The organism is Lepagella muris (assembly GCF_004793975.1).
Classification (GTDB): Bacteria; Bacteroidota; Bacteroidia; order Bacteroidales; family Muribaculaceae; genus Lepagella; species Lepagella muris.
The window spans coordinates 115,343-164,301 of record NZ_SRYB01000007.1; the positions used below are offsets into that span (position 1 = coordinate 115,343).

The window sequence follows — 48,959 nt, forward strand, 5'->3', positions numbered from 1 at the left end:
GCTTCACGATGGTGGTCTTGCCGGTGCCGGGTGATCCTATGAATAATGAGTGGAGGGAGATTGGAAGGACGGGGAGTCCGAGTTCAAGACGACGTTGGTTGAACTGCATCAGACGGGAATATGACTTCAGCTTCTCTTTCACTTCCGTTATGCCGACCATATCATCGATGATCTGCTGGTCTTCATCGATTGGAGCAGGCTCCTGCTCCAACTCTGATTCCGCTTCGGTCTCCGCTTCTGACTTTGAATCCGCTTCCGACTCCGGCTCTGATTCAGGCTCAGGCTCGGCAGGATTGTAATCTATAGCCTCGTTATCGTCGCTCTCGTCAATATTGTCAGTATTGTCAGTATTATCGGTAATGTCAATATTGTCAGTAATGTCAATATCGTCAGAATTGACATTATCGTCAGAATCGTCAGAATCGTCGGAATTGTCGGATTCGGAGAGCTGTGATGATATGAATTCCTGAAGAAGGCGTTCGAATTCGTCGATCTCCTCAGATTCAGTTGCATCTATTTCAAGATCCTCATACATGCGCATGGTGAATGCGCCTATAAGACGGTTGGTCTTTGTGTTGCGTATGGTGAGCCGAAGCACCTGTTGGTCTTCAAGATCGAGGTAATCAATCGGGAATGCCACGGTATATGATTTAGATATTTCTCCTTTAGGTATGTAGACGTTGATGTCCTTTGTGCCGAGTATCTGTCGATGTAGTTTATCTTCAAGGGAAATCGTAATACTTTTGCGTGTACCTTTTTCAATGTGCTTATTGTTGATTGCGGTGAAGATGGCTGCAATCTGCCGTATGTTGCGTGAGAAGCAGAAATAGTGAGAGTTGTTGTAGAGCCGATTGTCATCGGCGTTAGTTCCGTTTTCTACTGTTTTTACGAGGATGTTTTTGATGCTGATATTGTTTGTTTTCATATTTTTACTGTTTTTAGATTTTTATGTTTTTTGATTTGCACCGATTGCCGGTAGGCGTTTTGAGAAGAGATAAAAGGATGAATGATTGGCGGGTTTCCAACTTACCTCATGCCAGGCGAAACCCCTCAGCTGGGCATAAGGCGGGTGGCAGGATATGGCACTGACCGATACCCCAAGCCACCTTGTCGCAATACGTCAAGGTGCAGTCCGTCATGACAGGATAAGGGTGCGCACAAAGCACAGCAATCCCATGACTGTCGTGACAGAATTTAAAAACAATAAAAAGTGGTGTGAAAAAAAGAATCCACATCGCACTTCTCCTTAAGGTAAGGAGACACCATTACCACGTCACTCCAAAAGCGTGACCGGTAAATAATGTATTTGTGCTAAATGTGGTGATGTAGTCATATCAAATAATGCTACAAAGTTTAGGATGTACAAGGACATCCTATAAAACAGTAAAAATGTATGATTCGTCACCCGTCAACCGACTTTCGCAACGAATACGTCCGCAAAGTTAATACGTCAATTCCCGAAATGCAAATTTTTTCGCAAAAAAATGAAAATTATTTCAAAATAAAGTAGCGGCACGGTAGTCTCAATGTTGAGATTGCCGTGCCGCTGTCTTATAGGCGTTGTGCGGTTGGACTGCCGCCTGCCGGTTGGTTATCGGATCGCTATCTTATGATAGGTGTGTTCACCGATCCCTTTTACTGTCACGATAAATACACCGTTGCCAAGCGGAGAGATCTTTATGCCGGCTTCCGTGACGTTGGCGGCATGAAGAAGCTTATGCCCATCGAGGTCGTAGATTTCCACAAGCTCGATATCCTCCGGAGAAATACCGGTGATGAAGAGGCGGTCTCCCTCAACTTTTATCCGGATCTTCCCTTCGTAGGAAACTTCCCCGACACCACTCTCCGGATTTATCGCTATGGCGTATGGTCGGTGGATACTGCCCGGTACGTTTCCGTCAAGAGAGATGACGGCTGAGTTGGAGTAGCTTGTCGTCTCATTGCTATCGGTGATGCGGAATGTGATTTCGTCACCGGCGTTCCCGTAGACGTTCATCATGATAAGACCGTTGACCACGCGTCCTGTGCCTCTGCATTCGGTTCCGCAGAATGCGTTCACGATATAGTTCTCGTTGTCAAGATCTGCACCTTCGAGATTCGTGACTTTTGCAACAAGCGGCATTATGTCGGGATATTTGCGGATGTCGACTGCCACGGTGCCTCTTGTGGATATTCCAGCCGCACTCTTGGCAGAGGCATCGGATATGATGGATGAATTGTAGATCACGTTCTTTGCGGATACGGAATGATACATGTAGCCGAGTCCCGGCGACATGGTGGTGAGGGTGCCGACCCATTTCTCTCCGTCAAATTGTGCGAACCCATTCTGTCCGACCACGATGTCGAGTGTTTCCACATCCGTGGGAGCAAATGCCTCGTCGGGAGTCATTGTCTGCTCAACAGGGAATCCGAGCCAGTTCCATCCGTTGCTTACGGCAATAGGCGTAGCCGGGTTCCATGCCACATCGTTGAGTCGTATGCGGGATGTCGCTCCGGTGGTCTCCACCTTATAGCTCTCGGCAGCGGAGAGGGAAGAGAGATTTCCGGTCAATTCTTTGTCGGCATCGCGTACAATCTCCTTATCCTTGCCTTTGATACGGATCACGTTCTCTTCTGCCGCGACAGTGGTTGACTCTACAGGAGTCTCGAGAGTATGGGAAATCCAGTTCCATCCCTCTTCAAGAGCCAGTTCCATGTCTGTTTTCTTGAGGGTATAATTGAATTCCACGGTCTCGGAAACGTCGTTGCCGTTTGAGCCTATCATTGTCATGGCGAGTATCTTGGTATCTGCATCGATTACGATAGGCACGGTGTACTTGCGTCGTGTGCCGTTCTCATCACACGGGCAAGAGCCGTCGGTGGTAAAGTAGATCACGCCGTTCTTGGAATCGGTGGTGAGTTCTATCTTTGAGCCACGATATACGGCAGTGCCGCTTGCGCGGGAGGCTTTCGGAGCCTCGGCTGTGATAATCTCGGTCACAACGTCGAGTGTGCATTCACCGGTGGCGGTTACATCATCGATAGTGAATGTCAATTGTGCACGACCTGGAAGTTCGCCCTTCACGATTATGGTAGCCTTACCCTCTTCGTCGATTGTCGCCTCAGTCTTGTCGACAGATGCGATGAGGTCGGAAGAATTGGCGATATGCAGGGTTCTGCCTACGGCTGCGTCATACGGAAGGGCGTATATTGTCACTTCCTTCTCTCCGCCATAAAGCACCTTCACATTGTCGGCAACAATCTCCTGCACCTCTTTCTCCACGTCGAGAGTCTGTGAATAGGTCTCGGTCATAGGTGCTCCTGCGTAAGAGAGTACGTTGCGGCTTACAGTCAGACGTATCTCTCCGGTAGTGACGCTCAATGGCTGTTCGGGCACGAAGCGTATGCGAGAGGCATAACGCAGGGCATTGGCATCCTCCTCGGAGGCGTATTCATCAGCAAGTGTTGCGTTGATGAAGCTGATTTCGCCGTTAAGTTTCTCACCGTTGGCGGTGACGTAGATGTTGCCGGAATGGAGTGTGGTCATATCCATGTATTTGCTGAACTGCACTTCCACACCATCCTCGTATGCACGTGCCTCAGTCACTTCGGGCTGAGTGCTTTGAATGATTCCGATGTTGACTTCAAGCTGTGGAGGAGGTACGGGGAGCCATTCGCTGTAGGCAGTGGCGTAACCCTCTTTCTCGAACTTGACTTGCCACAGACCCTGCGGCACGTCCCACTGGTACATACCGTTCTCGTCAGTGAATAACGGGTTCTTCTGCGCATATTCCTCGGCATCCCAAAGGATTACCTCGTCATACGGGTCTCCATACATATCTTCTTTCGTTTCCTTATAGTAGATAGTGGCCTGCACGCCCTCAACTCGGTTTGCCGGCACCGCTTCATAAACGAATCCCGACGGGTCATGGTTTATTGTCAAAGGATCGAAAGGCGGAGTGGTTGGAGTATAGCCTCCATAGTATGGACTATTGGGAAAGGATCCGTCATAGTAGGGATTCCCTGGATACCCATAGGGGAAAGGATCATTGGGACAACTTTTTGAAATTCTTGCCTTTCTTGTTATCTCAGCTATATGTTGGGTATTCGTCCTGACATAATTGTTTTCCCAATGTGTGAGACCAATAGAAATGCCTGCTGAAGCCAAATTTAAAAGCAATGACATCCCTGCAGTTTCTGGAGCTAAAACTGCACCGGTAATGCCCAACCCTGTTGTGCCGATATCCCCAATTGCTTTTCCACTATCTCTTAAAAGAACCCACAATCTGTATTCTTTAGCTTTGTTGATTAGTGATTCAATATCACTACCATTGCATAAAGATTGGATGGAATTAATTATGTAGGTCCATTCGTCGTATCTCCCATAACCAGTTGTTATGTCTTTTCCTATACCATAACCTCCAACGAAAGCACTTGCTCCACTGATTACATTACTTGCAATCTTGGCGTTCTTTAAGTTAGTCAAATTTTTTTCAACTGTTTTACCTAAAGCTTCAGCTTCTTTTTGAACTACTGGATTTTTAGAGCCAGCTATTGCTGCGAGCTGATCGAAATTTGCGTTAAAATATCTAGTCTGAACGGAAATTGCTAATGTCGCAGTTAAATCAGCTGCTGTTAAAGCTCCATCAGCACTTTGTGCCCATTGGATATAGGCATTTTGTCTTTCTTCCGAGGCGGCTTCAAAGAAATCTTTAACTGATTCTGGAGATTCGGGATTAAGAGGCTGTGAAAAATTAGTATCACAACTCCAAGAATCACCTATAGAATTTGTGACTGAGAAGGATCCAGATTCGTTATTATTTATTAAAGATTCAAAGTCAAAATCTCCTGGAATAATTTGAATATCTGTTGTAGTATCCTTGTGAGAACAGATGGTGTTGGTATACTTACCTTCAGGCAATGAGAGTGGTGAATTATAAGGAGAACCTAAATTTTCATAATAAGGATCTAATTTTGGATCTTTATCCTCTGGTCTGTCTCCAAATAAAATAACCTTGCCTCCACTATAATTTGGATCTTTCAAATTATCTAAATCTTTCTCTCCAATTATATTTCCATCGTCAGATGTTGGAATCGGACAATAGTAATTGGTAACTTTTTTTCTTATTACAGAGATAATATTTATTATATCATCTTTTGGTATAGAGTCAGATTTTATGTCATTTAGAGTCTGTGTAATGGCTTCTTTAAACTCTTTAAATTTTTCATTTTCTTTAGTGATATTATCTTCTTGTGTTGATGCGATTAATTGAGCTTCAGATGATTCATACGAATAATCTCCTACTGCGGTATAGTTCACACTTAAATTTATAATTCCGTTGAATGGAGTAAAGTTTACGTTGGTAAACCAGATTGATTTATCATTATCATACGAGCAATCGATGACTTTGATGGATCCATCTTCTCCATAGATATTGAGATATACTTCTTGAATAATATCTGGATTATTATTGGAAAAATTAAGTATAAACAGAACGTTAGACGGCGTATAGTACCAAGAATGAGAAGTAGATCTATTTTCAAAATCAAAAACAACCTCAGGAGATGTATTCATTCGTATCGTTTTAATAGTTGGATAGTTTTTGATATATTTAACTGTCCTTGTTTTGGTAAGTAATACGTTTTTTTCAGTTGTTATTTTTGCAAATATATTATAATCGGTCATATTAAATGGCCGGTTTATATTACAAGATGCTTCCCATCTGCCATTAGATTTGGTTTTTGTATTACCAATAATGTCAAGTCCAGAATAAATGGTAACGATAGAATTTATTGGAGCTATCCCGCAAACATTAAAATCAGAAGATTGGATTATTTCAGGAATAGAAATCTCAAGATCCTTGATTTCGGAGATGGCGGAGCCGATTGGCTGCGTCACGGTCTTGCCGTTGCAGTCGAAGGCGATGGAGGCGGAGGCATTGAATGTGCCGCCTGCCGTCGGGATGACGCAGAAGCGTACCTGACTCTCGTATTTGTCGCCCAACTGGATGGTCAGTCGTTTGCCGTCGAGAGTGTAGGGGAGTAGGTTCGGTCCCTGTATCACTGACTGCTCTACGAAGTCGCAGGCATCGGGGAGATCCACGATGAGCGCGACGTTCTTGACCGCATCCTTATAGGCATTCTTGAAGTCGATTGCCGAACGGAGGGTAAGGTAATTGCCTGTAGTGATGCTGCTCTTGTTGGATGAGAAGTTGGTGGCGGAGCCGGTGTAGTAGAAGAGGCTTTCGTCAAATGCCGGTATCTCACGGTTGTTAACTTCCGTCAGTTTGCCGCTTTCAACCGTTACCTCATTCTTCACGAAATCCTTCCCTTCCGTCAGTCCAACCTCTGCAAGATTCGCAAGACGGAGGATAGAGCTCATCAGGTCGGACTGACCCATGGTGATGAGCGCATAGTCACCGTCGTCAAGTCCTGTGAAGATGGCATTCGCCTCGGAGTAGTTCCCCTTCTTCTGCAGCTCACCTTTCGAATTATAGAGCATGGCGATGACGGCAGGATTTTCGGTCATCTCAAAGGATGCTTTTATCCCACCTTTACCCACGATGTCGAAAGTGACTTCTGCACGTTGCTTGTCGTTGACGGTGACAGTTTCTGTAATCGGCTTGAACGCACCCGTCTTTGACGTGGCTGTCAACTGAAGTTCATCTCCACTGTTGATATTCTCATCGAGCACGGCGAGCATCGGATACTGGAGCGACACGTCGTTATGCTGACGGTTCTGTGTGGTATTGAATACGCTGACAATCACGTTCTGATAATCCGGATAATAATTCTCAATCTCCTCTTCACCGGCGGCATGATACGTGAATCCGTAGGTGATGCGTGCGCCCACGATGGATCGCAACGTCACGCTGCCCATGTCGAGTGAGGTGGCATCCGGAGCGAATGATGCGATCGTGTCGTTGAGGTTGACACATTCCGATGCAGAGTAGGTTATGCGAGTCTCCGGCACGTCAAGCACCGTCAGTTCCCATTTACCGTCACGTCCGGTCTTGGTAGTGTAGGATTTGGAGAATCTGCCATTTATCATCTGGCTGACCGATACGGAAGCATCCTTCAGAGGTGCCTCATCGCCGTCGAGAATCAAGCCGGATAAAGCTATGTCGCGTATCGCTTGCAGAGGTATCTCACAGGTGGCATTACTTCCGTTTACGGAAAATTCCGTATCTTTCGGTGCGGTATAGACGACGCCGAGTTTGTTGTCGAGCGTCACTCGGCAGATCAGCGTAAGGTCTTCCGGAATATCGCTGACGGATACTCCCTTGCGGAGATAGGTCAAGCCTTCCGACTGTGGGCGCAACCATTCCACGGTCACACTGTCGGTCACGTCGCTTCCATCGGGAGCTGTCACCTTTGCTGTGACGGTATGGAGTGTTTTTAGCGTGTCGAATGTCACCTCCACGTCATCTTCGGGGATAACAATCCCTTCGATACTTCCGATCTCGAATCCTGTCTGCGAGATGAGATAGACGTTGTATTCCTCATCTTTCAGAAGACCGTTGAACGTGTAGAGCATACGGTCAGACACAATGTATCTCTGACGCACTCCCGATTTGAGATTGACTATCTCAAGAGTATAGTTCTTATATCTACCATCGGCTGCCACTTCCGGGAGATTGACCTGAAGCACATGGGCATCTGATGTGATTGGAAGAATCGTGAAATCTTTCCAATAATCTGCGTTAGAGTATAATTCTATAGCGGAAGCGGGCACGTATATAGTGCAGTTATCCTTGTTACTAAATTCGGAGAATGTGTTAGGATCGCATTTTGGCGGTTCCTGTGCGTAGATTGTCAGTGCAGTCAGATTTGGACATTCTCTGAAAAGATAGTAACCTAATTTGGAGATAGTGGAGGGGAGAATTATGTTAGAGACCGACAGATTAGAGAAAGCATAATTTGGAATCTCATCGGTACCACCTGTACGTGCCAGGTCGATTGTGGCGGCATTTGAGAAATAATTTATACTGTTGATATCGTAAGAGTTGATTTCACCCTTTACAATCAAATTTGCCACCTTTGACAGATTGCCATATCCTGTAAGATTGCTTATGACATCATAGAGATAGCCGGGATAGAAATCATCCAGAATAGCCTCGCCTGAAGTCTCATCCCAATAATTGGCATTGGGGTTGGATGGTGGTGCCGGGTCAAATTCGAAAATGCCGTATAGTGTGACGTTCTCATTCGGCACGGTATAATATATGTTTGGTTCCGTAGCAACGGGATTGCCGTCTGCATCTTCCCAGCGGATGAAGCGATAGCCGGAATTGGGGTATGCGTTTATCCATATCTCGCTTCCTGCCGTGGCGGTGTTGACATTGTTGCTGAAATAACCTGCACCTTCCGGACGGCATTCAAGGGAGACGTTGTATTTCGTGGCTATTGAATCCGGATCAGCAGGGAGGTCTGGATTGTAGTCATAGTTGGCGGTCAGCGTGACATCGTTGGCCGGCATCGTGTAGCGGAAAGATGATGACTCTGAAACGATATTGCCATTCTGATCCTGCCAGTTGATGAAACGGAATCCTGTGTTGTTATAGGCTCTAAGATTGACCGATGCGCCAGCTGCATATCTCCCGTCGTAGAGGTTGAGCGATCCGGCACCCTCCGGATTTATCACTGTCTGAAGCAGATAATAGGTGGTGGTGTCGGGCATTGCCGGGTCGGCGGGCACGTCGGGGTCATATTCATATTTAGCCACCACGTTTGCATCGTGTGCGGGCATGGTGTAGTTGAAGTTGGATTTCTCGGAAATTCTCTCCTCGTTCTCATACCAACCGAGAAATCGGAACCCGGTGTTGGCATACGTGCGGAGATATACGGAGCTTCCCTCTTCGAAGTCTCCGCTGCTCGTGTTCAGCGATCCTCCACCCTCCGGTGTCACTACCACATTCAGATGGAATGTGGCGGCGACACTCTGTTGCGAGAGACTGAAGATGGCTACGAGCAATAAGCATAGTAACCTGTTCATAGAATTATCGCTTATTTCTTGATGATGATCTTCTTATTATTGCGGATATATATACCGGGGGCAGTGGGATTTGCTACCTTAATGCCGTCGATGGTATAGTAGGAGTCGTCAGCCGGAGCGTCGGAGTCAAGGATAGAACCGATTCCGGAGAAGTTGGGATTGAGATGCAGGATGAAACGGTCGGAGAATATGCCCTCCTCTGAGGTGAATGCATATTCATCTCCCGGCATCATCGCGGTTATCTTGTTCTGATAGTTGTCTTCAAGATATACAATGTTTATCGCGCTTTCATTCAGAGTGATGGTGTGTATGCCTTCCGCTCCGATACGGATTGATAGCTGCACGTCACCGTCATTCATTGGACGCTCGTTGATGGCGAAGTCCACGCCGTTGGCTGATGAATATATCTGCGGAATACTGTTTTCAAGACTCATGAATTTTGAGGCATCCTTATCGGATTCGTAATCCATATTGGCTTCGTCGTTGATTACGATGCGGGTTCTGTCTGATACGTTTCCGTCGGAGATTGACAAGTTCACTACAGAGCGAGATGCGAAGGCAGCACGTGTACCCAACTGCTCTTCAATAGTGCGGGCATCGCGAGTGGTCTGTCGACCGTCAAGATTGAAGGTGATGCTTTCCTGATTCACGGGACGCTGCACGAAGAAAGCCTCACCGGGGCAAAGTATGTAGGCATCATCGATGGGGCTGTAAGCCTCATACGTATTGTTCCTCTGATTCCAAACTGTGATGGGTGCTTCATATTCCATGAAACGGGTGTCAAAGAAGGAGGGGTAGGGGTTACCTATTAGGTTCCAGCTGCGGTTGTGGGAGAACTCGCTCAGATATTCGTTGAGCGGAACCGTTATGTCTTCCGTGCGGAATAGGTTATTCTTGTTGGAGTTGTTGATAGCTTTCATAAGGAAGCCGCTGAAGGCTTGCCGGTTATTATTGTTGGTGTATCGGCTGCTTTGTAGTATGTATCCCACACCGGCTTTCAGGATACTGTCGTTGGTCATCTTCACCCAAGTGTCGTGTGCGCTGCCGTTGGCACGCGCCTTTCCGTCATATTTGCGGATAATCCAGTTTGTAGCCCCCTCTGACGTAGTCTTGATATCTGATATCTTCACATCAAATGGGAAGGATATGAATGTCCATCTGTCATTACGAGTAAATAGATCTGTAGTCACGCTATCGGCACGCAGATGCGAATTGTTGATAAGAGACGTGTAGCATATCGAATTTCTACTGTAATCATAAAGATAATTGGGATCCCATTTCATCCGAAAGTGTGACATGGAAAGAGTTCCCTCTCCGTTCACGGTGAGACGACCATATTGTTCGTAGGAAGTGCTTTTTTTGTCGGATATCAGTCTTACGTATGGTTTATAGTCATCCGGGATATTCTCTGGGAGTGTGAGATGGAGGTCTGTGAGAACAGTGATGTTCTGCGGAAGATGGTCGATCGGTTTGATGGTCTGGAATTTGTCCCATCCCACAGATTGCTTGTATGTGTTTATGGAGATAGCCGGCACGTATAGCTCACGACCCTCCATGCTGCAGCCGTAAGGAATCTGGTCAGTCATGTAGGGAGGCTCGATTGAGAGACATGTGACTTTTGTCAGATTGTCACAGTAATCAAAAGGAGATGCGTTTATAATAGCGAGTGTACTAGGTAATGTAACCTCTAACAGAGACGTACAGTTAGTGAATGCATTGTCATGCATTTTATATAGTCCTTCATTGAAAGATATTTCTGTTAATGACTTATTATAAGAAAATACATTATCTCCTAAATAATAAAGAGATGATGGGAATTTCAAAGAAGAAAGAGATTCACACTTACAGAAAGCATGATTATAAATATTTATAAGACCTTCGGAAAAATCTATCTTTTGGAGACTTTTATTGTAATAAAAAGAAAAATCAGTGATATTATTCAGTGTAGATGGGAGTTTCAGATACTTATTGTTGTCACAAGAGTAGAAACAGTATTTTCCAATTGATATCAGTCCTTCAGGTAAGATGATTTCCTCTAAACTGTTGCAATCATAAAATGCATTGTCTCCAATAGTTTTCAAATTCTTAGGAAATGTAATATTTGTTAGTGAGTTACATTCATAAAAAGCCTCATTACCTATAGACGAAAGTTGGGATGGCAGCTCAATCTTATCAAGTAAATGCCGTTTATAGAAAAATCGGTTAGGAATTGAAAGCATGTTGACATTTGTCATGTCTATTTCACGGAGGTTTGTAAGCCTTGTTTGGATATTTTCAAAATCAGAACCATTTAGTGATCCTGAAAGGATAAGACCGTCAACATCAGTGAAGTTTTCTACTTTAGCTAAAATCGAATCACCCATTGCTCCGGGAGTTGTAACGGAAATATTGAGTTCTCGGAACGGAGAACAAGATAATCCAAAATCAATAAAGGCTACACCTCCTCGAGTATCTGAGATTTTGACGGCAATAACATTTTTCCCTTTCTTAAGATATTTTGAAAGACGATGTGTGATATATATGTTTTTAGAATCTGAAGGAAACATGTAGTCGGTATTTGAGTGAATAAGTATACCATTTAGATATACTTCATATCCGTCATCATGTGTTATTTTGAGTATAAGTTTGACTTTTTTTGAAAATGTAGTTTCATCTAATTCAAACTGTCTGCGAAGCCAATATGAAGAATACAAATCTTTCCATTCAGTAGCGGAGTAGGAAAGGGTTCCTGTAGTGGCGATTGGACCTTCGATTGTTCCCCATGCGGAGTCGTCGAAATCAGCGGCAAACCAATCGGCGGGGGGAGTTTCGCCGTTATTCTTGGCGTAGAAATACTTGGCGGACCAAGGTTCTGAAGTGTCTTGCCCGTAAGGCAGGAGTGGGGTCTGAGCATTGAGATTCGTGATGAATCCAATAATCAGGATAAGCAGTGAAAATGTAAATTTTTTCATAAGCTGAATGATTATAAGTTAGTTATGATTGTTAACTGTTGAAAAATATTATCAGTATCAGAATACGTATTGTGTAAGTCTACAGATGGCAATTCTTCGGAATAAAATATCTAAGTCTTTGCCTTACTGACGATAATAAATGTATTTGGCAAAGATATGTAAAAATTTTTGAACAAAAAGAATAAAAATTAAATAAAAAATATGTTTTACAACATAAATGCGTGGAAGTCAGATTGCAGTATCGTTGGTATTGTCTTTATTGTCTTTATTGTCGGGATTGGTCGGGTTGGGTGTGTTGCGGAGACGGGGGTGGGCGTTCTGGTAGGCTTTGCGCATCTCGGCGAATGAGATGTGGGTGTAGATCTGGGTGGTGGCGAGTGAGGCGTGTCCGAGAAATTCTTTTACAGTGTTGATGTCGGCTCCTTCGTTGAGCATTGTTGTGGCGAAGGTGTGGCGCAGTGCGTGTGGACTTTTCTTGCGTGCTGATGTGGAGGCGAGTTCTTTGTTTACTATCTGGTAAACCTGTATGGGTGTTATGCGTTCTCCATTGATCATTATCAATGGCTTGGGTATCTCTGTGTCGGGCCAGAGTCGGTCGCGCATCTGTTGCCAGCGGCGTATGTGCTGAAGGAGTAGTTCAGGCACGGGCACGATACGTTGCTTCGACCGCTTTCCGGTGATTTTTATCTCGCCGGATGAGAAGCTTATATCGTTGTCGGAAATGGCTATTAGTTCGGCACGCCTGATTCCGAGGGAATATAGGAGCTCTATTATCAGATGATTGCGGAGCTCATCTTCAAGGTCGGCGTCATTATCGTTGCGCTCTATGGCTCTCTCTTCAAGTCGCAACACCCCTTCCACCTCTTCGTGTCGCACAAAGTCGGGGAGCTGCTTGGGTATCTTGGGGAGAGTGATTTCGGAAGTGGGGTCAGAGGAAATGACTTGCTTTCTCAACAGGTATTTGAAAAAGGCTCTCAGACTCTGCACTTTCCGTCGGATGGATCTTGGCGACACGCCATCGCGTGCGAGGGATGCAAGCCATGCGCGGACATCTGAAGTGGTTATATCCTTTGGTCGGAATTGCGTCTTGTTGTTTGCAGTGATCCAATCGGAGAATTGCCTAAGATCGCGTTCGTAGGCCTCAACAGTGAGCTGCGCTCTGTTGAGTTCGTAACGGAGGTAGGATATGAATCTGTCGATTGGCATGGGTTGAGGTGGATATGTGGATATAAAAATGGTGCCGGTCATTGTTGACCGACACCGGAGATGAGTTGAATCGTCGGAGTGATTCCGGCTGATTATCGGATCGCCACGAAAATGTCGGGGAGGCGCGATTACTGCTCCGCCTGACGGAGCTGCTGAACGTAAGCAGCCTTGATCATCTTCTTGCGGTTGGTGACAGAAGGCTTTTCAAATGCCTGACGTCTACGCAGTTCTTTTACGATGCCGGTTCTTTCAAATTTACGTTTGAACTTCTTGAGTGCTTTCTCAATGTTCTCGCCCTCTTTAACTTGTACGATAATCATTTGTTATGAGTTTCTTTGTTTTATTAATTTATTTCAGAAATTATTATTATGCAATGTCCCAAGGGAGAGCCGATGGGATATTTGCGGTTGCAAAATTAGTCAAAGTTATTTGTTTGACAAAATTTTACGACTTTTTTTTATGTATTAATCCTTTTTACAGGTTGTTTTCGGGCTTTTTCGGGGGTTTTTTGGGGGTTTTTTGGGGGTAGAAGTCACCCAATTGTTGATTATCCCGATTATTTTTTCGGTTTCCTCATCGGTCAACACCGGTGATATTGGGAGTGAGAGTTCGCATGAATGTATGTGTTCTGTGACGGGGAGGCTCAGTCTGTCCCACTCCCGGTAGGCTGCCTGCCTGTGTGGCGCGATGGGGTAATGAATGAGCGTCGCCACTCCGTTGTCGCGGAGATGCCGCATCAGGGAGTCGCGATCTTCACACAGTATGGGGAATATGTGGAATACATGGCTGTCGAAATCCCTTACGGTAGGCAGAGTGATGGAGGGATGGTCGATTCCTTGTAAGTACAGGCTGGCTATGTGGCGGCGGATGTTGTTGTCGCGGTCAAGTCCGGGTAGCTTTGCCCGAAGCACAGCCGCCTGCATCTCGTCGAGACGTGAGTTCATACCTTTATATCTGAAGATATATTTCTCGGATGAGCCGTAGTTTGCGAGACACCTTACCATGTCGGCAAGTCGGGAATCGTCGGTAGTGACGGCTCCTCCATCGCCGAGAGCACCAAGATTTTTGCCTGGATAGAAACTGTGGGCGGCGGCATCTCCGAGGGAGCCTGTGCGTCGTCCGCCGTAGAGGCATCCGTGAGCCTGTGCGTTATCCTCTATCAGCTTGAGATTATATCTTCTGCATATATCGGCTATACGGTCGGAATAGGCACATTGTCCGTATAGATGTACTATCATGACCCCTTTCGTGCGTGGGGTGATTGCTGCCTCTATCTTTTCAGCATCAATCTGTAGGGTGTCGGCGCATGGTTCTACCGGCACCGGCACTAATCCGTTGGCTGATACGGAGAGTATGGATGCGATGTAGGTGTTGGCAGGCACGATTATCTCGTCGCCGATATTCATTACGCCGAGTTGCATGTAGGCTTTCAGAATGAGTGTCAGCGCATCAAGACCGTTGCCGCAGCCTACGGCATGACTCGTGCCGATGTATACGGCATACTCTTTCTCAAAAGATTTCGCCTCGTTGCCGAGAATGTACCATCCGGAATCCATCACGCGGCGTATGGCGGCGCTAATCTCGTCGGTGTATCTGTCGTTTATCTTTTTGAGGTCAAGGAAGGGGATCATTATATGATGTGTTATATGATATGTTGCGGGATGAAAAATGTGTTGTGTCGCAGGATACGGTGATTTGAATGGTCATGATATTTTGCACGGCACGGTGTAGGTGTCGTAGCAGATGGCGCGCGCTCCGAAGCCCTCTTTCTGATATATCAGGGATTCGTTGAGCACCCGTCCCTTCTCCTCGTTGGATGTGCCGAAGTCGAAATATCTCTTGGCTAGGAATTCCGAGTTGATTAGTCGGTCAAACAGCAGGTCAAGTGCGCCGTATCCCTTGCCATCGGGTGATGCCGAGATATATTGACAGTGCGCCACATGCGTGGTGACGTATATCACTGCGCCGGCAATCATTCTCTCTCCGTCAAATGCTCCGAAGAGACGTATGTTGTCGGGGAAAAGGGTTGCCAGATGCTCTATCTCCTCCACAGAATGTACGGGGGCTGCGTTATATCTGTCATGAAGGTTTGACGTCAATATCTGCCAGAATGTTTTGAAATCGGTCGATTCAGATATGGTTATGTTTTGTCGGATGGCCTTACGTATGCCTGATTTCCGTATGTCGCGGAATTTTAACCTATCCTCTGAGAAGATGACAGATGATACGTTTCTCACCGACAGCGTGGCATTGAGTCTGAAGAGGGCGTAGAGGTCCTCTTCCGAGGGTAGACGGTGGTAGATATGCGGCACTGGTTTGTAGACAAGCGATTCCGCACCCTGCCCGGCAAGAAAACCGGTGATTGATTGCAACAGATGCTGCACGTCGGAGGTTGTTGCCTTTTTCCCCAATATGAGTCCGCCGTATGTCAGTCCGGCATGGGATGATACGATGTTTTCCCGTCGGGATGCGGGTAGGATAGCGTAGATTGAGCCGTTGTGGGTGATGATTAGGGAATTGTCAGTAAATCGGGAGGAATGATATTCCAGATAGTCCCTTTTGAGAAGGAATGTGCCATTTTTTGAATCATCTACAAAGCGGTCCCATTCTTTCTTGAATTGATTGGAGTAGGGGGTTATGCAGAAATCAGACATGATTGGAGTTTTGTTCGGCTTCGTTCTTTATTTTGATAAACTCATCATATTCCCGTACATACTCCGATTCGTCATAACGGTCAGAGGCGAGCACCATGCATACGGCTCCCGATGAGAAGTCTTCAAGTGTGTTCCAGATGCCATCCGTGACGAGAAGCCCCTGGTATGGATGATTGAGGAAGAAGGTGCGTTTCACGTTGCCGTCGTCGAGAGTGACCGAGAAGCTGCCGCTCACCGCCACAATCAGTTGCTGCTGCACGCGGTGGGCATGTCCGCCGCGACCTAATCCTCCCGGCACGTCGTATAGATAGTACACGCGTCGTATCGGGAAGGGTATGGTGGTATTATTCTCCACTACGGTGAGATTGCCCTGTCGGTCAGTATGATGACGGTTAAGCTGCAACATACAGCAGTCATAGACGGTCTTGTTGTTCATTTCCTTTTGAGCGAGAGGAATTGTTGGTGGTTAAGGATATAGTCTTCCTCATCGTATGGCGTGGATGCAAGGATGAGGGCGAGGGAATTTGTTGAGAAATTGGTGAGGGTGCGCCACGTGCCGGCAGGCACGTACAGTCCGTAGTATGAGCGATTGAGGGAGTAGCGTGTATGGTCGGTGCCGTCGTCTGTGACCACATCGAAGCTGCCTGACAATGCCACGATAAATTCCTCATTCACGTGGTAGGCATGACCTTGGCGCGCCTCGCCGCCAGGAACGTCATACACCCAATATGCGCGGCATATCGGGAAAGGGATCTCCTTCGATTCCTCGATCACCGAGAGGTTGCCACGGTGGTCGAGGAATCGGGGGAGGTCGATTATGTAGGGCTTGAGGTCATTCATTCCTCATACCATTTGGAATACATCAGGTAGTTGCGTGCGATTTTCTCATTCATCTCCTTCGCTTTCTCCGGCTCAACCATCTTTATGAACTTTGCGGGTGCACCACCCCATAGCTCATGAGGTCCGATTTTTGTGCGGCTGAGCACCACAGCCCCTGCTGCAACGATCGCGCCTTCGCCAACTTCGGCATCATCCATCACTACGGCACCCATGCCGATAAGGGCATAGTCGCGAATCTTCGCACCGTGTATCACCACGTTATGTCCGATGGATACGTCATTGCCGATCTCGATGGTAGATTTCTGATAGAGGGTGTGGAGGACGCTACCGTCCTGGATATTGACGCGGTTGCCGATGGTGATGGTGTTGACATCGCCGCGAAGCACTGTGGAGAACCATACGCTACATTCGTCCCCCATGGTGACATCGCCTATTATCACTGCGTTTTCAGCAAGAAAGCAGTCTTTGCCTATCACAGGGGTGAATCCCCTTACTGATTTTATGATTGCCATTTCTTATTTTGAATATGTCTATTATTTTATTTGAGTTTTTTTGTGAGGATTGTCAATCAACTGCGGGAGAGGGTGCGGGTCTTATCTTTCATCCATTCAGCCTCTTCGGGCGAGAGAAGCGGAGTGAGACGATCGCGCACCATGTTATGATAGTCGTTGACCCATTTGATTTCGTCATCTGTCATTATCGAAGTGTCGATCAGCGACAGGTCGATAGGGAACAGCGTCACAGTGCGGAATTGCAGGAACGGACCGAACTCGGTGGTCTTCCAAGGCTCCACCACGAGGAGGTTCTCCGTGCGTATGCCGTATTTCCCTTCAAGATAGAATCCCGGTTCGTTGCTGTTGATCATGCCTACTTCCAATGGGGCGGGGCGTCGGCGTGTGCAGATGCTCTGCGGACCCTCATGGCAGTTGATGAAGAAACCGACGCCATGTCCGGTGCCATGGAAATAAGCCTTCCCTTCATTCCATAGGAACTGGCGTGCGAGCACGTCGAGCTGCCCGCCGCGTGTGCCTTCGGGGAATTTTGCCATAGAGAGAGCGATGTTGCCTTTCAGCACGAGGGTGAAGTCGTGGCGTTGTTCATCGGTGGGTGTGCCGAGTGCCACGGTGCGTGTTATGTCGGTGGTGCCGAATACGTATTGTCCGCCGGAATCGACGAGAAGCAGGCCGTCGCCTTCGATTGCCACGTCGGTCTCTTCGGTGGCCTCATAATGTATGATCGCACCATGTTCGTTCCAGCCTATGATGGGGGCGAAACTTTCGTCTACGCAGGTGGGGTCGGCAAGACGCAATGCGCGGAGTCGTTTGCCGAGTTCCACTTCGGTGAGTTTGCCGGAAGTATGTTCTTTCTCCACCATCATGAAGAATTTTGTGAGAGCCACACCATCCTTTTCGAGCGCAGTCTCGAAATTGGCAATCATGGAATCGCTTTTCACGCTCTTCAGGCGTGCGATTCCCGCACCACCGAATACCGGCGTGCATCCGATGGCATCATATAGCCCGCGTGAGGTGGTCTCCGGATCAATGAGAAGGCGCGTCTCTTTCGGGAGTGTCTTCACGAAGTCTGCCACACTGTCGTAGGGCATTATCTCCACATTGTATTTTGCGAGGAAATCTGTCACTTCCCCGGTGAGTTTCTCTTCATCTACGAAAAGCACACGGCGAGAATCGTCAAGGTAGAGGTATGCCACGAAGATGGGGGAGAAGTTGATGTCACCGGCGGTGCGGATATTGGTTGCCCAAGCAATGTCGTCGAGTGCGGAGAGGAGTACGGCGTTTGCAAGCTCGGCTTTCACTTCGGTCATGATTCTGCGAATCTTGGAATCGGCAGACTCCCCGACAATCTTCTCATCGTGGACGAAAAGCTTGTTTTTAGGACGTTGCGGACGGTAGGGATATATGTAGTCGAAGATAGGAAACTTATCGTTAAGCTTGATATCGTTGTCGGTAAGCTCCTGCTCAAGTCTTTGTGCGTATGCGATGGAGAATGTCATCCCGTCGATTCCGACGGTCTGCCCGGAATTAAGATTCTCCACGAGCCAGTCGATGAGATCCACGGCGTCAGGTCCGTTCTCTTTCATCATGGAGAATCCGGTGCCTTTGAGTTGGTCGGTAGCCTGTATGAAATAACGGGAGTCGGTCCAGCAGAGAGCTTTGTCGGCAGTGACCACGGCAGTGCCGTTTGTGCCGTTCTCGCTCCAGAATCCGGTGAGCCATTCCCGACCTCTCCAGTGGGCTGGTGGTAATTCCGACTGGTGGGGATCTGTGCCTGACACTACCACGGCATCAATGCCATGGCTTTTCATGGTTTCGCGAAGAAGCCTGAGATATTCAAGGTTTTTCTTTTCCATAGAGAATGTTTTCGCTTTTATGTTATGTGGTCTAAGACGTGATCTTAGATTAAGTGAAGTTTGAAAGAACATTTCAACTTCAAGACGTAAAATTAATGAAATATCTCAATGGTTGCAAGTAATGGATGTTTTTTGTGATTTTTTACGATTGTAAAGATCGCTTCATTGTACAGGAATAATGAAAAATCTATACAAATTATTTTAAAATTTTTGTATCATGGGACATCGTAATTAAAAATAATGCTAATAAGGGACTTAAATTGGTCAAAAAGGAACATTTCGACGTGATGCCTTATATGAAAATCAAAAATAGATGAATTTTTTTTAAGATATTTTTTGCAATTTAAAAAAGTTGTAGTAATTTTGCAGTGAATTTGTCCGCGACGATTGATTCTGATGCGAAATTCCGGAATCGTTCAATAGCGGCTAACGGAAAATGGCAAGTCAAAAAGCTTTTAAGTAATAGTGATATAAATTGTAAGTTAGTGGTTGAGTTAGGCAAATCAGGCTTGTGAAGGTATGACAGTCTACAAAATCACAGAGCGGCAGAATGTTGTGAAACAGTCTGCCGTTTTTGTATTTTTTTCTCTCTATCCTCGCGATTGTGGGTCAGGAGATGGTCGCACGATTGCGGGTAGGGATTTTTCAGAAATGAAGACCCCGTAAACACCGAAGTATTTACGGGGTGTGGAATATATTATTGTTGTATGAATGGAATTTGCCGTTATTTCTTGAACTTTGATGCCACTTCGTATACTTTCTCATAGATGCGATGATCAGACTCGGTGAGAGTGATGCCGCGGCGGCTCAATACCCGTTCTGCTATCTGCATGAATTTCTTCATAGGCACGTCGGAGAATCCACCTGTGGGACTGCCTTCGCTGAAACTTGGCACGAATACTCTCGGAAAACCTGCCCCGTGGAGATTGACACCCACACCGAGCACTGTGGCTGTGTTGAGCATGCAGTTGATTCCCAATTTTGTGTGGTCGCCGATGATGGGTCCGCAGAATTGAAGGTCTGTGCGCATGAAGGTGTGCGAATGGTAATTCCAGATTCTTATTTTAGAATAGTCATTCTTCAGATTGGATGCGTTTACTCCGGCTCCGATATTGCACCATTCGCCTATCACGGCGTTTCCCAGATAGCCGTCATGTGCCTTGTTGCTGAATCCGAAGAATACGGAATTGTCGATTTCTCCGCCAACCTTGCAGTAGGGTCCGAATGTAGAGCCGCCGTATATCTTTGACCCCATGCGTATCTTTGCATTCTCGCATAGGGCAATCGGTCCTCTCACGCAGGATCCCTCCATTATTTCTGCATCCTTACCTATATATATAGGACCGTTCTTGACGTTGAGCGTCGCGCCCTGGATTGTGGCTCCCTCTTCGATAAAAAGCATGCGGTATCCCTCCTCGTCATAGAGATCGCCGATTATGGTGTTTGTTTTGTCCGGTTCTGCGGATTCGCGTCCGGCGGTGATGCGGAGGAAATCTCGTTTTATCTCTTCTGCATTGTTGCGGAATATGTCGAAGGCATATTCAATCCGTCTGATTTTTTCCGTCGATTCCTTGCGCACGTAATTACCATCGGTGAAATCTGCGTATCTGCCTTTGAAGGCGAGCACCATGTCGCCGTCGCATATCGCCTCCCCGCGGGCGATGCCGGCAATGACGGCGGCAGAGGTCTCATCGGGGAGAATGGAGTCGGCGATTAGCATCACCTCTTGGTCGGGCTGCGGGGCGGATCCGAATTTTTCCCTTAGAAATTCCACGGGCAGATATCTGTAATCTGCCGGCATTATCCTTTCCCATTTCTCCTTTATTGTTGATATGCCGATTCTGAAGTCGGCGATCGGACGCGTGAAGCTCAGCGGCAGAAGATTCTCGTGCGTTTCCTGTGAGCAGAAGAGATATATGGAGGTTTGCATGATGATTATTGTGATGATGGTTAGTTATTGCGTACCCGCTGCATGGGCGAGAGAGACTGTCCACAGCCCGTTTGCGCAAAAGATTAAAAATTGTGCAAAAGTAACATTTTTTAAGAATCTGTCAAACGATAAATTGTTAAAAACTATAAACGGGGGTCATGAATCCGCGAGGAGTTGGATGCAGGCTGGATCTCTGCATGTTTTTTTCAGTTGGGATGCAGTGTCGGTAAGTCAGGGTCTGCTGCCGGAAATCACTGTCAGTAAATCGGCATCATGGATATGCAGGATGGGGCAGAGGGGCGGGCATAAATCGGAATAAAATATAAATTATTAAAATTTTTTGAATAAAAATTGGAGGATGTCTTGTGTAATAGGCTAATTTTCATTATCTTTGCAAAGTTTTTGAGGCTTTCCTCAGTGCTTGTGTATATAAATGTCTGAAAATTAGATAATTCTGATTGTGTACATGGTGCTTTTGGATAAGCCGTCAATTCGTATAGAAACGAGTTAACAATAAACAATATCAATTTTAGAGACTAAGAATGCCAACGATTCAGCAATTAGTAAGAAAAGGACGCGTGGCTCTGAAGGAAAAGAGCAAGTCGCCCGCCTTGGATTCGTGTCCGCAGCGCCGTGGCGTGTGTGTGCGTGTCTACACGACCACCCCGAAAAAGCCTAACTCGGCAATGCGTAAAGTGGCGCGTGTGCGTCTGACCAACGGCAAGGAGGTGAACTCCTACATTCCGGGCGAGGGTCATAACCTTCAGGAGCACTCCATCGTGATGGTGCGCGGCGGTCGTGTCAAGGACCTTCCGGGTGTGCGTTATCACATCGTGCGCGGTACGCTCGATACAGCAGGTGTACAGGGTCGCACACAGCGCCGTTCCAAATATGGAGCTAAGCGTCCTAAAGCCGCCAAGAAGTAATTAGCATAGGCTATTGCGTAGGCACCAGCAAACATTAACCATGTTTTTGATTGCCTGGGTGGCTTCATGGTTGAGTAAACGGCGGCAAGAGAGCCGACGTTGAAGATTTACAAAAGCAACCGCAACAAAAACACTAAACAAACAGAAATGAGAAAAGCAAAACCAAAGAAACGGGTGATTCTGCCCGATCCCGTGTTTCATGACGTCAGAGTGACCAAGTTTGTCAACCACCTGATGTATGACGGAAAGAAGAACACGGCATATACAATTTTCTATACGGCATTGGAGACCGTGAAGGCCAAATTGCCGAACGAGGAGAAGAGCGCGCTTGAGATTTGGAAGAAGGCGCTTGAGAATGTTACTCCTCAGGTGGAAGTGAAATCACGCCGCGTAGGTGGCGCCACTTTCCAGGTTCCTACAGAGATCAGAGCCGATCGTAAGGAATCAATATCAATGAAAAATCTTATCATCTTCGCCCGTAAGCGTGGCGGAAAGACTATGGCTGACAAACTTGCAGCTGAGATCGTCGACGCTTTCAATGACCAGGGTGGCGCATTCAAGAGAAAAGAGGATATGCACCGCATGGCTGAGGCTAACCGCGCTTTCGCACACTTCAGATTTTAATATTGATATTATATAACAATGGCTAAACAAGACGATCTTAAACTGACCAGAAATATCGGCATCATGGCTCACATCGATGCCGGAAAGACCACCACGTCCGAGCGTATTCTGTTCTATACCGGTTTGACCCATAAAATCGGTGAGGTGCATGACGGCGCTGCAACCATGGACTGGATGGAGCAGGAGCAGGAGCGAGGCATCACCATCACTTCCGCTGCTACTACCACTTTCTGGAACTATCAAGGTAACAAATATAAAATCAACCTGATCGACACTCCGGGGCACGTTGACTTCACCGTAGAGGTGGAGCGTTCTCTCCGTGTGCTCGACGGCGCAGTGGCTGCCTTCTGTGCAGTAGGCGGCGTGGAGCCTCAGAGTGAGACCGTATGGCGTCAGGCTGACAAATATAATGTGCCGCGTATCGGTTACGTCAACAAGATGGACCGTTCAGGCGCAAACTTCTTCGAGGTTGTCCGTCAGGTGCGTGAGGTGCTCGGTGCAACTCCGCTCCCCATCCAGATCCCTATCGGCGCAGAGGAGACATTCAAGGGCGTCGTGGATCTCGTGCAGATGAAGGCTATCTTCTGGCATGATGAGACTATGGGTGCTGAGTATGAGGTAGACGAGATTCCCGCTAATCTCCTTGGCGAGGCTGAGGAATGGCGCGACAAGATGCTTGAGACTCTTGCTGAGTTTGACGAGGCCCTCATGGAGAAGTATTTCGATGATCCTTCCACAATCACTGTGGAGGAGATCAAGGCTGCTATTCGCAAGGCAACCCTCGCAATGGAGGTTAACCCGATGATCTGCGGCTCATCTTTCAAGAATAAGGGCGTGCAGACTCTCCTTGATGCAGTCTGCGCATATCTTCCCTCTCCTGAGGATTCAGGCGTGGTTGAGGGTCATGCAGTGGGTGATCCCGATGAGGTGCTTACCCGCGAACCGAGCCCCGAGGCTCCCATGTGTGCCCTCGCGTTCAAGATTGCAACCGACCCGTATGTAGGTCGTCTTTGCTTCTTCCGCGTTTACTCAGGCGAAATCCAGGCAGGCAGCTACGTGCTCAACAGCCGCAGCGGCAAGAAGGAGAGGATCTCCCGTCTGTTCCAGATGCACTCCAACAAGCAGAACCCGAAAGAGGTTATTGGTTGTGGTGATATCGGCGCAGGCGTTGGCTTCAAGGATATCCGCACCGGCGACACTCTCTGCGACGAGAATGCTCCGATCGTGCTTGAGTCAATGGAGTTCCCCGATCCCGTTATCGGTATCGCTGTAGAGCCTAAGACTCAGAAAGACCTCGACAAACTTGGCGTGGGTCTTCAGAAACTCGCTGAGGAGGACCCGACATTCCGTGTCGAGACCAACGAGGAGACAGGTCAGACTGTCATCAGCGGTATGGGTGAGCTTCACCTCGACATCATCATCGACCGTCTGCGTCGTGAGTTCAAGGTGGAATGTAATCAGGGTCGTCCCCAGGTTACTTACAAGGAAGCAATCACCAAGCCTGTTGAGCTCCGCGAGGTATTCAAGAAGCAGACCGGTGGTCGTGGTAAGTTTGCCGACATCATCGTGCGCATAGAACCTGCTGATGATGATTTCGAGGGCAGCCTCCAGTTTATCGACGAGGTTAAGGGCGGTAACGTGCCTAAGGAGTATATCCCCTCAGTGCAGAAGGGTTTCCAGACAGCTATGAAGAATGGTGTGCTCGCCGGCTATCCTGTGGAGCGTCTTAAAGTCACGCTTCTTGACGGTAGCTTCCACCCGGTTGACTCTGACCAGCTCTCATTCGAGCTTTGCGCTATCCAGGCATTCAAGAAGGGTAGTGAGAAGGCAGGTCCGGTCCTCATGGAGCCTATCATGAAGATCGAGGTTGTTACCCCCGAAGAGTCGATGGGTGACGTGATCGGCGACCTTAACAAGCGTCGCGGTCAGGTAGAGGGTATGGAGACAAGCCGCAGCGGTGCGCGCATCGTCAAGGCAAAGGCTCCTCTCGCAGAGATGTTCGGCTACGTGACAGCTCTTCGTACCATCACATCGGGACGTGCGACAAGCACAATGTCTTTCAGCCACTATTCTGAAGTAAGCAGCTCAATCGCCAAGAATGTGCTTACAGAGGTGCAGGGCAGAGTTGATCTATTGAAATAATAAAGCCACCATTCTAATATGAATCAAAAAATCAGAATCAAACTCAAATCTTACGATCACAATTTGGTTGACAAGTCAGCCGAGAAGATCGTGAAGACGGTAAAATCGACAGGTGCAGTGGTAAGCGGTCCGATACCCTTGCCCACCCACAAACGCATCTTCACCGTCAACCGCTCCACCTTCGTCAACAAGAAGAGCCGTGAGCAGTTCCAGCTTTCTTCATTCCAGCGTCTGATCGACATCTACAGCTCAACAACAAAGACTGTAGACGCGCTCATGAAGCTTGAACTTCCCAGCGGTGTTGACGTAAGCATCAAAGTCTGAGATATATCCGGGTCTGTCTCCGCAACTGTCGGAGACAGACCATGGAACAGAAAACAAACAAAATATAGAATCCCAAAATAAATCAAAGTAAGAAATGCCAGGATTATTAGGAAAGAAAATCGGAATGACATCCGTTTTCAGTGCCGACGGAAAAAATATTCCGTGCACTGTTATCGAAGTAGGTCCTTGTGTGGTTACTCAGATCAAGACAGTGGATAAAGACGGCTATGAGGCTGTTCAGGTAGGCTTCCAGGAGAAGAAAGAGAAGCACACCAACAAGCCCGAGGCCGGCCACTTCGCAAAAGCTGGAGTAGCCCCCATGCGTCACTTGGCCGAGTTCAAATCGTTTGAGACAACCCCCGAGCTTGGCTCGACACTGACAGTTGACCTCTTCCAGGAGGGCGGCTTCGTCGACGTTGTCGGCACGAGCAAGGGTAAAGGTTTCCAGGGCGTGGTGAAGCGTCATGGTTTCGGTGGTGTGGGTCAGTCCACTCATGGTCAGCACAACCGTCTCCGCGCTCCCGGTTCTATCGGTGCCTGCTCTTATCCCGCAAAAGTGTTCAAAGGCTTGCGTATGGCTGGCCAGATGGGCAATGAGCGTGTGACTGTTCAGAATCTCCAGGTGATAAAAGTGCTTCCCGAGCACAATTTGTTAATGATAAAGGGTTCCATCCCCGGAGCCAAAGGTTCAATCGTTATAGTTGAGAAATAATGGAAGTAGCAGTTTATAACATCAAAGGAGAAGACACAGGACGCAAGATCACTCTCAATGACGAAATTTTCGCGCGTGATTTGAGCGAAGGCAATGCAGAGCACACCCTTTATCTTGACGTGAAGCAGTTCTTGGGCAACCAGCGCCAAGGCACTCACAAGAGCAAGGAGCGCAGCGAGATTTCCGGTTCCACACGTAAGCTCGGTCGTCAGAAGGGCGGCGGTGGCGCACGTCGTGGCGACATCAACTCTCCGCTTCTTCGCGGCGGTGCCACAGTGTTCGGTCCGCGTCCCCGCGACTATCGCAGCAAGATGAACAAGAAGATGAAGCAGCTTGCACGCAAGATCGCTTTGACTTCAAAGGCTCAGGCAGGCAGCATCTTCGTGGTTGAGAACTTCAACTTCGAGAAGCCGAGCACAAAGAACTGGGTAAACATCGCCAAGGCTTTCAACGTAAACGAGAAGAAGACTCTTCTTGTATTGAACGGTCTTGACAACAATCTGTTCCTGTCTGTACGCAACGTGCCCAACGCACTCATGCAGCAGGCATCAGACCTTAACGCCTACACCCTTCTGAATAATGATGCCATCATCATGACCGAGGGCAGCGTAGAACTGATCAACGAGAACTTCTAAACAAAAGGAGATATAGAAAATGGATATTCAGATAAAACCGATCGTGACTGAAAAGGCGACCGCCTACAGCGAAAAGCAGAATTGCTACACATTTGCTGTGTCTCCCGACGCAAACAAGTTTCAGATCAAAGACGTTGTGGAGAAGCTCTACAATGTGCGCGTCGTGAAAGTGAATACAGCCCTCTATGCAGGCAAGCGCAAACAGCGTTACACCAAAGGCGGGCTTATCAGCGGCCAGAAACCTTCATTCAAGAAGGCATACGTGACCGTTGCAGAAGGACAAACGATAGACTATTATAGCAATATTTAAAAACCGATGGCAGTAAGAAAATTTAAGCCCGTTACTCCCGGGCAAAGACACAAGATTATTGGTGTGTTCCGCAACGAGATCGCCATTGCAAAGCCCGCAGAGGGCGCCGAAAAGGTAAAGAAAGTCTCGAAAATCACGCCAGAAAAGTCTCTTGTTGTTGGCAAGCGTTCAACAGGCGGCCGCAACTCATCGGGTCATCTTTCAACCCGTTACCGTGGTGGTGGCCACAAGAGAAAATTGCGTCTCATTGATTTCAAGAGAACAAACGACGGTGTACCCGCAACAGTTAAGAGCATCGAGTATGATCCTAACCGTTCGGCTCGTATCGCGCTCCTTTACTACACAGACGGCTCCAAGGCTTACATGATCGCCCCCAACGGTCTTCAGGTAGGTCAGACTGTCATGAGCGGTGAAGAGGCTGCACCCGAGGTAGGCAACTGCCTCCCCTTGGCAAAGATACCTGTAGGTACACTCATCCATTGTATCGAGCTACGTCCCGGTCAGGGTGCCGCTATGGCACGTTCTGCCGGCACATTCGCTCAGCTTACTTCCCGTGAGGGAAACTATGCGATAATCAAATTGCCTTCCGGAGAAACCCGTAAGGTGCTTCTGGCATGCCGCGCTACTGTAGGTGTGGTAGGCAACTCTGACCACGCTCTCGAGCAGAGCGGCAAGGCTGGTCGCAGCCGCTGGTTGGGTCGTCGTCCTCACAACCGTGGTGTCGTGATGAACCCTGTCGATCACCCGATGGGTGGTGGCGAGGGCCGTCAGTCTGGTGGTCATCCCCGTTCGCGCACTGGTCTTTACGCTAAGGGCTTGAAGACTCGTTCGCCGAAGAAGCATTCTTCGAAGTATATCATTGAAAGAAGGAAAAAGTAAATTTGATTAAAAGAAGACAATTATGAGTCGTTCGCTTAAAAAAGGACCGTTTATCAGTGTAAAGCTGGAGAAGAAGGTTGCAGCCATGGACGAGAGCGGCAAGAAGTCGGTCATCAAGACCTGGAGCCGTGCGTCAATGATCTCGCCTGATTTCGTAGGCCACACTTTCGCAGTGCACAACGGCAATAAGTTTATACCCGTTTACGTTACAGAGAATATGGTGGGTCATAAACTTGGCGAGTTCGCCCCGACGCGCACATTCCGCGGACATGCCGGCAACAAGAAGAAATAATGGCTGCCCGCTCATTCAATAACAGTCTAATAAAGTATAGTAAGAAAATACAATGGGTGTAAGAAAAAGACAAGCAGCCGATGCCATCAAAGAGGCTCGCAAGAGCGAATATTTCGCTAAGCTGCATAATGTGCCGTCATCGCCCCGCAAGATGCGTCTCGTCGTGGACATGATCCGCGGTCAGGAGGCATTCAAGGCTCTCGGCATCCTCAAGTTCTCCAACAAGGAGGCGGCCCGCAAGGTGGAGAAGCTGCTCCGCTCTGCAATTGCCAACTGGGAACAGAAAAACGAACGCAAGGCCGAGGCAGGCGAGCTCTTCGTGAAGACAGTATTCGTAGACTGCGCACCGATGCTCAAGCGCCTTCGTCCGGCTCCGCAGGGCCGCGGCTACAGAATCCGCAAGCGTTCAAACCATGTGACATTGTTTGTCGACACTATTAATAACGATAAAGCTTGATCGAAAGATGGGACAGAAAGTTAATCCTATAAGCAACCGTCTTGGTGTAATCCGCGGTTGGGACTCCAACTGGTATGGCGGAAAGAAATACGGTGAGACCCTTCTTGAGGACTCTATGATCCGTAAGTATCTCCGCACTCGTCTTGCGAAGGCAAGTGTTTCGAAAATCATCATCGAACGCACTCTTAAGATGGTCACAGTCACTATCTGCACAAGCCGTCCCGGCATGGTGATCGGCAAAGGCGGTAAGGACGTCGACGATCTGAAGGATGAGCTGAAGAAACTCACTGACAAGGATGTGCAGATCAACATCCACGAGATCAAGCGTCCCGAACTCGACGCCGAGATTGTGGCTACAAACATCGCCCGTCAGATTGAGAACAAGGTGGCTTATCGTCGCGCAGTGAAGATGGCTATCGCTTCTTCTATGCGTATGGGTGCAGAGGGCATCAAGGTGCAGGTCAGCGGCCGTCTCAACGGCGCAGAAATGGCCCGCAGCGAGATGTTCAAGGAGGGTCGTACTCCGCTCCACACTCTCCGTGCTGACATCGACTATGCTTTGGTAGAGGCTCTCACCAAGGTGGGTATCATCGGCATCAAGGTGTGGATCTGCCGTGGCGAGGTATATGGCAAGAAGGAGCTCACTCCCTCGTATGCCATCGGTCAGAAAGAGACCGGCCGTCAGCAGAACAATAACCGTAAGGGTGGTTTCCGCAACAAGAAAAACAACAATCGTTAATAAAGAAGACTGACAATGTTACAACCGAAAAAGACCAGATACCGCCGTTCGCAAAAAGGCAGAATGAAGGGTGAGGCCCAGAGAGGCAATCAGCTTGCATTCGGCTCGTTCGGCATCAAGACACTCGAGTCTAAATGGATCACCGGCCGTCAGATCGAGGCTGCCCGTGTGGCAGTGACCCGCTACATGCAGCGTCAGGGTCAGATCTGGATCCGTATCTTCCCCGACAAGCCGATCACCAAGAAGCCTGCCGAGGTACGTATGGGTAAAGGTAAAGGTAACCCCGAAGGATTCGTTGCGCCCGTTACCCCGGGACGCATCCTCATCGAAGTGGAGGGCGTAAGCTACGACATTGCCAAGGAGGCACTCCGTCTGGCAGCCCAGAAACTTCCTGTGATCACTAAGTTCGTGGTGCGCCGCGACTATGATCCCAGCCAGAACGTGTAATCAATCAAAGAGATTAAACGATAGATATGAAAAAGGAAGAAATCAAGGAATTAAGCATTCAGGAGCTGCGCGCCCAGATCGAGGCGAGCGAGAAGGCTTATCGTGAATTGAAAGTAGCGCACGCGATATCTCCCGTAGACAATCCCTCCAAGATCACCAAAGATCGCAAGGAGATTGCCCGCTTGAAGACTGTGTTGCGCCAAAAGGAGATCGCTGCAGCTGCAGAGGCTCCCGTAGTAAACAACTGATCCCATAAAGTATTTGAGAAAAATGGAAGAAAAACGTCATTTGAGAAAAGAAAGAATTGGGGTTGTTTCGAGCAACAAGTGTGATAAGACCATCACGGTCGAGATCAAGTGGAAAGAGAAGCACCCGATCTATGGAAAGTTTGTCAACAAGACAAAGAAGTATCATGCTCACGATGAGAAGAACGAGTGCTCTGTAGGCGACACAGTGCGTCTTATGGAGACCCGTCCGTTGAGCAAGACAAAGAGATGGAGACTTGTGGAAATCATTGAAAAAGTTAAGTAATTATGATACAGACCGAATCACGTCTTACAGTAGCAGACAACAGCGGTGCTAAGGAAGCACTCTGTATCCATGTGCTCGGCGGCACCGGCCGTCGCTATGCTTCGGTTGGCGACATCATCGTTGTCACCGTAAAGAGCACCATCCCCTCTTCTGATGTGAAGAAAGGAACAGTATCAAAGGCTGTGGTGGTCCGTACGAAGAAGGAGATCCGCCGTCCCGACGGCAGCTACATCCGCTTCGACGACAACGCATGCGTGTTGCTTAACAATGCAGGTGAGATCCGCGGCACCCGTATCTTCGGCCCCGTTGCGCGCGAACTTCGTGCCACTAACATGAAAATCGTTTCGCTTGCGCCCGAGGTGCTTTAATGTCAATCAACTAAAAGAAAAGTAGCAATGGCAAAATTCCATATAAAGAAGGGCGACACTGTCTATGTCAACGCCGGCGACGACAAAGGCAAGACCGGACGCGTCCTTGAAGTGCTGGTTAAGAAAAACCGCGCACTCGTGGAGGGCATCAACATTGTTTCCAAGAGCATGAAGCCCAATGCGAAATATCCTCAGGGAGGAATAGTGAAAATTGAGGCGCCTGTCCACATCTCTAATCTGAATGTGGTAGACCCCAAGACCGGCAAGCCCACCCGTGTGGGTCGCAAACTCAACGAGGCCGGCAAACTGGTACGTTATTCTAAGAAATCAGGAGAGGAGATTAAGTAATGAGCGAGACTACACTTGGTAAAGAATACAAAGAGAGAATAGCTCCAGAGCTCTTCAAGGAGTTCAACTATTCCAGCGTGATGCAGGTGCCCCGTCTTGAGAAGATCGTTATCAACCAGGGTCTTGGTGCTGCAACTCAGGACAAGAAACTGATTGAGACTGCAATCAACGAGATTACAGCCATCACTGGCCAGAAAGCAGTGCCCACTCTTTCAAGAAAGGACATCTCCAACTTCAAGCTCCGTAAGAAAATGCCTATCGGCGCTATGGTGACTCTCAGAAGAGAGAAGATGTATGAGTTCCTTGAGAGACTCGTGAAGATCGCGCTTCCGCGTATCCGCGACTTCAAGGGCATCAACTCCAAGCTCGACGGCCGTGGCAACTACACCCTCGGCATCACTGAGCAGATCATCTTCCCGGAGATTAACATCGACAATGTTCCGAAACTTCAGGGTATGAACATCACATTCGTGACTTCAGCACCCACAGATGAGGAAGGCTTCGCACTTCTCAAGAAATTCGGACTTCCCTTCAAACACGAAAAATAAGAGCTATGGCAAAAGAATCAATGAAAGCCCGCGAGGTAAAACGCCAGAAGCTGGTTGAGAAATATGCTGAGAAAAAGGCTGCGCTCAAGAAAGCTGCGCTTGCTGATGCTGATGGCAACATCGACTACGAGGCATTGACAAAACTCCAGAAGCTTCCCAAGAATGCTTCAAAAGTGCGTCTTCACAACCGTTGCGTGATTACCGGCCGTCCGAAAGGCTACATGCGTCAGTTCGGCATTTCGAGAATCCAGTTCCGTGAGATGGCATCTGCCGGACTGATTCCCGGAGTAAAGAAAGCAAGCTGGTGATACAATAAATTTGAAAGAACCACGTTATAAGAATTGGTGACTGACCCACAGAGCATTTACGTGCCCTGTGGGCGTCTCCAATCTTTCTCACATCCGGCGATTCCTTGCCGGATTTCGAAAAAAAGACAAAGTGAAAATTAAATATTGTTCGGATTATCTGAATCAATTTAACAATCAAAACAATGACTGATCCAATAGCAGATTATTTGACGAGATTGAGAAACGCCATCCATGCGGGACACCGTGTGGTGGCGATTCCGTCTTCAAAAATGAAAAAGGAGATCACAAAGATCCTTTTCGAGCAGGGCTACATCCTGAACTACAAGTTTATGGAAGGTCCCACTCCATCGGGCACAATCAAGATTGCCCTCAAGTATGATCCGGTCGACAAGGTGAGCGCCATCAAGAACCTCCGCCGTGTGTCCCGCCCGGGTCTTCGCCAGTATACAGGCTACAAGGATATGCCCCGCGTACTCAACGGACTTGGTATCGCCATCCTGAGCACATCCTATGGAGTGATGACAAACAAAGAAGCCAAAGAGCGTAAGGTCGGCGGCGAAGTATTATGCTACGTATATTAAAAGAAGGAGGTATTCGACATGTCAAGAATAGGTAAAGCACCCATTGAGATACCTGCCGGCGTAACAGTACAGGTAAACGGAAATGTAGTGACCGTAAAGGGTCCGAAAGGTGAGCTTTCTCAGGAAGTGAATCCTGTGATCTCAGTAGAGGTTGAGAACAACCACATCGAAGTAAAGCGTCCGAACGACGAGCGTCAGAACCGCGCTATGCACGGTCTCTACCGTGCGCTTATCCACAACATGGTGGTAGGCGTGTCAGCAGGATACAAAAAGGAGATGGAGCTTGTCGGTGTAGGCTACCGTGCCACATCCACAGGTCAGGTATTGGAGCTGTCATTGGGCTTCTCACATGCTATCTACATCAAGCTTCCGAAAGAGATAAAGGTCGAGGCAAAGACAGAGCGTAACAAGAACCCGCTCATCATCCTTGAGAGCGCCGACAAGCAGCTTCTCGGTCAGGTATGCGCCAAGATCCGCTCGCTCCGCAAGCCTGAGCCGTACAAGGGCAAAGGTATCAAGTTTGTTGGTGAGATTATCCGTCGCAAGTCCGGTAAGTCTGCCAATGCGAAATAATTAAAATAAGGAAGAACTATGGTATCTAAGATAGCAAGAAGAAATAAGATCAAGACCCGCATCCGCGGCAAGATTTCCGGTACAGCTCAAAGGCCCCGCATGAGCGTGTTCCGCAGCAACAAGGGGATCTACGTCCAGCTTATCGACGACCTCGAAGGCCGCACTCTCGTGGCTGCCTCTTCAAAGGGTCTTGAGGGCGGCACAAAGATTGAGATTGCCGCACGCGTAGGTGCAGAAGTGGCAAAAAAGGCTATGGAAAGCGGTATCACTGAGGTCGTGTTCGACCGTAACGGCTACCTTTTCCACGGCAGAGTTAAATCATTGGCCGATGGAGCACGTCAGGCCGGTCTTAAATTTTAATCGGAAATCATGGCAAAGAGAAACAATAGAGTAAAATCTACTAATGATTTGGATCTGAAAGACCGTCTTGTGGCCATCAACCGTGTGACTAAGGTTACAAAGGGTGGTCGTGCTTTCAGCTTCGCGGCAATTGTAGTGGTAGGTAATGAAGATGGCGTTATCGGCTGGGGCCTCGGCAAGGCTAATGAGGTGACAGCTGCAATCGCCAAGGGCGTTGAGACTGCAAAGAAGAACCTTATCAAGGTTCCGGTGCACAAGGGCACAATCCCTCACGAGCAGAGCGCGAAATTCGGCGGCTCACGCATATTCCTGAAACCCGCATCAGAGGGTACCGGAGTTAAGGCCGGCGGCGCAATGCGTGCCGTGCTGGAGAGCGTAGGCATCACCGACGTGCTTGCAAAGAGCAAAGGATCATCCAACCCCCACAACCTCGTGAAGGCCACAATCGCAGCCCTCGGCGAGCTCAGAAGCCCGGCACAGGTGGCTCAGAACCGTGGTGTGGCAGTGGATAAAGTGTTTAACGGCTAAAAACAACAGAAATGTCACAGATAGCAATCAAGCAGGTTAAGAGCCGCATCAATTGCCCGGCAGTGCAGAAGCGCACGCTCGATGCACTCGGACTGAGAAAAATGAATCACACAGTAGTAAAGGAAGACACCCCCTCGATCAGAGGAATGGTGAAGACTGTGCATCATCTCGTAGAAGTCACAACTCTCTAATTCATTAGAACTACATGGAACTACATAATCTTACGCCGGCTCCCGGCAGCAACAAGAGCAACAAGAGAATAGGTCGCGGTCCAGGTTCAGGCTACGGTGGGACGTCTACCCGTGGTCACAAGGGCGCGAAGTCACGTTCAGGCTACAAACATAAGATCGGTTTTGAGGGTGGTCAGATGCCGCTTCAGCGCCGAGTGCCGAAATTCGGTTTCAAGAACATCAACCGTGTTGAATACAAGGCTATCAACCTTGATGCTCTCGAGGCATTGGCAGAGGCTCAGAACCTGACCAAAATTACTGTTGCCGATCTCCGTGCTGCAGGTCTCGCTCCTAAGAGAGCGCTCGTGAAGATTCTCGCCAACGGTGCTATCAGCCGTGCCCTCGAGGTGCAGGCTGACGCATTCTCAAAGAAGGCTGAGGAGGCTATCACAGCAGCAGGTGGAACCGTCAGCAAAAACTAACTCTCATGGGATTTACACAAACGATAAAAAATATCTGGAGCGTAGAGGATCTCCGCAGGCGTATAGGAATTACGCTCCTGCTGGTGATAATCTATCGTTTCGGGTGCTACGTGGTTTTGCCGGGTATCAATCCTGACGAACTCATGGCACTGAAGAACTTCACATCGGACGGTCTGATGCAGTTGCTTGATATGTTCTCGGGCGGTGCGTTCTCTCAGGCATCCATCTTTGCGTTGGGTATCATGCCCTATATCACGGCATCAATCGTGATACAGCTTCTCGGCATGGTGCTCCCCGCATTCCAGAAGATGCAGCGAGAGGGTGAGAGCGGACGTATGAAGCTGAATCAGTACACCCGCTATCTCACCGTACTGATCCTTCTTCTTCAGGGTCCGGCTTACCTGATGAACCTCAAATATCAGGTGCAGGCTGCCGGTGGCCATGTGGAAATGGGATTCTGGACCGTGGTGTTCATGACCATTGTGCTTGCAGCCGGGTCAATGTTCATCATGTGGCTTGGCGAGAGGATTGACCAGAAGGGCATCGGCAACGGTATCTCCTTCATCATCCTTATCGGTATCATGGCACGCTTCCCGGAGGCAGTGATTCAGGAATTCACCGGCCGACTGATGAACTCCGCCGGCGGTGGTCTTGTGATCTTCCTTGTGGAGCTTGTAATCCTCGTAGCCGTCATAGCCGGTGCTGTGCTTCTCGTGCAGGGCACACGCAAGGTGCCCGTGCAGTATGCAAAGCGCATACAGGGCAACAAGCAGTATGGCGGTGCACGTCAGTACATTCCTCTGAAAGTGAACGCAGCCGGTGTGATGCCGATCATCTTTGCGCAGGCAATCATGTTCATCCCTGTCACACTTGTTGGCTTCAGCACAGAGCAGACCGGATTCTTCGGAGCTCTTACCGACCTCTATGGATTCTGGTATAATTTGGTTTATTTCGTAATGATTGTGGCATTCACATACTTCTACACCGCAATTACAGTGCGTCCGGCACAGATGGCAGAGGATATGAAACGCAACAACGGCTTCATCCCCGGCATCAAACCCGGCAAGCCTACCGTGGAATATCTTGACTCCATCATGTCGAGGATAACCCTTCCGGGCTCTATCTTCCTCGGCATCGTGGCGATTCTTCCGGCGATAGCACACGTATGCGGTCTCAACCGTCAGTTCGCCGCTTTCTTCGGAGGCACATCGCTTCTGATTATGGTGGGCGTTATCCTCGACACGCTGAGAATCGTGGAAGGTCACTTGCTGATGCGTCATTATGACGGCCTGATGAAGGATGGCCGCATCAAGGGGCGCACGACAGGTAGTGGTGCATTCTAAAAGTCAGATTCAGTAAGCTAATGATCTATATCAAGACAGCTGAGGAGATCGTCAAGATGCGCGCGGCATGCGACCTCGTAAGCCGCACGCTCGGAGAGGTGGCCAAATGGGCACGTCCCGGAATCACGACCCGAAAGCTTGATAACATAGCAAGGGAGTTTATCCTCGACAACGGGGGTAAACCCGCTTGCTTAGGCTATCACGGATTTCCGGGCACGTTGTGCATTGAGGTAAATGAGACGGTGGTGCATGGTTTCCCGTCGGGCTACGAGCTTCGGGAAGGTGACATAGTCGGCACAGACTGTGTGGCTGAACTCGACGGCTTCAACGGCGACAGTTGCTACACGTTTGCCATCGGAGAGATCGATGAGAAGGTGGCGCGCTTGTTGCAGGTCACAAAGGAGTCGCTCTACGTAGGCATCAATGCAGCGCAGGCGGGGAAGAGAATCGGCGATATCTCAAATGCCGTGCAGACCTACTGCGAACGCGCCGGCTACAGCGTGGTGCGTGAGATGTGCGGACACGGCATCGGAAAAAGCATGCATGAGGATCCCGAGGTGCCCAATTTCGGGCGTCGAGGCATCGGTCCGGTATTGAAGCCGGGCATGTGCATCGCTATTGAGCCGATGATAAATCTCGGGAGCAAGAACGTGGTTATAGAGAGCAACGGCTGGGAATGCCGCACACGCGACCGCAAGCACTCCGCTCACTATGAGCACACCATCCTCATCACGACGGATGGTCCTGAGATAATGACAACATTCGACTACATCGATGCTGCACTTTCCGCAGGCGACAACAACAGCATCTAAGAATAAACAAAGCAAAAACTGAAAAGACTATATGGCAAAACAAGCTGCAATCGAACAGGACGGAGTGATTCTCGAGGCATTGTCAAACGCAATGTTTAAGGTAGAGCTTGGCAACGGGCATGAAATCACAGCCCACATATCAGGCAAGATGAGAATGCACTACATCAAGATACTTCCGGGCGACAAGGTGAGGGTGGAAATGAGCCCTTACGACCTGTCGAAAGGACGTATCGCTTTCAGATATAAATAAAAAAACGACACTCCATATGAAAGTAAGAGCATCAATCAAAAAGCGTACGGCCGACAGCAAGATCGTGCGCAGAAAAGGAAGATTATACGTAATCAACAAGAAGAATCCAAAATTTAAAACACGTCAGGGATAATTTTATTACCTTTGCAAAAAATTTGTAACAAACTATGGCAGTAAGAATAGTCGGCGTAGATTTGCCGCAAAACAAAAGAGGAGAGATTGCCTTGACGTATATCTACGGCATAGGCCGCAGCGCAGCCAACACCATCCTCAAGAAGGCGGGTGTAGACCGCGACATCAAGGTACAGGACTGGACAGACGATCAGGCAGCAGCCGTTCGTGAGGTGATCCAGACAGAATATAAGGTTGAGGGCGACCTCCGTTCGGAGATCCAGCTCAACATCAAGCGTCTCATGGATATCGGTTGCTATCGCGGCATCCGTCATCGTATCGGACTTCCGGTAAGAGGCCAGAGCACCAAAAACAACGCCCGCACACGTAAGGGCCGTAAGAAAACAGTCGCTAACAAGAAGAAAGCTACTAAATAAAATTAAAGTATGGCAAAAAAGACAGTCGCAGCTAAAAAGAGGAATGTCAAGGTTGACGCCAACGGTCAGCTTCATGTGCATAGCTCTTTCAACAACATTATCGTTTGCCTTGCCAACAGCGAGGGCCAGGTTATCTCCTGGAGCTCTGCAGGCAAGATGGGCTTCAGAGGCAGCAAGAAGAACACTCCCTATGCAGCTCAGATGGCAGCGCAGGATTGTGCCAAGGTCGCATACGATCTCGGCCTGCGCAAGGTGAAAGCCTATGTGAAGGGGCCGGGCAACGGCCGTGAGTCAGCTATCCGTACAGTGCACGGAGCTGGTATCGAGGTGACAGAGATTGTAGATGTCACACCGCTGCCCCACAACGGATGTCGTCCTCCTAAGAGAAGAAGAGTTTAATAGGAAAAAGCAGCCCCTGTCCTGTCGCTGAATGCGAATAGACTGCCCCAGCATCTTTCTCTCGGCAGTCGCGGCTGCGCTAAGGAGGCAGGATAAAAGGCCACTTTAATTAAAACACAAAGAAAAAAATGGCAAGATATACAGGCCCAAAGACAAAAATCGCCCGCAAGTTCGGCGAGGCAATTTACGGTGAGGACAAGGTTCTGGCAAAGAAGAACTATCCACCGGGACAGCATGGCGCCAACCGCAGAAGAAAGACTTCGGAATATGGCACTCAGCTGAAAGAGAAACAGAAAGCGAAATATACTTACGGCGTGTTGGAACGTCAGTTCCGCAACCTGTTCGAGGAGTCAGCCCGCACTAAGGGTATTACCGGTGAGGTGCTCCTTCAGCTTCTCGAAAGCCGTCTTGACAACGTAGTGTATCGTCTCGGTATCGCTCCGTCTCGTCCGGCTGCACGTCAGATCGTGCTCCACAAGCATATCACCGTCAACGGAAAGGTGGTAAATATCCCCTCTTACCGTGTTAAACCCGGTGATGTGGTTGCTGTCCGTGAGAAGTCAAAATCGCTTGAGGTTATCGCCGACTGCCTTGCCGGCTTCAACCATAGCAAATATCCCTGGATTGAATGGGATGAGAGCAAAAAGGGGGGCAAATTCCTCCATGTTCCGCAGCGTGAAGACATTCCGGAGACTATCAAGGAACAGTTGATCGTTGAGTTGTATTCTAAATAATAAACAATAGAAACCCATGCCAATATTAGCATTTCAGAAACCCGACAAGGTCATCATGCTTGAGGCCGACAATTCGTTCGGCAAGTTCGAATTCCGGCCGCTTGAACCGGGCTACGGCCAGACAATAGGCAACGCGCTGCGCAGAATCCTTCTTGCTTCGCTCGGCGGCTTTGCCATCTGCTCTATCCGTATTGACGGAGTCGCTCATGAGCTTGACACCATTCCCGGGGTAAAGCAGGATGTCACCAATATCATCCTCAACCTAAAACAGGTAAGATTCAAGCAGCTGACCGAAGACCATGAGACAGAGAAAGCTGTGGTAAATGTGTCGGGCACCGATGTGCTTAAGGCAGGCGATCTGGGCAAGGTGCTTTCCGGGTTTGAAGTACTCAATCCGGATTTGGAAATCTGCCGTCTTGATCCCTCGGCAAGTTTCCAGATGGAGTTTACTATCAACAAGGGTCGCGGATGGATCCCGGCTGACGAAAACCGTGAGCTGCTCGGTGATTCCGATCCCAACGTGATAGCTATCGACTCTATCTACACCCCCGTCAAGAACGTGAAATATGCGGTGGAGAACTACCGCGTGGAGCAGAAGACTGACTATGAGAAGCTCCTTATCGAAGTGACTACCGACGGCTCTATCGCGCCGCAGGATGCACTCAAGGAGGCTGCCAAGATTCTGATCTATCATTTCATGCTCTTCAGCGACGAGAAGATTGCGCTTGAGACTCCTAAGGAGAATGATGTCGATGAGTTTGACGAAGAAGTCCTTCACATGCGTCAGCTCCTGAAGAGCAAACTCACTGATATGGATCTTTCCGTGCGTGCCCTCAACTGCCTTAAGAGCGCCGAGGTCGAGACGCTTGGCGAGCTCGTGGTCTTCAACAAGAACGACCTGCTCAAGTTCCGCAACTTCGGTAAGAAGTCGCTCACTGAGCTTGACGAACTGCTCGCAAGTCTTAACCTCTCCTTTGGGATGGACATTTCAAAATATAAATTAGATAAAGACTAAACAACGATGAGACACAATAAAAAATTCAACCACCTCGGTCGTAAGAAAGGTCATCGTGATGCGCTTCTCATGAACCTCACTATCTCTCTTATCATGCATAAGAGAATCTTCACGACTCTGGCAAAGGCTAAGGCATTGCGTATATATGCTGAGCCGATTATCACGAGGTCTAAGACCGACGATATGGCAAACCGTCGCCTCGTCTTCAGCTACCTCCAGAACAAGGAAGCCGTTAAGGAACTTTTCGGCGTAATAGCAGAGAAAGTGGCTGACCGTCCCGGTGGCTATACTCGTATTCTCAAGACAGGACACCGTCTCGGTGACAACGCTGAGATGGCAATGATCGAGCTCGTTGACTTCAATGAAAACATGCTCGAGGCTGCCGGCGAGAAGAAAGCTAAATCCACACGCCGTAGCCGCCGCAAGAAAGGCGCTGCTGACGAGGCTCCCGCTGCTGAGGCTCCCGCTACGGAGGAAGCTCCTAAGGCTGAATAAATATCGGCATGATTTAATATTACGCAAGAGCGACATTCATACGGGTGTCGCTCTTGTCTGTTTAAATTGTTTTTATTAACTTAGCGCGGTTAATTGAATATATATGCATATCCCTGAAACCATATATCTTGACAGTTGGCTGGCGATTCTTCTCACGGTGGCGTATGCGCTGATGATTATTGCCTCGGTGATTGTGGTGCTACGTGAGAACCGCAATCCGATACGTGCGCTGTCGTGGGTGATCGCTCTGGTTTTCCTTCCGATTGTGGGGCTGGTGTTCTATCTGTTCTTCGGACGCAGCCTGAGGGGGATGCACATGATCTCGCGCCATAACAAGCGTAAGATTCTCCGGGAACACTCTCCGCGACGCATAAATCTGAACAGCCTTGACCTCTCTGCCGAACATCGCAATCTCGTGAAGCTTGCCCATAATCTCTGTCGCGCCCCGTTCACTGTCAATAATGAGATTGACATTTTCACCGATGGCATCAGCAAGTTTGAATCGCTCAAGCGTGATCTTGAGAATGCCAGGGAATCGATACTGCTGCAATACTACATATTCCTTGACGACAAGATAGGCACGGAAATCTCCGACATACTGATACGCAAGGCGAAGGCGGGGATAAAGGTGAAGGTGATATATGACCACATCGGGAGCTTCTCTGCCAAGAAGAGTTTCTTTACCAACATGGAGAGGGCGGGAGTGCAGACCCATCCTTTCTTCCGCGTCAACTTCCCTCATTTTGCCAACAGAATCAACTGGAGAAACCATAGGAAGATTGTGGTGATCGACGGGAGTATAGGATATATCGGGGGTATGAACATAGCCGACCGCTACGTGAATGGTCTGCCCAACGGAGAAGTGTGGAGAGATACGCATTTCAGGGTGACGGGCGATATTGTGGAGTCGCTTGTGTATTCCTTTGCGATTGACTGGAATTTCTTGAAGAAAGAGCCATACGTGCCTGAGGTTACGCCGAAGCTCAACGTCAACAGCAACAGTGTCGGCGTGCAGCTCGTGACGGGAGGCCCCACGGAGAGATGGAACAACCTGACGCTATGTTTCCTGCGCGCCATCTCGTCGGCACGCCGCACGATATACATACAGACACCATATTTTCTTCCGACCGACGGTTTGCTGAGTGCCCTACAGGCAGCAGCGTTGGCAAAAGTGGATGTCAGGATAATGATGCCGCGCAACACTGACAGCCGCTTGCTTCATTACGCATCATTCTCCTATATATCGGAGTGCCTGAAATCCGGCATCAAGGTGTATCTGTATGAGCCCGGTATGCTCCATGCAAAGGCAATGATAATAGACGACATGTTTGTGACTGCAGGTTCCACAAATTTTGATTTCCGCAGTTTCGAGAATAATTTCGAATGTAACCTGCTGATATATGATGAGAATATCAACCGTAAGATGCGCGACATATTCTTTGAAGATGTCGCGCAGAGCACTAAGCTGACTCTCGACCGATGGAAGAGACGCCCGTTGTATCATCGATTCCTTGAGTCATTGTTGCGTCTTGTCTCGCCGATTTTGTAGGGTTTATGGTTTATAGTTTATGGTTTAAGGTTTAAGGTTGATAGTGGGGTAGATGGAGCGATTGTTAGGGTTTTGGAAGATATATTGAGATTTAATCTACGATAAGAGATGCTACTTATAAAAGATACTATGGTTTCGCTCGACCTTATAGAGCGTTTTTTTGTGTGCGATCTTGATTCTTGTCTTGGTCAGTGCTGCATTGACGGAGATGCAGGTGCGCCGCTTCTTGAGGAGGAGAGGGAGGAGATTGAGAGACACATGGATGAGATTCTCCCGCTGCTCAATCCGTCGGCACAGTCCATCATAAAGGAGTGTGGGGCGTCATATATTGATGAGGAGGGGGATCTTGTCACTCAGATTGTGGAGGGGAAGGACTGTGTGTTCACTACGTATGCCGAGGGAGGGAAGTGCCTTTGTGCCCTTGAGAAAGCATACCGAAAGGGGAAACTTCCGCAATTGAAGCCCTCATCATGCCATCTATATCCCGTGAGGCTCAGAAAATATGGGGATATGACCGCAGTTAATCTTCATAGGTGGAAAATCTGCAAGTGTGCCGAGATTCTGGGTAGATCCAGGAAAGTGAGGGCATACGAATTTCTTAAAGAGCCGTTGATCCGTAAATTCGGAGAGGAATGGTATGCCGAGCTGGAGCATACTGCGAAGGAATGGCTGCGTCAGCAGGAGAATAAATGATTGGGATAGAGGTATATATAAAATAGAAAGTGGACGGATTTCACAATCAGTCCACTCTTCTTTTTTGCTTAACTAAATAAATTCTTACATGTTAGGATTATAGATACCTAAATTTCACTGCAAAGTTATAACTTATTTACGATATAATCATCATTACAAGTGTGAAAAAATATTAAATTAGTAAATAAATTATTTGTTTATTTACGCTGGAAATCCGGGTTGGGGATATCTGGAATGTGTCATCCGGTATTGACGTATGCATTCAGGCTATTGCCTGCCAAAATAAAAAATATCCTTCCAATATATCTGCAATCATATATTAGAAGGATATTTCTGTATCTCCATAGGGAGTCGAACCCTAATCGTCGGAACCGGAATCCGATATTCTATCCATTGAACTATGGAGACGTGTATATATGCGGATGATTTTCTCATCACCGTTGCAAAGTTAATTAAAATTTCCGAACTTTGCAAAAATATAATTTGAAATCAATATGGAAGTCAAGATAGAGGAGGGATGGAAGAATCATCTTTCAGAGGAATTTGAAAAACCGTATTTCAGGGCGTTGACGCAGAAGGTGCGTCAGGATTATGCCGACCCGACGGTGAGAGTGTATCCCCCCGGCAAGGAGATTTTCGCGGCGTTTGATGCGTCGCCGTTTGATGCCACCAAGGTGGTCATCATCGGTCAGGATCCTTACCATGGACCGGGACAGGCGAACGGATTATGCTTCTCGGTGGCTCCCGGCGTGATGATGCCTCCGTCGCTTGTCAACATCTTCAAGGAGGTGAGTGCCGACACCGGCGCACCGATGCCCGCCGACGGCGATCTCAGCCGATGGGCACGTCAGGGTGTGCTGCTTCTGAATTCATCGCTAACCGTCAGGGAGCATGCTCCCAAGTCACATTCCGGAATTGGATGGGAGACGTTTACCGATGCCGCCGTTAATGCACTCGCGAGCGAGAAGATGGGGCTGGTATTCATGCTGTGGGGATCGGATGCCATAAGGAAGGGTGCGAAGATTGACCGGGAGAAGCATCTGGTGCTCACCTCCCCGCATCCGTCGCCACTATCCGCCTACAGAGGATTCTTCGGCAACCGTCATTTCTCCAAGGCGAATGAATATCTTGTGGCACACGGCAAGACTCCGATTGTATGGTGACGATGGATCGCCTGAGAGCAATGCTGCTCCTCTCCATGCTGTATTTAGGTGGGATGGCAGTATACCCGCTTGATACGTTGTCGGGGGTGTTCAGCCGCGATGTGCGCACACTGTCGGTGGAGAATCCGGATTACTTCATGTCGCCGCCGGTGGTGAGGCTCGGCACGTCTGACCGCCTTGTGGTGAAATTCGACATACTCGGGGATGAGCATCAGTATCTACGCTACCGTATACTGCATTGTAATGCCGACTGGCAGCCATCGCGTCTGCTTGAGCCGGAATACGTCGGCGGGTTCAATGAATGTGACATAACCGACTATGCCTATTCATCGGGCACCTACGTGCATTACGTAAATTATCGAGTGGAGATTCCGAATGAGGATATGCAGCTGCTCGTCAGCGGCAACTATCTCATGCAGGTGTATCCGGAGAGTGAGCCGGATGAGATATTGCTTCAGCAGCGGTTCTGCGTATCAGAGAATAGCGTGGCGATAGCGGGAAACGTCACTGCGCGCACCGACCGAGGTGTCAACGACAGATGGCAGCAACTGTATATCACCGTTGATGTGGGCGATGGATCGAGGATAAACCCGTATCAGGATCTTGTGGTGACGGTCACTCAGAACAACCGTCCGGAAACTACGCGCACGCTTGCCGGTCCGCTTCGGACAGAGGGGGGGACCATAGTCTACGCTCATGATCCGGCATTGGTATTCAATGCCGAGGATGAGTATCGGCGTTTTGAGACAGTGAGGGCGGATTACGCCGGCATGCATACCGATTCTGTAAAATTCGGTGGTAGCAACTGGCATGCCTATCTGTCGGTGGATGAGCCGCGTGAGGAGAAGGATTATATTTATGACGAAACGCAGCACGGGCGGTTCAAGATAGATGAATATAATTCGAGCGACCCGGATTTGGGGGCGGATTACGTGACGGTGCATTTCACGCTCGAGATGCCGCGTATTGCAGAGCCGGTATATGTGGATGGTGATTTCACGTCGCATCGTTTCGGCGATTTCAACCGTATGCGATATGATGATGTGCGGCAGTGCTACGTGGCGGAGATTCCGCTGAAGCAAGGAAGCTATAATTATCAGTATGTGGTGGATAGAGGGGGAGTGTACACTCCGGCTCCTATTGACGGAGATAAATATGAGACGCGTAATGAATATCTGGTGAAGGTATATCTGCGTCAGCCCGGATCGCGCGGGGATAGGCTTGTCGGGGCGACTGTGCTCTGATTCGCGATATGACAAAGCCTCCGCTATGGTGCAATCCATAGCGGAGGCTTATTCTTTCAGAGTGTTTTAGCTTATTCTTTTGCGAGGATGAGGGCGGAATAGGGGGCGAGGGTGATCTTGCCGCCGTTTGTCGTGCCGAGAGAGCCGTCGTGAGCCATCTTGCCGTTCTGTGCCACAATCATCCATTTCCCTTTGGCTATGTTGACCGTCTGCTCGTGGGATGCACCGTTGAATACCACCTTAATCTCCTTCCAGCTGTCGCCGTTGGCATTCTCCTTCAGCGAATAGGATATGAGATTCGGGGTCTTCTTGGAGTCGATCTTATCAAATACGAGATGCTTCGCGATGTCGTCGGCAGAAGTCATGCGGAATGCGGGATGAGCCTTGCGGAGAGCCACCAGCTCACGGTAATAGTCAAACTGGTCGCGATATTTCGATTTATTTGCCCAGTCGATGGCATTTACGGAGTCGGGCATGTTGTAGGTGTTGTGATTACCCTTCTTGCCACGGAAAATCTCCTCGCCGGCGAACATGAACGGGGTGCCTTGTGATGTGAACACGATTGTCTGCGCAAGTTTGGCAGCCTCAAGCATATTCTCCTCCGGCTCGCCCTCCATAGAGTGATGAAGCTTGTCGGTCAGGCACATATCGTCATGGCAGGATACATAGTTTACGATCATCTCCGGCGAATCAGCGTATGGGAATTTGGAATTTTGCCCTTTGGAATAATCCACTTGCGGATGGTTCGTTGCAGCTACGATGCCGATTTTCACAGTCTCCTCATTGCCGGGCTTACCTGTGGCGAATCCACGGTCGGCGGCATTAGTGTAATGACCCTTAACGGCATCGCGGAGATCATCGGAGAAAACGGCTATATCCTTCATCTTCGATACGTTCTCCTTCAGAGCTCTTCTCTCTACTGCCAATGGGGAATCACCGGCAGTCCAACCCTCGCCATATACGAAGATGGAGGGGTCAATTTTCTTCAGCTCTTCAGCCACCTTGTTCATAGTCTCCGTGTCATGAATCGCCATTAGGTCGAAACGGAATCCGTCGATATGATACTCCTTTGCCCAATATTTCGTGGAGTTGATGATATAATCCTGCATCTGCTTCAGGTCGGAGGCGGTCTCATTGCCACATCCGGAAGCGTCGGAATAGCGTCCGTCGTCCCAATGGCGATGGTAATATCCCGGAGCGGTCAGTTCGAAATTCGAACCGTCATTTTCAGCTGTATGGTTATACACCACGTCCATTATGACACCGATCCCGGCATCATGCAGAGCCTTCACCATCTCCTTCATCTCGCGCACTCGGGTCGAGGGGTCGGAAGGGTTGGTGGAGTAGGAGCCTTCTGGTGCGTTATAGTTCTGCGGATCATATCCCCAGTTGTAGGTGTTGTTCTGAAGGTTGGTCTCATCCACAGAGTTATAGTCGTAGGATGGGAGGATATGCACGTGGGTTACGCCGAGTTCCTTCAGATGGTCGATTCCGGTCTTCTCTCCGAGCGGTGTCACTGTGCCATCCTCGGTCAAGGCAAGAAACTTACCCTTGTTGGCGATTCCGGAAGAGGGGTGCATCGACATGTCACGGTGATGCATCTCATACACGATGACGTCGGAGAAGTTCTTCACTTCCGGGCGTCTGTCGGCATCCCAACCCTCAGGATTGGTCTTTGCAAAATCAATTATGGCGGCACGCTTGCCGTTGACCCCGACGGCTTTCGCCCACACTCCGGGAGTCTCGTTCTTCCATTCCCCTTTCCATTTTATCTGGAAGGTGTAGAACTTGCCATAAAGTTTCTCCGGCAGGGAGGCGGTCCAGGTGCCGTTGGCGGCATCCTTCTTCATTTCGACCACCTGATACGGCTTGCCGGTGTGTCCATCATTGTAAAGGTTTACTCTTGCCTCCTGTGCTTCAGGGCTCCAAAGGCGGAAATGCGTTCCGGAATTATTCACTGAAAGCTCGAGGTCATCGCCATTATATGTAGGATAGCTGATGAACTGAGAGTCATACGTGCTTTGAGCCATAACCTGAGATGTTGTGGCTACTGAGCCTGCGGTCATAAGCAGAGCTGTCATGGTTAGATATACATGTAATTTCATTCCGATGTAAAGAATTTATCAGTTAATGATTCAAAGTTACAAAATATTTTTCTGATTTCAATACATATTCAGAATCATTAATATGAGATTAACAATAATTATGTAATCCAATGTCAGTTACGTGTATGTATATAGTGAACCATAAGGTATGTTGGCGTGTTATATAGACAAAGCCTAATCCGGGCAGATTGCCCACGCAATAATTGGATTGAAGCATTCTTATCCGCTCCCCCGGCGCGAAGCCGGACAGAAGAGATAGGGTATGTATTCAAGATGAAGTTTTATCAAAATTATGAATGAGAGAGGTGGTAACGACGCGGGTTGCCGCCTCTCTCTTGTGTATGTGAAAAATAATTAGTAACTTTGCAACGCTTTTCGCGAAAGGCAGGCGAGGGGGAGAGTCCCGCAGCCGGAACGCTTTTCTAAGAAAAGTGGAAATATACATATTAATCAATAAAACTCTCAAAACAATGCATCTTTCAACAGAAGAGAAGCAGGCCATCTTCGAGAAATATGGCCAGGGTAAGAACGACACAGGCAGCCCCGAAAGCCAGATCGCACTTTTCTCAATTCGTATCAAGCACCTCACTGAGCACCTCAAGGAGAATCACAAGGACTACACCACAGCCCGCGCACTTAAGGCTCTCGTAGGTCAGCGTCGTTCACTCCTCGACTATCTGATCCGCAAGGACATCAACCGTTACCGTGCAATCATCGCCAAGAAAGAACTTGGTATCCGCAAGTAATCGGAAGATAAAGATATAGGAGACAAAAAAATCCGTGTTGATCATCAACACGGATTTTTTTGTCTCCTTACTGTTGTCCGAGTATGGAAGCGGAACTTCCATACCGGACAATGGGGTAGAATCAGTTTTTGGTCAGGTTAATACCGATTTCAACTTTCGAAGTAGTATCGATGATTTCAGGTATTGCATTCAATATTCCCGGCAGCATCATAGCCATGATTCCCATATTAGGATCTTTTGAAGCTTCTTCTACGATCGATTTCACGAAATCTTCATCAGAGAAGAGAGGTTTTGCAATTTTGAGAATAGGAAGAAGTGTCTCTGTCCCAAGATAGAATGCAGTGGTGTTCTCAATGGTTACTACTTTTCCATCTTTTGTATATTGAGCTTGACCATACTCTATAGGAATACCTGCTGTCAGCATAGGAAGAAGGTTTTGCATCAGCCCCTCTACTAAAGAGGAAAGATCAACGGCACGGGTGCGTTCGGTAGCGTTGTTGAGTGTGTTGGCTATAATTGCAGCCGGATCAAGGAATAGTCGCAATTGTCCTTCTTTTGAAATGATGTATTGTGCGATACCTTTCGGTGCTACAGTCTCGGGAAGTCCCTCTACTTTGGTGTCAAGATATTTTGCAGATACAGACCCGTCTTCACCAAGATCAATAGATTTAACTACCTGGCAAAGAGCATCAACAATGGAGGTGGTGGTGGAATCATTGTCAATGGCTGGGAGGAATGGATATACGAGCGTTAAGCCAAGTAGGTCTGCAACAGGCATCGGGTAGCCGGTTCCAAATAAAACAATGCCTTTTTCAGAAACCCAATCCACATGTAAGGTATTAAAGGGGTATTCTGAGCCATCTTCGTCATCAACTTTGAGAGGGTGGATTGTCCAGGTTCCGGCGAGGGATGTGTTTTTCAGCTTGACATCGGAAAGGTCAAACTTGAAATTCTCTGGAGTGGCATAGCCGGAGTAAGAGTATGTGCAGAAATCAGTCTCGCCTGTGCCTTTGAATGTGCAGCTGTCGGCTTCGCCTTCCAGCTTCACGGGAATCACTACAGACGGGGAGCCGGGAAGCACGCCTGCAGTCGGTATCGAGAGTCCTTCGGTAGCGGAATCAGCTTTTGTCATGCCACCGATGAGATCAGAAAGATTCAATGGTTCGCCGGCAAGGGTTATGTTGGCATTGCCGTTGCCATCGGGAGTGAAGGTGACTTTCTTGCCCACGAGATTGCTCCCGTTGAGTGAAAGGTCAAGATTCTGGGATGCGTAGGCTTTTTCTTCCAAAGATACGCCCGGAACAATCGGTTCATCATCATTACTACATGAAGTGAATGTAGCAGTGAACGCTGTCACAGCGAGTAGGTAAAGAAATGATTTTTTCATTTAATAATATAGTTATGTGAAAAATAAATGCTTTTGATAATTTTGTAAAAATTCGGTTGCAAAGATAGATATTTTGTGTGAGATATAGAACAAATTTGAGGATAATCTTTATCTGTTAGCGGAGTTTATTGATAAATTGACCAAAAAATAGTAATTTTGCACGAAATATTTATTATTTAAGTTTCGCAAGTTTTCCAACTTGCTTCACTTAAATGGTTTAATGTTTATGGTTTATGATTATTAAATTTTGTATAATGAAAAGATTCGTG

Annotated in this window: 53 protein-coding genes and 1 tRNA gene (1 of these 54 cut by a window edge); 39 read left to right on the top strand and 15 right to left on the bottom strand. The window is 48.4% G+C overall.

The window, feature by feature from the left end; genetic code table 11:
* Positions 1–925, bottom strand: partial view of an AAA family ATPase gene (locus E5331_RS06720; RefSeq protein ID WP_123483578.1) — the 5' portion only. Its footprint begins 668 nt before the window's first position; 925 of the gene's 1,593 nt are visible here — the first part of the coding sequence; it begins with the start codon at positions 923–925; its stop codon lies off the left edge, out of view.
* Positions 926–1,079: 154 nt separating this feature from the next.
* Here E5331_RS06720 and E5331_RS20315 point away from each other — a divergent pair, with 154 nt between their 5' ends.
* The gene (locus tag E5331_RS20315) at positions 1,080–1,250 is read left to right on the top strand and encodes a hypothetical protein (RefSeq protein ID WP_168355165.1); all 171 of its coding nucleotides are present in this window, start codon (positions 1,080–1,082) and stop codon (positions 1,248–1,250) included.
* A 341-nt stretch (positions 1,251–1,591) separates the two neighbouring features.
* Here E5331_RS20315 and E5331_RS06725 read toward each other — a convergent pair whose 3' ends face one another.
* The 11 genes from E5331_RS06725 to E5331_RS06770 form a co-directional block, all read right to left on the bottom strand.
* On the bottom strand, positions 1,592–8,974 hold the full coding sequence (locus E5331_RS06725; RefSeq protein WP_135984152.1) for an InlB B-repeat-containing protein: 7,383 nt from the start codon (positions 8,972–8,974) through the stop codon (positions 1,592–1,594).
* An 11-nt stretch (positions 8,975–8,985) separates the two neighbouring features.
* On the bottom strand, positions 8,986–11,925 hold the full coding sequence (locus E5331_RS06730) for a leucine-rich repeat domain-containing protein (RefSeq protein WP_123483576.1): 2,940 nt from the start codon (positions 11,923–11,925) through the stop codon (positions 8,986–8,988).
* Positions 11,926–12,153: 228 nt separating this feature from the next.
* Positions 12,154–13,131, bottom strand: a complete 978-nt coding sequence (locus tag E5331_RS06735) for a tyrosine-type recombinase/integrase (RefSeq protein ID WP_168355166.1) — start codon at positions 13,129–13,131, stop codon at positions 12,154–12,156.
* A 128-nt stretch (positions 13,132–13,259) separates the two neighbouring features.
* Positions 13,260–13,451 (bottom strand): 30S ribosomal protein S21, encoded by a 192-nt coding sequence (rpsU, locus tag E5331_RS06740; protein ID WP_123483574.1) that lies wholly within the window; start codon positions 13,449–13,451, stop codon positions 13,260–13,262.
* A 144-nt stretch (positions 13,452–13,595) separates the two neighbouring features.
* Entirely contained in the window at positions 13,596–14,762 is a 1,167-nt protein-coding gene (locus E5331_RS06745) for a DegT/DnrJ/EryC1/StrS family aminotransferase (RefSeq protein WP_123483573.1), read from the bottom strand.
* 72 nt (positions 14,763–14,834) lie between these two features.
* On the bottom strand, positions 14,835–15,785 hold the full coding sequence (locus E5331_RS06750; protein WP_123483572.1) for a GNAT family N-acetyltransferase: 951 nt from the start codon (positions 15,783–15,785) through the stop codon (positions 14,835–14,837).
* On the bottom strand, positions 15,778–16,221 hold the full coding sequence (locus E5331_RS20320; protein ID WP_168355167.1) for a sugar 3,4-ketoisomerase: 444 nt from the start codon (positions 16,219–16,221) through the stop codon (positions 15,778–15,780). Before E5331_RS20320 ends, E5331_RS06750 begins: the two co-directional genes overlap by 8 nt.
* Positions 16,218–16,625: a sugar 3,4-ketoisomerase gene (locus E5331_RS20325; protein ID WP_168355168.1), complete on the bottom strand. Its 408-nt coding sequence runs from the start codon at positions 16,623–16,625 to the stop codon at positions 16,218–16,220. Before E5331_RS20325 ends, E5331_RS20320 begins: the two co-directional genes overlap by 4 nt.
* A complete protein-coding gene (locus E5331_RS06760; RefSeq protein ID WP_123483571.1) occupies positions 16,622–17,137 on the bottom strand; it encodes a gamma carbonic anhydrase family protein in 516 nt (171 codons plus the stop codon). The genes E5331_RS20325 and E5331_RS06760 overlap by 4 nt, the downstream gene beginning before the upstream one ends.
* Positions 17,138–17,193: 56 nt before the next feature.
* Positions 17,194–18,993, bottom strand: coding sequence for an aminopeptidase P family protein (locus tag E5331_RS06765; protein WP_168355169.1), 1,800 nt, complete (start codon positions 18,991–18,993; stop codon positions 17,194–17,196).
* Positions 18,994–19,717: 724 nt separating this feature from the next.
* The gene (locus tag E5331_RS06770; RefSeq protein WP_123483569.1) at positions 19,718–20,923 is read right to left on the bottom strand and encodes a putative sugar nucleotidyl transferase; all 1,206 of its coding nucleotides are present in this window, start codon (positions 20,921–20,923) and stop codon (positions 19,718–19,720) included.
* 542 nt (positions 20,924–21,465) lie between these two features.
* On the opposite strand from E5331_RS06770, the gene rpsL reads away from it, so the two are divergent.
* The 35 genes from rpsL to E5331_RS06945 all read left to right on the top strand — a co-directional run bounded on the left by rpsL (position 21,466) and on the right by E5331_RS06945 (position 42,045).
* Positions 21,466–21,849 carry a 30S ribosomal protein S12 gene (gene rpsL / locus E5331_RS06775; protein WP_123483567.1) on the top strand — a complete coding sequence of 128 codons (384 nt, stop codon included), beginning with the start codon at positions 21,466–21,468 and terminating at the stop codon, positions 21,847–21,849.
* Positions 21,850–21,996: 147 nt separating this feature from the next.
* Complete coding sequence (gene rpsG, locus E5331_RS06780) at positions 21,997–22,473, top strand: 30S ribosomal protein S7 (protein WP_123483566.1); 477 nt, start codon at positions 21,997–21,999, stop codon at positions 22,471–22,473.
* 18 nt (positions 22,474–22,491) lie between these two features.
* Positions 22,492–24,615 carry an elongation factor G gene (fusA, locus tag E5331_RS06785; RefSeq protein WP_123483565.1) on the top strand — a complete coding sequence of 708 codons (2,124 nt, stop codon included), beginning with the start codon at positions 22,492–22,494 and terminating at the stop codon, positions 24,613–24,615.
* A gap of 18 nt (positions 24,616–24,633) precedes the next feature.
* The gene (rpsJ, locus tag E5331_RS06790; RefSeq protein ID WP_123483564.1) at positions 24,634–24,939 is read left to right on the top strand and encodes a 30S ribosomal protein S10; all 306 of its coding nucleotides are present in this window, start codon (positions 24,634–24,636) and stop codon (positions 24,937–24,939) included.
* A 94-nt stretch (positions 24,940–25,033) separates the two neighbouring features.
* A complete protein-coding gene (gene rplC, locus E5331_RS06795; RefSeq protein ID WP_123483563.1) occupies positions 25,034–25,651 on the top strand; it encodes a 50S ribosomal protein L3 in 618 nt (205 codons plus the stop codon).
* Positions 25,651–26,286, top strand: a complete 636-nt coding sequence (gene rplD / locus E5331_RS06800; protein ID WP_123483562.1) for a 50S ribosomal protein L4 — start codon at positions 25,651–25,653, stop codon at positions 26,284–26,286. Before rplC ends, rplD begins: the two co-directional genes overlap by 1 nt.
* Before the next feature lie 19 nt (positions 26,287–26,305).
* A complete protein-coding gene (gene rplW, locus E5331_RS06805; RefSeq protein ID WP_123483561.1) occupies positions 26,306–26,596 on the top strand; it encodes a 50S ribosomal protein L23 in 291 nt (96 codons plus the stop codon).
* 6 nt (positions 26,597–26,602) lie between these two features.
* Positions 26,603–27,475, top strand: coding sequence for a 50S ribosomal protein L2 (gene rplB, locus E5331_RS06810; RefSeq protein WP_123483560.1), 873 nt, complete (start codon positions 26,603–26,605; stop codon positions 27,473–27,475).
* 22 nt (positions 27,476–27,497) lie between these two features.
* Positions 27,498–27,767, top strand: coding sequence for a 30S ribosomal protein S19 (rpsS, locus tag E5331_RS06815; protein ID WP_123483559.1), 270 nt, complete (start codon positions 27,498–27,500; stop codon positions 27,765–27,767).
* 52 nt (positions 27,768–27,819) lie between these two features.
* The gene (rplV, locus tag E5331_RS06820) at positions 27,820–28,224 is read left to right on the top strand and encodes a 50S ribosomal protein L22 (RefSeq protein ID WP_123483558.1); all 405 of its coding nucleotides are present in this window, start codon (positions 27,820–27,822) and stop codon (positions 28,222–28,224) included.
* 7 nt (positions 28,225–28,231) lie between these two features.
* The gene (rpsC, locus tag E5331_RS06825) at positions 28,232–28,963 is read left to right on the top strand and encodes a 30S ribosomal protein S3 (protein WP_123483557.1); all 732 of its coding nucleotides are present in this window, start codon (positions 28,232–28,234) and stop codon (positions 28,961–28,963) included.
* Between the two features lie 15 nt (positions 28,964–28,978).
* A complete protein-coding gene (gene rplP, locus E5331_RS06830) occupies positions 28,979–29,410 on the top strand; it encodes a 50S ribosomal protein L16 (RefSeq protein WP_123483556.1) in 432 nt (143 codons plus the stop codon).
* A gap of 26 nt (positions 29,411–29,436) precedes the next feature.
* Positions 29,437–29,658 carry a 50S ribosomal protein L29 gene (gene rpmC / locus E5331_RS06835; protein WP_123483555.1) on the top strand — a complete coding sequence of 74 codons (222 nt, stop codon included), beginning with the start codon at positions 29,437–29,439 and terminating at the stop codon, positions 29,656–29,658.
* A gap of 22 nt (positions 29,659–29,680) precedes the next feature.
* Entirely contained in the window at positions 29,681–29,941 is a 261-nt protein-coding gene (gene rpsQ, locus E5331_RS06840; protein WP_123483554.1) for a 30S ribosomal protein S17, read from the top strand.
* A 2-nt stretch (positions 29,942–29,943) separates the two neighbouring features.
* A complete protein-coding gene (gene rplN / locus E5331_RS06845) occupies positions 29,944–30,309 on the top strand; it encodes a 50S ribosomal protein L14 (RefSeq protein ID WP_123404961.1) in 366 nt (121 codons plus the stop codon).
* Between the two features lie 27 nt (positions 30,310–30,336).
* Complete coding sequence (gene rplX / locus E5331_RS06850) at positions 30,337–30,657, top strand: 50S ribosomal protein L24 (protein WP_123483553.1); 321 nt, start codon at positions 30,337–30,339, stop codon at positions 30,655–30,657.
* Positions 30,657–31,205: a 50S ribosomal protein L5 gene (gene rplE / locus E5331_RS06855; protein WP_123483552.1), complete on the top strand. Its 549-nt coding sequence runs from the start codon at positions 30,657–30,659 to the stop codon at positions 31,203–31,205. Before rplX ends, rplE begins: the two co-directional genes overlap by 1 nt.
* A gap of 5 nt (positions 31,206–31,210) precedes the next feature.
* On the top strand, positions 31,211–31,513 hold the full coding sequence (gene rpsN, locus E5331_RS06860) for a 30S ribosomal protein S14 (protein WP_123483551.1): 303 nt from the start codon (positions 31,211–31,213) through the stop codon (positions 31,511–31,513).
* Positions 31,514–31,695: 182 nt separating this feature from the next.
* On the top strand, positions 31,696–32,094 hold the full coding sequence (rpsH, locus tag E5331_RS06865; RefSeq protein WP_136013228.1) for a 30S ribosomal protein S8: 399 nt from the start codon (positions 31,696–31,698) through the stop codon (positions 32,092–32,094).
* Positions 32,095–32,112: 18 nt separating this feature from the next.
* The gene (rplF, locus tag E5331_RS06870) at positions 32,113–32,667 is read left to right on the top strand and encodes a 50S ribosomal protein L6 (RefSeq protein ID WP_123483549.1); all 555 of its coding nucleotides are present in this window, start codon (positions 32,113–32,115) and stop codon (positions 32,665–32,667) included.
* An 18-nt stretch (positions 32,668–32,685) separates the two neighbouring features.
* Positions 32,686–33,027 (top strand): 50S ribosomal protein L18, encoded by a 342-nt coding sequence (rplR, locus tag E5331_RS06875; RefSeq protein WP_123483548.1) that lies wholly within the window; start codon positions 32,686–32,688, stop codon positions 33,025–33,027.
* Between the two features lie 9 nt (positions 33,028–33,036).
* On the top strand, positions 33,037–33,555 hold the full coding sequence (rpsE, locus tag E5331_RS06880) for a 30S ribosomal protein S5 (RefSeq protein WP_123483547.1): 519 nt from the start codon (positions 33,037–33,039) through the stop codon (positions 33,553–33,555).
* 11 nt (positions 33,556–33,566) lie between these two features.
* Positions 33,567–33,746: a 50S ribosomal protein L30 gene (gene rpmD / locus E5331_RS06885; protein ID WP_123483546.1), complete on the top strand. Its 180-nt coding sequence runs from the start codon at positions 33,567–33,569 to the stop codon at positions 33,744–33,746.
* Positions 33,747–33,760: 14 nt separating this feature from the next.
* Positions 33,761–34,207 (top strand): 50S ribosomal protein L15, encoded by a 447-nt coding sequence (gene rplO / locus E5331_RS06890; protein WP_123483545.1) that lies wholly within the window; start codon positions 33,761–33,763, stop codon positions 34,205–34,207.
* Positions 34,208–34,212: 5 nt separating this feature from the next.
* Positions 34,213–35,550, top strand: a complete 1,338-nt coding sequence (secY, locus tag E5331_RS06895) for a preprotein translocase subunit SecY (RefSeq protein ID WP_123483544.1) — start codon at positions 34,213–34,215, stop codon at positions 35,548–35,550.
* Between the two features lie 20 nt (positions 35,551–35,570).
* Entirely contained in the window at positions 35,571–36,362 is a 792-nt protein-coding gene (gene map / locus E5331_RS06900) for a type I methionyl aminopeptidase (RefSeq protein WP_123483543.1), read from the top strand.
* 31 nt (positions 36,363–36,393) lie between these two features.
* Positions 36,394–36,612, top strand: coding sequence for a translation initiation factor IF-1 (gene infA, locus E5331_RS06905; protein WP_123483542.1), 219 nt, complete (start codon positions 36,394–36,396; stop codon positions 36,610–36,612).
* Positions 36,613–36,628: 16 nt separating this feature from the next.
* A complete protein-coding gene (gene ykgO / locus E5331_RS06910) occupies positions 36,629–36,745 on the top strand; it encodes a type B 50S ribosomal protein L36 (protein ID WP_123483541.1) in 117 nt (38 codons plus the stop codon).
* Between the two features lie 34 nt (positions 36,746–36,779).
* Entirely contained in the window at positions 36,780–37,160 is a 381-nt protein-coding gene (rpsM, locus tag E5331_RS06915; RefSeq protein ID WP_123483540.1) for a 30S ribosomal protein S13, read from the top strand.
* A 9-nt stretch (positions 37,161–37,169) separates the two neighbouring features.
* Positions 37,170–37,559 carry a 30S ribosomal protein S11 gene (rpsK, locus tag E5331_RS06920; RefSeq protein ID WP_123483539.1) on the top strand — a complete coding sequence of 130 codons (390 nt, stop codon included), beginning with the start codon at positions 37,170–37,172 and terminating at the stop codon, positions 37,557–37,559.
* 128 nt (positions 37,560–37,687) lie between these two features.
* A complete protein-coding gene (rpsD, locus tag E5331_RS06925; protein WP_123483538.1) occupies positions 37,688–38,293 on the top strand; it encodes a 30S ribosomal protein S4 in 606 nt (201 codons plus the stop codon).
* Positions 38,294–38,309: 16 nt separating this feature from the next.
* Positions 38,310–39,308, top strand: a complete 999-nt coding sequence (locus E5331_RS06930; RefSeq protein ID WP_123483537.1) for a DNA-directed RNA polymerase subunit alpha — start codon at positions 38,310–38,312, stop codon at positions 39,306–39,308.
* 6 nt (positions 39,309–39,314) lie between these two features.
* Positions 39,315–39,803, top strand: a complete 489-nt coding sequence (rplQ, locus tag E5331_RS06935; RefSeq protein WP_123483536.1) for a 50S ribosomal protein L17 — start codon at positions 39,315–39,317, stop codon at positions 39,801–39,803.
* Between the two features lie 103 nt (positions 39,804–39,906).
* Positions 39,907–41,352 (top strand): cardiolipin synthase, encoded by a 1,446-nt coding sequence (gene cls / locus E5331_RS06940; RefSeq protein ID WP_123483535.1) that lies wholly within the window; start codon positions 39,907–39,909, stop codon positions 41,350–41,352.
* Between the two features lie 108 nt (positions 41,353–41,460).
* Complete coding sequence (locus tag E5331_RS06945) at positions 41,461–42,045, top strand: DUF3109 family protein (RefSeq protein ID WP_123483534.1); 585 nt, start codon at positions 41,461–41,463, stop codon at positions 42,043–42,045.
* A gap of 336 nt (positions 42,046–42,381) precedes the next feature.
* Here the strand turns inward: E5331_RS06945 and E5331_RS06950 are convergent.
* Positions 42,382–42,453 (bottom strand) — tRNA-Arg (locus E5331_RS06950).
* Positions 42,454–42,539: 86 nt separating this feature from the next.
* Between E5331_RS06950 and ung the strand changes: the two genes are divergently transcribed.
* Entirely contained in the window at positions 42,540–43,208 is a 669-nt protein-coding gene (gene ung, locus E5331_RS06955) for a uracil-DNA glycosylase (protein ID WP_123483533.1), read from the top strand.
* Entirely contained in the window at positions 43,202–44,452 is a 1,251-nt protein-coding gene (locus E5331_RS06960; protein WP_135984154.1) for a type IX secretion system plug protein, read from the top strand. Before ung ends, E5331_RS06960 begins: the two co-directional genes overlap by 7 nt.
* A gap of 71 nt (positions 44,453–44,523) precedes the next feature.
* Here E5331_RS06960 and pulA read toward each other — a convergent pair whose 3' ends face one another.
* Positions 44,524–46,557, bottom strand: coding sequence for a type I pullulanase (gene pulA / locus E5331_RS06965; protein ID WP_123483531.1), 2,034 nt, complete (start codon positions 46,555–46,557; stop codon positions 44,524–44,526).
* A 470-nt stretch (positions 46,558–47,027) separates the two neighbouring features.
* Here pulA and rpsO point away from each other — a divergent pair, with 470 nt between their 5' ends.
* Positions 47,028–47,303 (top strand): 30S ribosomal protein S15, encoded by a 276-nt coding sequence (gene rpsO, locus E5331_RS06970; protein ID WP_123483530.1) that lies wholly within the window; start codon positions 47,028–47,030, stop codon positions 47,301–47,303.
* Positions 47,304–47,424: 121 nt separating this feature from the next.
* Here the strand turns inward: rpsO and E5331_RS06975 are convergent, their stop codons facing one another.
* Entirely contained in the window at positions 47,425–48,690 is a 1,266-nt protein-coding gene (locus E5331_RS06975; RefSeq protein WP_135984156.1) for a DUF4925 domain-containing protein, read from the bottom strand.
* Between the last annotated feature and the right edge of the window lie 269 nt (positions 48,691–48,959).

Coding starts and splice junctions, on each gene's coding strand:
- E5331_RS20315 (WP_168355165.1), top strand. CDS start 1,080: ATGGCACTGACCGATACCCCAAGCCACCTTGTCGCAATACGTCAAGGT.
- E5331_RS06960 (WP_135984154.1), top strand. CDS start 43,202: ATGGTGACGATGGATCGCCTGAGAGCAATGCTGCTCCTCTCCATGCTG.
- rpsU (WP_123483574.1), bottom strand. CDS start 13,451: ATGATTATCGTACAAGTTAAAGAGGGCGAGAACATTGAGAAAGCACTC.
- E5331_RS06975 (WP_135984156.1), bottom strand. CDS start 48,690: ATGAAAAAATCATTTCTTTACCTACTCGCTGTGACAGCGTTCACTGCT.
- rpmC (WP_123483555.1), top strand. CDS start 29,437: ATGAAAAAGGAAGAAATCAAGGAATTAAGCATTCAGGAGCTGCGCGCC.
- rplW (WP_123483561.1), top strand. CDS start 26,306: ATGGATATTCAGATAAAACCGATCGTGACTGAAAAGGCGACCGCCTAC.
- rpsG (WP_123483566.1), top strand. CDS start 21,997: ATGAGAAAAGCAAAACCAAAGAAACGGGTGATTCTGCCCGATCCCGTG.
- rpsQ (WP_123483554.1), top strand. CDS start 29,681: ATGGAAGAAAAACGTCATTTGAGAAAAGAAAGAATTGGGGTTGTTTCG.
- rpsN (WP_123483551.1), top strand. CDS start 31,211: ATGGCAAAAGAATCAATGAAAGCCCGCGAGGTAAAACGCCAGAAGCTG.
- rpsL (WP_123483567.1), top strand. CDS start 21,466: ATGCCAACGATTCAGCAATTAGTAAGAAAAGGACGCGTGGCTCTGAAG.
- rplP (WP_123483556.1), top strand. CDS start 28,979: ATGTTACAACCGAAAAAGACCAGATACCGCCGTTCGCAAAAAGGCAGA.
- rplR (WP_123483548.1), top strand. CDS start 32,686: ATGGTATCTAAGATAGCAAGAAGAAATAAGATCAAGACCCGCATCCGC.
- rpsD (WP_123483538.1), top strand. CDS start 37,688: ATGGCAAGATATACAGGCCCAAAGACAAAAATCGCCCGCAAGTTCGGC.
- E5331_RS06930 (WP_123483537.1), top strand. CDS start 38,310: ATGCCAATATTAGCATTTCAGAAACCCGACAAGGTCATCATGCTTGAG.
- E5331_RS20320 (WP_168355167.1), bottom strand. CDS start 16,221: ATGAACAACAAGACCGTCTATGACTGCTGTATGTTGCAGCTTAACCGT.
- E5331_RS06765 (WP_168355169.1), bottom strand. CDS start 18,993: ATGGAAAAGAAAAACCTTGAATATCTCAGGCTTCTTCGCGAAACCATG.
- rpsK (WP_123483539.1), top strand. CDS start 37,170: ATGGCAAAAAAGACAGTCGCAGCTAAAAAGAGGAATGTCAAGGTTGAC.
- E5331_RS06770 (WP_123483569.1), bottom strand. CDS start 20,923: ATGCAAACCTCCATATATCTCTTCTGCTCACAGGAAACGCACGAGAAT.
- rplN (WP_123404961.1), top strand. CDS start 29,944: ATGATACAGACCGAATCACGTCTTACAGTAGCAGACAACAGCGGTGCT.
- rpsC (WP_123483557.1), top strand. CDS start 28,232: ATGGGACAGAAAGTTAATCCTATAAGCAACCGTCTTGGTGTAATCCGC.
- rpsH (WP_136013228.1), top strand. CDS start 31,696: ATGACTGATCCAATAGCAGATTATTTGACGAGATTGAGAAACGCCATC.
- rpsE (WP_123483547.1), top strand. CDS start 33,037: ATGGCAAAGAGAAACAATAGAGTAAAATCTACTAATGATTTGGATCTG.
- cls (WP_123483535.1), top strand. CDS start 39,907: ATGCATATCCCTGAAACCATATATCTTGACAGTTGGCTGGCGATTCTT.
- rplE (WP_123483552.1), top strand. CDS start 30,657: ATGAGCGAGACTACACTTGGTAAAGAATACAAAGAGAGAATAGCTCCA.
- rplV (WP_123483558.1), top strand. CDS start 27,820: ATGGGTGTAAGAAAAAGACAAGCAGCCGATGCCATCAAAGAGGCTCGC.
- rpmD (WP_123483546.1), top strand. CDS start 33,567: ATGTCACAGATAGCAATCAAGCAGGTTAAGAGCCGCATCAATTGCCCG.
- E5331_RS06750 (WP_123483572.1), bottom strand. CDS start 15,785: ATGTCTGATTTCTGCATAACCCCCTACTCCAATCAATTCAAGAAAGAA.
- rpsJ (WP_123483564.1), top strand. CDS start 24,634: ATGAATCAAAAAATCAGAATCAAACTCAAATCTTACGATCACAATTTG.
- pulA (WP_123483531.1), bottom strand. CDS start 46,557: ATGAAATTACATGTATATCTAACCATGACAGCTCTGCTTATGACCGCA.
- E5331_RS06735 (WP_168355166.1), bottom strand. CDS start 13,131: ATGCCAATCGACAGATTCATATCCTACCTCCGTTACGAACTCAACAGA.
- rplO (WP_123483545.1), top strand. CDS start 33,761: ATGGAACTACATAATCTTACGCCGGCTCCCGGCAGCAACAAGAGCAAC.
- rplQ (WP_123483536.1), top strand. CDS start 39,315: ATGAGACACAATAAAAAATTCAACCACCTCGGTCGTAAGAAAGGTCAT.
- ung (WP_123483533.1), top strand. CDS start 42,540: ATGGAAGTCAAGATAGAGGAGGGATGGAAGAATCATCTTTCAGAGGAA.
- E5331_RS06945 (WP_123483534.1), top strand. CDS start 41,461: ATGCTACTTATAAAAGATACTATGGTTTCGCTCGACCTTATAGAGCGT.
- rplB (WP_123483560.1), top strand. CDS start 26,603: ATGGCAGTAAGAAAATTTAAGCCCGTTACTCCCGGGCAAAGACACAAG.
- rplD (WP_123483562.1), top strand. CDS start 25,651: ATGGAAGTAGCAGTTTATAACATCAAAGGAGAAGACACAGGACGCAAG.
- ykgO (WP_123483541.1), top strand. CDS start 36,629: ATGAAAGTAAGAGCATCAATCAAAAAGCGTACGGCCGACAGCAAGATC.
- infA (WP_123483542.1), top strand. CDS start 36,394: ATGGCAAAACAAGCTGCAATCGAACAGGACGGAGTGATTCTCGAGGCA.
- rplC (WP_123483563.1), top strand. CDS start 25,034: ATGCCAGGATTATTAGGAAAGAAAATCGGAATGACATCCGTTTTCAGT.
- rpsM (WP_123483540.1), top strand. CDS start 36,780: ATGGCAGTAAGAATAGTCGGCGTAGATTTGCCGCAAAACAAAAGAGGA.
- rpsS (WP_123483559.1), top strand. CDS start 27,498: ATGAGTCGTTCGCTTAAAAAAGGACCGTTTATCAGTGTAAAGCTGGAG.
- E5331_RS06725 (WP_135984152.1), bottom strand. CDS start 8,974: ATGAACAGGTTACTATGCTTATTGCTCGTAGCCATCTTCAGTCTCTCG.
- rplF (WP_123483549.1), top strand. CDS start 32,113: ATGTCAAGAATAGGTAAAGCACCCATTGAGATACCTGCCGGCGTAACA.
- E5331_RS06760 (WP_123483571.1), bottom strand. CDS start 17,137: ATGGCAATCATAAAATCAGTAAGGGGATTCACCCCTGTGATAGGCAAA.
- E5331_RS06730 (WP_123483576.1), bottom strand. CDS start 11,925: ATGAAAAAATTTACATTTTCACTGCTTATCCTGATTATTGGATTCATC.
- E5331_RS20325 (WP_168355168.1), bottom strand. CDS start 16,625: ATGAATGACCTCAAGCCCTACATAATCGACCTCCCCCGATTCCTCGAC.
- secY (WP_123483544.1), top strand. CDS start 34,213: ATGGGATTTACACAAACGATAAAAAATATCTGGAGCGTAGAGGATCTC.
- E5331_RS06745 (WP_123483573.1), bottom strand. CDS start 14,762: ATGATCCCCTTCCTTGACCTCAAAAAGATAAACGACAGATACACCGAC.
- map (WP_123483543.1), top strand. CDS start 35,571: ATGATCTATATCAAGACAGCTGAGGAGATCGTCAAGATGCGCGCGGCA.
- fusA (WP_123483565.1), top strand. CDS start 22,492: ATGGCTAAACAAGACGATCTTAAACTGACCAGAAATATCGGCATCATG.
- rplX (WP_123483553.1), top strand. CDS start 30,337: ATGGCAAAATTCCATATAAAGAAGGGCGACACTGTCTATGTCAACGCC.
- rpsO (WP_123483530.1), top strand. CDS start 47,028: ATGCATCTTTCAACAGAAGAGAAGCAGGCCATCTTCGAGAAATATGGC.